This is a genomic window from Fusicatenibacter sp. (assembly GCF_050872605.1).
GTDB lineage: Bacteria > Bacillota > Clostridia > Lachnospirales > Lachnospiraceae > Fusicatenibacter.
In genome coordinates, this window is sequence record NZ_JBNMHD010000027.1 from 1 (window position 1) to 42,663 (window position 42,663).

A 42,663-nucleotide genomic window follows, 5' to 3' on the forward strand; every position below is an offset into this window, starting at 1 on the left:
GAGCAGCTCCTTCAGCCGGACATCCACACCGTTCGTTAATACTTTTCGTCTATACTTTGGGCACCATACTACATGGTACTTACAGGAATAGACGACATTATTGTTTGATTGATATGTTGTGTTCATATTTGTATTATACGATATTTTATCGATTAATACAACTGTTATTTTGTCCATCTTCAATTACTTGCGTAAATTCGATGGACGCGTCTTATATCCCCATAGCTGAAGCAAGGGGTTTTACTGAAGCAAGGGGTTTTTCGACGCATTGGATAACAGTGCCGATTCCGATTCCTACCGGGCGGCCGGCACCGACAAGGCCGATCGCAAGGGAAATGACGATGGCGGAGAAATCAAAAAGATTTTTTCCGAAGCCCATGTTCTTTCCGCAGCGCTCGCCAAGAACTCTTGCCAGGCCGTCGGCCGGGTTTGGGACGATGTTGACATCTACGGTCACAGCGGCACCGATTCCCGTAAGAATGATGGCAAGGACAAGAACGAGAAGCCGCATTCCCATCTGATCAGGTGCCGGGAGAATCCGGTCGAAGATGGTGATAAAGGCGCTCGTCAGATAACTTGCGGCGACCTGTAAGAGCTGGAACGGCGGGAATTTTCCTTTCAGAAGTACGATCTGTAATATGATGAAGATCAAATACGCCACGAAAACCGCTGTTCCTGTTTCATAACCGAAGATCTGTGCCACGGCGTACGGCATGGAGATGATAGGCGATACGCCGAGGTTCGTCTTCGTATTCAGTGTGATGCCGAGTGCCAGCACCATAATTCCAATCAGATAAAGCGCAATGCGCAGAATCCATTTCTTTTGTTTTTCCTGCATAATTTTCCCTCTTTCTTTCTGTACAACATCTTTATCCTAGCACAGATCGGTGAAAATGTACAGGAAACTCCTCGGATATCCGGGCTATTCCTCTTCCAGTACGCATCCCTCCGGCGCATAGGTCTCGAAAAGCCAGTCCTCAAGTGCATTCAGATTATCGTCGGAATGCTCCACCTCGCGCGCATAGCGCCAGGAAAGTTCTTCGATATCGTGCATGGAAAGTGTTTTTCCGTTTTCCAGCCATCTTGCAATCAGGATTTCCTGAATCCACCGGACAGAGAACAGCGCGAGTTCCATTTTGGAACAGACCATATCGTCGTAGACGGCGCCGCAGAAATAGGTGTAGACGAAAAACATCAGAAGCTGCTCACCGATGTTTTCCCACTCTGCACGGCGTTCACCTGCAGCGCCCCAGGTGCGGTGAAATTCTTCACAGATGGCCTGATAAGCGGTTTTTCCGTTCTGATACAGCGCTTTTTCTGTACCGTCAAGCACAGTATCCCATTCCGGACGAAGACGCTCGAGACCGCGGAGAACGGCAAGTTCCTTCACCTGGCGGTCATATGCATGAAAGGATGCAGCATCCACACCTTTTTCCGCAAGGCTCTCCGCCACGCACTCGCTTAAGGTTCCCTCTTCCAGATGCTTTTCATACTTCCGAAGCAGGTCATCGATATCATACTCCCGCTGCTCCTCCATACAGATCTGATACTGTTCTGCGAGCTGCTCTGCCGCCGTCATGCGCTCCTGCAGCGGCAGTTCGCGGTTCTGCAGAATCCGGAACAAAACATCTCTCGTGTCTTCCAGCTGGGAGAACATCATGAAGTCAAACTCTTCAAAATCATCCTCCTCGTCGGTCTCCTCCTCCAGAAAACGCACCGGCTCTTTGCAGGACAGGATAATCCGTGCAGCTTCCGGGCAGGAGAGGGACAGGGATAATTCACGCAGACCCTCGTACTCCTCCGTATGGCGCGGATAAAGGCGGCAGGTGTCACATAAGGAATCCGGCCCCAGTGCCTTGTAAAGATCGCAGAGATTTTCATCATTCAGGAATGCACAGCGGCTATTGTTCTGGTAAAAACACTCTTCCTCCCAGTCGATCGAATTGCGCAGACGTTTTCCAAACTCGCTCTTCTCATTTCCATACCGCTCCAGGGAATCCTCGTCGATCACGATCTGCCAGCCGGCACAGCACGTATCCGGGCAGTCTCCGGCGGTGCATACAAACTGGTCGTAAAAATATGGTTTTAAATATCTCATGCTTTTTTGTTTCCTTCTTTATATTTCTGTACGATCCACGCGCCAGCCTCGCCGACCGGCATGCCGCTTTTTTCTGCAATTGCTGCGGCGCTCTCGTACTCCGGGTAAACTTTTTCAATCTCACCGTGGCGGCAGATCTTGACTGTCGCATCGCCGTACTCAGTTGCGATAGTCGCAAACTCGCGTTTCATCACGGTGCGCTCCATCCGGCAGCGGCGGATGCCGATTGTGGTAGTCTCGGCGAAAATAATATTTTCCAGCGTCTCCCGCGTTGTATCATCACAGATTACATCCAGCTGGTAAGCCGGGCGGTTTTTCTTCATATAGACCGGGATGTAATGGACATCTCTTGCGCCTGATCGCAGCAGTTTTCCCATGCAGTAGCCGAGCGCCTCGCCGGTACAGTCATCAATATTGCACTCCAGCTTCCAGATCGTATCTTTCTCGTCGTTTTCTTCTGTTTCGAGCATCATCGCACGCAGCAGTGACGGGCGCTCATACGTCCGTTTTCCGGCGCCAAGTCCTGTTCTGATACATTTGAAGGATGCCGGCAGTGTCTCTTTGGTACGGATTGCCGCTACAATAGCTGCTCCGGTCGGTGTGACCAGTTCGCCCTGGATTCCGGTCGGAACGAGGGTCAGGCCATGTGCCTGTACGATATTTAAAACGGCCGGTACCGGAACCGGAATCATGCCGTGCTGGCATCTGACAAAGCCGCTTCCCTCGCTGAGGCCCGTCACGATAACTTCATCCGGCGCCAGATTATCAATACAGACAGCAGCAGCGACGATATCCACGATGGAATCGACGGCTCCGACCTCATGGAAATGCACCTGATCGAGCGGCACGCCGTGGGCTTTTGCTTCTGCTTCCGCGAGGATCTGGAAAATGCGCTCCGCCAGCGCTCTTGCTCCCGGTGTCAGATCGCCGCGGCGGATAATCGCAAGAATCTCCGGCAGCCCGCGGTGCTCATGATGGTGATGATGCTCCTCTGTGTGATCGTGGTCATGGCTGTGTGTATGTTCGTGGTCATGCATATGCTCGTGATCATGCGTATGCTCATGGCCGTGCGTATGCTCCTGATCGTGTACATGTTCATGGTCGTGATCATGTGGATGGTCATGCACTTCCGCCCCATCCCCGTGCAGATACGCCATATCGTGATCATGGTTCTCATGCTCTGCATCCAGAATCACATTGAAATCGCAGGCATCCAGCCCCGACTTTTTCACTCTTGTAATTGCAATTTCGTATCCCGGCAGTTTCAAGCTTTCCAGTGATTTCTCCAGCACTTCCCGGTCTGCTCCCAGGTCGAGCAGCGCTGCAACGGTCATATCTCCGCTGATTCCGCTCCCGCACTCCAGATATAAACTTTTACTCATCTTGATGTACTCCCATTCTGTTAATCTGTGTTGCAATATATCCGGCTCCATAGCCATTGTCGATATTCACGACGGCAATTCCGTTCGCGCAGGAATTGATCATTGTGAGCAGCGCCGAAAGACCGTTCATGCTGGCTCCGTAGCCAACGGATGTCGGAACAGCAATCACCGGCTTGTCCACCAAGCCGCCGAGCACGCTCGCCAGCGCCCCCTCCATTCCGGCAACGGCTACGACGCAGTTAGCGCTCTGAATCGTATCGAGACGCGACAGCAGGCGGTGGATACCGCTCACACCGACATCGTAGATACGCTCAACGTTTGCACCGAAGTATTCTGCGGTCTGTGCCGCTTCCTCAGCAACCGAAATATCCGCAGTTCCCGCCGTACAGACAGCGATTTTTCCGATCCTCTTTTTGTCTTTTTTTTCTATTTTCAGAATATGGGACAGCGGATCATACACCACTTCCGGGAACTTCTCCCGGATCAGCTCGTACTGATGCTCACCGGCTCTCGTTCCGAAAACCTCTCCGTCCTGCTCATACAGGCGCGTAAAAATCTTCAGCAGATGCTCATCCGCCTTCCGCGCACAGAAAATGACCTCCGGGAACCCGCTCCGGATTTCCCGGTGCGTATCCAGCTTCGCATATCCCATCTCCTCGAACGGCTCTTTTTTGAAATATTTTTCTGCCTCTTCGATCGAGATTTCGTTGTTTTTTACTTTTTCTAATACCTCTCTTGCCTCCAAAGCATTCACCTCGTTTTCGTTTTTTCCTTTTTTTCACACCCAATTACGATACAACATAAAAAGAAAGCCGAAACCTCTGCTCTGCCAGAACCTTCTTTTTTTCTGACACGGCAAATCTCCAGCTTTCTTTATTTTAAACTATGAAGTGCACTTTAAGTCAAGCAGATTCTATACACAAGTATACCCTGCTTTTTGCGTTCCCGCAATCCCTTCTTTTGGCGGTGTGGGTCATCCCGCGTATGGAATTGACTCAAAATATTCATGTTCATCGACACCGTCAATCGTATGTGGAAAACCTTCCGCAGTTTCTATATGGATTCGGCACATCGTTCCATCGGAAAGTTCTGCATCCACATACGTTGTTCCATCTGTCTTTTTCGGAGTCAGCTCTGTTCCGCTCGTAAGCACGATATTTTCCGGGTTTCCATTGCTGTTAAAAATTTCTGCCGTCAGGGTCGTTCCCTCCTTGACAACCAGCGGTCCTGTCAGCCATTCGATCGTATAAGCATCTTCTTTTGCCTCTGGAAGTCCATCTTCCCCAACACCAACCGTTCGATATCCTGCATATGTCCCAAGCATATAGATCCTGTCAGCCCACTGGAATGCATTCACATCCTGAATTCCTTCGTCTCCGATTCTTCCCTCTGCTTTTCCCGCTTCTGCAATTTCATCGGATGTTACCCGAAAAACCGTCACAGAATGCATGAGATCTTCGCCATAAGATTCCTGATACAGATAATGATCACCATCTGCACTTCGAATCATCCACGTCTCTTCATATCCTCCATACAGTTCTTTCTGATATCCCAGACCGTCACAGTTCATCTGCATCGTATAAGCATAAAGCTCCAGATTATGATTGTCCTTTCCATCCCCCTCAAAGGTAAAGGAAAATTCTTCTTCCTTCCCATCCCCATCGAAATCATCCCGGTAAATTTCTCCTTCTGAGAGCTTCACTGCCGTGGCACCTTTTTCGTTCTCTGCTTCCGCACCCTCCGGCACAGCATCCCCCGATCTTTCTGAACTCGCAGCTGTACTTTCTGATCCATTTCCCGCCTCACCTTTCTGAGCTACTCCGCATCCGCTTACCATCGCTGCCGTCAGGCATGCTGCCATGATCCATGCATATTGTTTCATAAAAATCCTCCTTTCTCTTACACCGATCGTCTCTTGATAACTCCATTATACAGAATCCTTCCCCCCCTGCAAGCGATCTCAGAAATCGTAAGATATTTTAAGCAAAACGTAAGAATCCCCGCCGATGCCGCATCAAATGCCGCACCGCCGGGGATTCTGTAAATTTAACTGTATTCCGCTGCTTTATTTCTCTGCTTCTCTTTTCTTATCCAGTTTTACATTGCGGAAGTACAGCACCATATCTACGGTGATCTCTGCAATGTTCAGGAAATAGAAAGCCCATGCAAGGAAAAAGATCCAGTCTTTGTCCGGGTTGTTCATATAGCTGATAAATTTGTTGGCAATACCGAAAATATATCCGATCCAGATGAACACCTCAAAGTAAAGGCTCTTTCCTTTTGCTGTTCTTGAAGTCCAGGATTTATAAATGGACAGCGGCCAGGACAGGCCAAAGCACAGGATCATCAGTGCTTCCAGTAAGTGGCTTATCATTTCTACAGTCATGTTTTTCTTCCTCTTTCATTTCTTTTTCTGCCGAAAGTCGCTTGCAAGTGTCAATGCCCTGATGTCTTTTCAGCTTGAGACCTGTCTGAAATAATCAGACAGGTCTATGGTCTCTCTTGTATTTCGTCGTTACAAATGTAACCTTTAGTCTTCTTTATGCGCTTCTAAGTACTCTTTTCTTCCCATCTCATACAGATTGTTTCCGTAGCTGTCGATAATAACAAACAGTGGCATATCTTCTACTTCCAGACGGCGAAGTGCCTCTGCACCGAGATCTTCGTATGCGATCAGCTCTGCTTTTTTGATGCATTTTGCAAGCAGTGCACCGGCTCCGCCAATGGCTCCGAAATATACACCATGATATTTCTTCATGGCTTCTACCACTTCCGGAAGACGTGCGCCTTTACCAATCATTCCTCTTGCGCCTACAGACATCATCGTCGGAGCATAAGCATCCATACGACCGCTGGTGGTAGGGCCGGCACTTCCGATAACCTGACCTGGTTTTGCAGGAGTCGGTCCTACGTAATAAATTGTAGCATCGGTAGGATCAAACGGGATTTTTTCTCCTCTTGCGAGCGCTTCACACATTCTCTTATGTCCGGCGTCACGGGAAGTATAGATAGTTCCGGTCAGATATACGGTATCTCCGGCATGCAGTGTTTTTGCCAGTTCCTCTGTTAAAGGCAGCTGAATATGTTTTTCCATGATCAGATCACCTCCGTTTTATGACGGGTAACATGGCAGTTGATGTTGACTGCACACGGCATTCCCGCGATATGAGTCGGCATTGTCTCGATGTTGAGGCCGATAGCTGTGGTCTTTCCGCCAAAGCCCTGCGGTCCGATGCCGAGCTTGTTCACTTTCTCCAGCATTTCTTTCTCCAGATCTGCATAGAACGGATCCGGATTCTCGGAATCGATCGGGCGCATCAGCGCTTTTTTCGCAAGCAGTGCACATTTATCGAAGGTTCCGCCGATACCAACGCCGACTACCATAGGCGGGCATGGGTTCGGGCCTGCTGTCTCAACAACTTCCAGAATGAAATCTTTGATTCCCTGAAGACCTGCAGACGGTTTAAACATGCGGATCATACTCATATTTTCGCTTCCGAAGCCTTTCGGGCCTACGGTTACTTTGATCTGATCGCCAGGAACGATCTCGGTGTAGAGCATAGCCGGGGTATTGTCTCCGGTGTTTCCTCTTCTGACCGGATCTTTGACAACAGATTTTCTTAAATATCCTTTATCGTAGCCTCTTCTGACGCCTTCATTGACTGCCTCTGCAAGATCTCCTCCGGCAATGTGTACATCCTGTCCGATTTCCAGGAAAACACATGCCATTCCGGTATCCTGGCAGATCGGCACGTTCTGTGCATCTGCAATTTCGTAGTTCTCTACGATTTTATCCAGAACGCCTTTTGCAATTTCGCCATCCTCGCAGGCACGGCAGCCTGTAATGGCACATTTTACGTCTTCCGGAAGATGATAGTTTGCTTCGATACAAAGTTTTTCTACCACATCCGTAATGGTACTAGCCTGAATTTCACGCATGGGATTCTCCACCTTTCTTTCCTTCTATTTTATCATACCGATCATCCAATGGATTTTCAGCACGGAAAGCGTGTCCAGGGACAGTACTTCTGCCCCGGGCCACGCTTTTTCGCGGTTACTGCATTTTACAGGTGTCTTTTACCTGCATAATCCGGCAGAAGCTGCGGAGATACCATACCGGTATCAATACCTGCCTCTTTTAAGGTCTCAGCGTATTTCTCAACGTGATCCAGATTCATCTTGCCAAGCGTTACGTCTTTGGCTTTTGCTGCAGCAGCTTTTCCTGCATCGCGGCCAAATACAATAACGTCAAGCAGAGAGTTGCCCATCAGACGGTTTCTTCCGTGGATTCCTCCGACAGCCTCGCCTGCTACAAGCAGGTTGTTTACCGTATTGGTGAAGCCTTCGCCGTTGATTTCCAGACCACCGTTCTGATAATGCAGGGTCGGATAAACCAGAATCGGCTCTTTTCTCATATCGATACCATACTGCATGAACATACGGAACATAGCCGGGATTCTCTTCTCGATGGTTCCTTCTCCGTGAAGCAGCTCGATCATCGGGGTATCCAGCCATACAGCTTTGCCCTGCGGAGTCTCAACGCCCTCGTTGCGGTCGTCGGAGCACTCGCGGATGATGCTTGCTGCGGATACGTCACGGGTTTCCAGCGGATGCATGAATGCTTCGCCGTCTACGTTTACGAGCATTGCGCCAAGAGAACGTACTTTCTCGGTTACCAGAGCACCGAAGATCTGAGCCGGGTAAGCAGCTCCAGTCGGATGGTACTGAATGGTATCCTGATACAGAAGCGGAGCACCTGCACGGTATCCGAGGATCAGACCGTCAGCGGTTGCACCGTAGTGGTTAGAGGTTGGGAAGTTATTGTAGTGAAGGCGTCCTGCACCACCGGTTGCGATGATGACCGTTTTTGCTTTTGCTACCTGGTACTCGCCAGTCTCCATGTTCTGGAGAACAGCACCTGCGACCTGTCCCTTGTCGTCTTTGATCAGCTCTACAGCGGAAGAGAACTCAACAACCGGGATTCCACGGTTGATGACTTCATCACGCAGAGTTCTCATGATCTCTGCTCCGGAGTAGTCACGGCAAGCGTGCATACGTTTTCTGGAGGTTCCGCCGCCGTGTGTTGTTACCATACGGCCGTTCTCATCTTTATCGAACATAACGCCGAGATTCTCCAGCCAGGAGATTGCATCCGGAGCTTCCATTACGAGCTTGCGGAGCAGTTCCGGTCTTGCAGCAAAGTGTCCGCCGCCGAATGCATCGAGATAATGCTGTGCCGGGGAGTCGTTCTCTTTGTCAGCTGCCTGGATACCACCCTCAGCCATCATGGTGTTTGCATCACCGATACGGAGCTTGGTGGTAATCATAACGTTTGCGCCTGCCTCGTGTGCTTCGATCGCTGCAGAAGAACCTGCTCCGCCGGCACCGATCACGAGTACGTCTACGTCGTAATCTACTTTGTCAAGGTCAATATCAACACCTAAAATACGGCTGTTGGACTCCAGCAGGTAGCCGAGCTCTGTCGGAACTTTCTCGCCTTTGTTCGGGCCGACTTTCAGGGTAATGAAGCCTTCCTCTTTATAGTCCGGATGATATGCTGCAAGAAGGGCATCTTTCTCATCCGCTGTCATTCTTCTTGGCTCATTTGCCATTCTCTGGGCTCTGGTAGCTTCCACCTTTTTGATGGATTCCTGCATATTAGCCAGTGTATACATTCGAATTTCCCTCCTTATTTCTCAATCTCACGGTTGTTGTAAAGTTCCTGCATTTCCTCGATCGGTTTGTTCATAACCTTCTCGATCAGATCATCGAATTTTCCTTCGTTGATCTCTGCTACACGGTTCTTTACGTGTTCAGACTTCGGAGCAATATATTTTCCATTCAGACGTCTTGCCAGCTCTCCTACCATCGGATGGGAGATTCCGGCCGGACAGCGGGATGCGCAGATTCCACAGCCGATGCAGTCGAAGGACTCTTCTGCACATTTTTTGAAGTCGCCTCTCTGTGCGTATGCGATATACTGCATAACGTTCAGATCCTGAGGACATCCTTTGGTACATGCATTACATCCAACGCAGCTGTAGATTTCCGGATACAGATCCATCATGACTCTCTGCTCTGCGCTGATCTCTTCGATATCGTAGGTTCTCTTGTCGATCGGATAGAACGGAAGGCTTGCGATATACATACCGTCTTCTACCTGTGTCTGACATGCCAGACAGGTTTTCAGCTCATTCTTTCCTTTGATTCTGTAGATGGTCGCACATGCACCGCAGAATCCGTGACGGCATCCGCATCCGCGTTTTAACTGATATCCGGCATACTCCATAGCGGTCATGATGGTCAGATCGCCAGGTACGGAATACTTCTTGCCGTAAACGTAAATATTTACCATTTCCTGCATTTTCTTCAACCTCCGTTTAATATTCGTTCGGTAATTCGTCAATCTCGTCGCAGCGGAAAACAGGGCCGTCCTTGCAGACGTATTTATCTCCGATGTTGCAGCGGCCGCATTTTCCGATACCGCATTTCATACGAAGCTCCAAAGTGGTGTAAACCTGTGTTTTCTCATAGCCCAGTTCCTGAAGTCCCTGAAGAACAAATTTGATCATGATCGGCGGTCCGCAGATCAGAGCTGTTTTGTCAACGGACATGTTCAGTTCTTTCACATAATTCGGAACGAATCCTACATGGCCGTCCCAGCCTTCCTGCTCACGGTCAATCGTCAGATGCACGTTGACATCTTTTGCTTTCGCCCATACTTCCTGGATCTCTTTTAACTGTACCAGATCATCCTTGGAACGGGAACCGTAAACGATATCTACGGTACCATAATTATCACGATTGTCCAGTACGTAATTGATCACGGAACGCAGCGGAGCAAGTCCGATACCGCCGGCGATGAACAGCAGGTCCTGTCCTTTTAATACAGTTTCTACCGGGAAATGATTTCCGTACGGTCCACGAACCAGGATTTCATCTCCTACGGACATATTATGAAGATAATTTGTCAAAGTACCGCACTCTTTAATTGAGAACTCCTGGTACTCTTTGTTTGTCGGTGAGGATGTAATGGAAAACAGTGCCTCTCCAACGCCCGGCACGCAGAGCATTGCGCACTGGCCAGGCATATGTTCAAACAGCTTGGTGCCGTCCGGACGAACGATACGGAATGTCTTTACGTCCGGTGTTTCGCGGCGGATATCTGTGATGATACCTACCTGCGGCAGCAAAGCGTTTTTCTTTTCTTCGCTTCCACAACTACAATTGCACATTTACTTGGTACCTCCCATGCGTTTGATGACTTTTACGATATTCAGCGACTGCGGGCATTTCTCTACGCAGCGTCCGCATCCGACACAGGAATACATTCCATCGTTGTTGTCCGGGAAGTAAACCAGCTTGTGCATGAAACGCTGACGGAAACGCTGCATCTGTGTGGTACGGTTGTTTCCTGCTGCCATCATCGTGAAGTCAGAGTACATGCAGGAATCCCAGCAGCGATAACGCTGTACGCCGTTTCCGGTATTGAAATCCTTGATATCATAGCACTGGCAGGTCGGACAGGAGAACGTACAGGTTCCGCAGCCTAAGCAGGCGTCGGAAAGCTCTTTCCATTTCGGATCATCGAAACGCTCTTTTGTCTTGCCTACACCCCATCCCTCGAGGGAGAGATTGCTGTTTGGCATCTTGTCGATCAGGGTACGGATCGCTTCTTTTTCAGCCTCAACCTCTTTTGTAAGATCCTGCTCGGTGAGGTACTCTTTTACAAGCTCTGTCAGTTTCTCACCCTTTTCGGTTTTTGCTTCCCATGCATAACCGTCAGCTACCTGCCACATCGCAACATCTGCCTGCGGTTCTGCCGCATCGATGCCGAAGGTCTTACAGAAGCAGCTGTCTTCCGGTTCATGGCATGCAAGAGAAACCACGATGCCATGCTCTCTTCTTGCTGCATAGTAAACGTCAGCCGGCTCGCTTAAGAATACGCGGTCCAGAACATCGAAAGCACGGACATCACATGGACGAACGCCGAAAATAGCGAACGGTGCGTCTTTTAATGCTGCCGGTTCAATGCTTGTCTTATTTGCCTTCTGATAGCAGGAGTAAAGAACTTCACTCTGCGGGAAAAAGGCGTCTTTTGGGGATTTTACGGTTTTTAAGGTATCGAGATCCACCTTCGCGTCCTCAGTCCAAAAACCGAAATTGGTAATTCCATTGTTTTGTACCGGAAGGAAAAGATCCATCTCCTTTGCAACAGCGGCAAGGAGCTCCGGCATTTTTTCTCTGCTAATCTGATACATCCCTTAACCCCTTTCCTTGACGATACTTGGCTCTACATCTTCCTGTGTGAAGTTGGTGAGCGGTGCACGGCTGTCAGTGTCTTCTCCTGCCTGATACTCTCCGTAGAACTCATCGATATCTTTGATGAATTTACGATTCAGAAGGTGCAGCGGAATATGCTGCGGACATACGCGGGAACACTCACCGCAGTCCGTACAGCGTCCGGCAACGTGGAATGCACGGATGATGTGGAACATCTGCTCCTCAAATGTCGTAGTGTTTGCTTTCTGTGCAGTATCGTAACGGTCATTGTCAAATACGCACTTAATACAGCTGCAGGCCGGACATACGTTGCGGCATGCATTACAGCGGATACAGCGGGAAAGCTCATTCTGCCAGAATGCGAACCGTTCTTCCGGAGCCATTGCCTCAAGCTTTTCAACCAGTTCGAAACGGCCTTCTTTTGCCGGTTTTTCCTCGTCACAGCCTTCTGCGAGCTCGTCGTATGCTACATGTTTTCCACCTTTGCAGGCCTTACATCTCTCGAGGATGACATCCTCTCTTTTCAGCTCTTTGTCACCGTAAACCGTTGCAACTTTGATGGTATCGCCGTCCTCTGTTACAGCGGTAATACCCTTGCAGCCTGCTTCACGGATTTTCTCAATATCGAGTTTTCCGTCGCATCCTACACCAACGATGTAGGTTTTCTCACGGTCCACACGATGCTCTTTGATTAACTGATTAAAGCTGTAGGTATCGCACGGTTTTAAGAAAACGAGTGTTTTTCCCTCTTCTTTTGATGCTTTAATCATGTATTTGCTTAAGTTGGCACCACAGAATCCGTCATAGGTAAATTCGTCAAAACTCTCGGCACTTTCAAAAAATGCAGGCTCTGCGCTGAAATCTGTATCGCCTTTTCTCCAGCCAAGAACGCGGACTACGGTACCGTCAGACAGAAGCTCTTTTGCGCGTGATACTAATTTTTCTTGCATCGTAAATCCTCCAATCTGACATTCTTACCAAGACTTCTCACCTGCTCAATGAACTCGTTCATGGTCTGGGAGAATTTCACACCTTCTGCGGCGGATACCCATTCCACACGGGTACGTCCGTTCTCAACACCAATGTAATCGAGCATGGAGAACAGCAGGGTCATACGTCTTCTTGCATAATAGTTTCCTGTACTGTAATGGCAGTCTCCCGGATGACATCCGCAGAGAATAACTCCGTCAGCACCCTTCTGGAATGCTCTTAAGATAAAGAGCGGATTAACACGGCAGGAACATGGAACACGGATGATCTTTACATCTGCCGGATAGGAAAGGCGGCTGGAACCTGCCAGGTCTGCTCCTGCGTAGGAGCACCAGTTGCAGCAGAATGCCACGATGACTGGCTTAAATTCTTTGTTTTCGTTGTTATCTATCGGCATATTGCATCTACCTCCGCGAGAATTTGTCTATTGGAGAATCCTTTCAGGTCCATAGCACCGGACGGACATGCAACGGTACATGCACCACATCCATGGCAAAGTGCGCCGTTAACGACTGCCACATGTCTGGTTTCGCGGATTCCGTGGTCGTTGACCTGACGATCTTCGTAAGAAATCGCGCCGTATGGGCAGACTTTTTCACAGGATGCACATCCGTTACAGAACAGCGGATTGGATTCTGCTGTACACGGGTTGGTGGTCAGTTTGTCTTTTGCAAGCAGTCCGACTACTTTAACAGCAGCTGCTCCGGCCTGTGCAACGGTTTCCGGAATATCTTTTGGTCCCTGGCATACACCGGAGAGGAAAACTCCTGCGGTCGGAGACTCGACCGGACGCAGTTTTGCGTGTGCCTCGGTAAAGAAGTCGTTGGTATCCATACTTGCAGTCAGCATGGTAGCCAGTTTTCTTGCATCTTTACTCGGCTCGATTGCCGTTGCAAGGACAACAAGATCTGCTTCCATCTTAATCTGGCGGTTGTCCAGAAGATCGGATCCCTGTACCAGAAGACGTCCGTTCGGAGCCTCAGATACTTTTCCTACCTGACCTTTAATATAGTCTACACTAAACTCTTCTACTGCACGGCGGTAGAACTCATCGAAGTTCTTACCCGGGGTACGAACATCAATGTAGAAAACATGTACATTGACATCCGGATAGTGGTCACGCACCAGCATAGCCTGTTTTGCGGTGTACATACAGCAGATCTTGGAGCAATAGCTCTTTCCTCTGCAGGTTACGTCACGGGAACCAACGCACTGGATAAATACGATATCCTTCGGATGCTCGCCATTGGAAAGACGTACTACTTTACCGCCTGTCGGGCCGGCAGCGTTCATCAGACGCTCCATCTCAAGAGAGGTAATAACATCCTTGCTCTGGTTGTAATAATATTCATCAAACTTATCCAGATTGATGGTATCAAAACCGGTTGCAACAACGATGGCACCGTACTCTCTGGTAATTACTTCATCTTTCTGATCGTAATTTACTGCACCTGCTGCACAGACTTTGGAACAGATACCGCATTTTCCGGTTTTAAAATGGATACAGTTTGCAGTATCAATGACCGGCACATTCGGAACTGCCTGTGCGAACGGTGTGTAAATTGCAGTACGTGTGGACAGTCCACGGTTGAACTCGCTTAAGTTTTTCTTGGATGGACATTTCTCCTGGCAGAGACCACATCCGGTACATTTGTCCATATCTACGTATCTTGCTTTTTTGCGGATGTCTACTTTGAAATCACCGACAAATCCGCCAACGCTCTCTACTTCACTGTAGGTATAGATGTTGATCTTCTCATGGGCATTTACCTCTCCCATACGAGGAGTCAGGATACAGGAAGAACAGTCGAGGGTTGGGAAGGTTTTATCAAGCTGGGACATTCTTCCGCCGATACTCGGGGTCTTCTCTACGATATCTACTTCATAGCCTGCATCTGCGATATCCAGTGCTGTCTGAATACCTGCGATACCGCCTCCGATCACCAGCGCACGTTTTACAACGCGGCTCTCGCCCGGGGTAAGCGGGGTGTCCAGCATAACTTTTGCAACGGCTGCACGGGCCAGGATCACGGCCTTCTCGGTAGCCTCTTCCATATCTTTATGAATCCAGGAACACTGCTCACGAATGTTTGCAATCTCCAGCTGATACGGGTTCAGACCCGCTTTTTCTGCTGCTTTGCGGAACGTTCCTTCATGCATACGCGGAGAGCAGGAACAGATCACAACGCCGGTCAGATGCTCGTTCTGAATGGCATCGATCACTTTCTGCTGACCTGTTTCGGAACACATATACTGATAATCCTCTGCATGTACAACACCCGGCTCTTTGCTGATGACATCAACAACTTTTTTAACATCAACGGTAGCCGCAATATTTGTACCGCAGTGGCAGACAAATACTCCTATTCTTTGCACTTTTCTCTCACCTTTCTGTGGATGGGTTGTTTTTTACTTTCTATATTTACGGAATGCACTCATCAGCAGCTGCTGCGGAGTCTCATCGTCCAGAAGTGCCGGAATTTCATCCGGGGAGAGATAATTCTCACCTTTCTGGCGGATGACAGAAAGACGGACTGCCTCGATCAGTTTGGCAGGTTTTACGTCTCTTGGACAGCGCTCTACGCATGCGAAGCAGGAGAGGCATTTCCAGATGGACTTGGAGTTCATCAGCGCTTCCACATCGCCATTCTGTACATAGGATACGAACTGATGCGGACGGATGTCCATCTCATTGTAAGCAGGGCAGGATGCAGAGCATTTACCGCATCTCATACATTTTCTGGTATCCACGCCGGCGATGGCACGGATTTCATCGGATGTTACAATTTTCATGCCTGCACCTCCTCTTTGATGCCGAGTGCTTCTGCAAGAAGCTCGGTAAAGTAGGTAACCGGAAGACCTTCTTTTGTTCCGTTATTGCGCAGGTTGTACATGCAAAGCGGACATGCGGTGATCAGTTCTTCTGCTCCTTTGTAGGATGCGGACGCCATGATCTGGTCTACCATGTTGGATGCCATTTTCTTTTCTTTCAGGGATATGTAGCCACCGCAGCACTCATTTCTCATCGGATATACGACCGGTGTTGCGCCAAGGGCCTTGATAAAGTCTTCAATGATAGTCGGATTTTCCGGATCGTCAAACTGCATTGTGGTACTCGGACGAAGCAGCATGCAGCCGTAATATGCGCCGATTTTTCTTCCTTTTAATGGATTTACCACTTTCTCTTTGATCTTGTCAAATCCAACGACGTCACGCAGTACTTCCAGATAATGAAGCACTTTTGTTTCGCCAAGATACGGCTCGGAAAGAGCCATGTAGTTGTTTACTTTGGTCTGAATGTCCTCTACATTCGCCATGTCATCGTTTACGCGTTTGATCACGTGATGACAGGCGGAACAGACTGTGATCAGATCCTGTCCTTTTTCTTTGGCGTCTGCTAAGGCGCGAACCGAAGAAAGTTTTGTGGCGATTTCATCGGATGCCTGTGGATACACGGCTCCGCAGCACTGCCAGTTTTCAATTTCTTCCAGTTCAAATCCCAGAACTTTTGCGCACTCTCTGGCATAGTGATCCAGATCTTTTGCTTTGTTCTTCAGCGTACAGCCCGGAAAATAACTGTAGGTCATGGAATTGCTCCTTTCTTACTTGCTCCTGTTGGTTTCCATTTTTCCCGCGGTATCTTCTGTCCGGCACCGGAAAAGCTTCCGGTACTCTTCTTTTCGTGCACCCTCCGGAAAACCCCTTCAGGCGCACGTTAAGGCAGTGGGAGATACCGCTCTTTCGCACTTTCTGCCACTGCCATAAGGTTTTATGTTTTGAGCTAAAAAACGCTCTTAGTGCTCGATCTGTGCGATAACTGCTTTTAATGCATCGGCACTTGCTTTGAGTTTTTCTACTTCCTCTTTTGTCATGCGCATTGGGATCTTGCCCTGTACGCCTTTCGGTCCAACGAGGGTCAGTGTGCTTAAGCATACATCCTCGATGCCGTACTCACCGTGCATCATGGAAGATACGGTTGCTACAGAATCGGAAGAAGAAAGAATGGTTGCTACCAGCTTACATACTGCAACAGATACTGCATAGAACGTAGCTCCTTTGTTTGCAATAACCTGTCCACCGGAGGTTCTGACATACTCAAGCATAGCATCTTTGTCGATCTTGGTAACGTCTCTGCCCATTTTTTCTACGGTCTCGTAGTACTCGTCCAGGCTGACACCGGAAACGTAAGCGCCGCTCCACGGAATGAAGGAAGTATCGCCGTGCTCACCGAATACGTAAGCGTGGATGTTTTTCTGGGCAATGTTGAGGTGTTCAGACAGTCCGCAGCGAAGTCTTGCGGAATCCAGCATGGTACCGGAACCAAGGATCTGGTTTTCCGGAAGTCCGGAGATCTTTGTAAACACGTAGGTCATGATATCAACCGGGTTGCTTACAATGATGTAGATGGCATTCGGAGCCGCTTTTACGATTTCCGGTGTGATGGATTTTAAGATGTTTACGTTGGTCTGGGTCAGCTCAATACGGGTCTGGCCAGGCTTTCTTGCAATACCGGAAGTAATAATTACGATATCAGAGTCCTTGGCATCCTCATACTCACCGGCAATGATGGAGACCGGATCGCGGAAGCAGGTACCCTGCGCGATATCCATAACCTCTCCCTCTACTTTTTTCTTATTAATATCGATGAGGACGATCTCAGATGCGATATCTTCGTTCGACAGTGTATAGGCGATCGTAGATCCAACGCTTCCAGCTCCAATGATGGTAATCTTGCTGCTCATAAATACTCCTTTCTAAAATACCCCTAGTTGGTTTTTGTGATTGATAAATTTTTCACTTTTCTTATCATAGCACTATGACAAGAATTTAACAAGTGTTTTTTTCGAGCATTTTCGTGAAATCTTTTTTCTCACTGAGCCCGTACGCTTCCAGAAGGGGTGTTCTGGATATATCTCAATACAATTATACCATTTTTTGTTCTTTTTCACAAGAATTCTTTCCAAAAACTTACAGTTTTGTCCTTCATCCCGCAGAATTCGTCTTTTCCCGCATGGTTCCCGGGTTTTTGCTTTCTGTGTTCAGTTTCACATATCTAACTTTCGTTCGTTATATTTTTAACAATTTTCCGTCATATGCGTTAGTTTCTGTCCTTCTTTTCTACATTTTGTAGGATGTATCCATCAAATTTCCTGTCTGATTTTCGTTTCTGCTGCCGCCAGACGCAAAAAAAGACACGGATTTTTCTGTTCCGTGTCTTTTTTGCTCTGTTTTTTCTGTTTTGCTTCTATTCTTCTGTTTCACGGGCCGTTGCCGCTTCGGCAAATGCATTTCCATATTCGGCAAGCGCCTCTTTTGCATAGACGGCATCTGACCGGTACGGCACATTTCCGTTTCCGACGTGTATCGTCACGTCCGCGCCTTTTCCAAGGATCAGAACAACCTCTCCCGGTACGGCGCCAAGAATCGCCTCCCGGATTGCTGCTCCGCGGTCCATGCGAATCTGGAAGGATGCACCTTCCTTTGCTATGTATCCGCCGATCTCCTCACAGATCGCCTGCGGATCTTCGTTTCCCGGATCATCCGGTACGAGGAAAATCCGGTCCGCCCGTTTTCCGGAAATCTCACCCATATCTTTTCTGCGGTTGAATGCTTTTCCGCCCGGGGCTCCAAACACAACGCTTACGCGGCTTCCCGGGTATTCGAGTGCTACGGTATCAAACATTTTTTCAAAACTCAGGCCATTGTGTGCGAAATCCACGATCGCCGTGACCTCGCCCGCGCTGCTCTCATACGTCTCCATCCTTCCCGGAACGGTGACGCCAAGGAGGCTTTCCTTGATCAGCGAAACCGGGATTCCCATCGACCAGGCAGCCGCAATGGCAGCTACGGCATTCTCCACATTGAAGGCTCCGTGCACCGGCAGGGTAAAATCTTCCGAGAAATCCGGTCCTGCCACATGGAAATAAAATTTTCCTCTGCCCGGCTTGATATCACTCACGCGGATTACAGCATTTTCTTTCGATCCAAACGTAACGACGCGCTCACATTTTGCCGCAGCTTTCAGGATTTCCTCGATATGATCGCTGTCCAGGTTCACGCAGGCGCAGGTGCAGCGGTCGAAGATCTTTAATTTCGACTGGAAATAATCATCAAAATCCTTGTGCTCCGTCGGGCTGATGTGGTCCTCGGAGATGTTCAGGAAAATGGCGGTATCAAAATGCGTGTTTCCGACTCTCTCGTATTTGAGCGCCTGGGAGGATGCTTCCATCACCATATGGGAAAGGCCTGCATCTACGGCATTGCGCATATGGCGGCACAGCTCCAGGGATTCCGGCGTGGTGAGCGTTGATGCTTCTCTCGTCTTTCCGTCGTAATATTCAATCGAACTTAACAGCGCACAGCCGTTTCCGCCCTGTTTTTTCAGGCAGGCATCGAGCATCGACTGCAGGTAGTGGGCTGTCGTTGTCTTTCCTTTTGTTCCGGTCAGCGCCGTGACATGCAGCGACTTTGCCGGATAATCGTAAAACGCCTCACCCAGCACAAACTGTGCTTTTCTGGCATCGTTGACGATGAGCGCCGGAATTTCTTTTCCCGCTTCGTATTTTTTTTCACTTACATAGGCAACAGCACCGCGGTTTACGGCGTCTTTTAAGTATGCCTCTTTGAATGCAGCTCCTTTGCAGAGAAACAGCGTTCCCTGATCCGCTCCGCCCGAAAAATACGTTACGAGGGTAACGGGTCTGTCCTCTCCTTCTTTTCCTTCCGGCTCTGCAAATTCCACCAGAAGGCCTTCCTGCTCCAGAAGTTTCTTATATTCTAATATCGACTGTTTCATAGGATATCTTCCTCTCTTCTATGGGATTCTTTTTCAGCTTTCCTAAAATCCAGGCTCCATTATACCAGAATTGAAACAGCTTGTCCATCTTGCGGCACGGCTTACATCATCTGCGCATTTTTCTCAAAAAGAGAACGAAGCGCTTTTGCGCAGTACAGGTACGCCGGAACGAGAAACAGATCGGCGAGAATCCATGCCACCGGGCTTGCGAAGCAGACTGCGGTGTAACCAAAATACGGAACCAGGAAAAAGGCTACCACCGAACGGCCGATCATCTCGCAGACGCCGGCAAGGATTGCAAATTTGCTGAAGCCCATGCCCTGCACGGTAAAGCGTACGACATTGACAAGGGTCAGCGGAATGTAAAATACCATGTTGATCAGCAGCATCTGACGCGCCTGATCGAGGATGACCGTCTCGGATGCATCCACAAAAAGAAGCGAGATCTGGCGGGACCACAGGAACATGACGCCTAAGACGACCACGGAATACACGCTTCCGATAATGGAACTTGTCAAAATACCGGTGTTGACACGATCCATCTTCTTCGCACCGACGTTCTGTCCGGCATACGTCGCCATCGTGGAGCCGAGCGCATCGAACGGGCAGCAGCAGAACATGGAAATTTTGCCGGCTGCCGTGACAGAGGCAACCGCCGTGGAACCAAGGCCGTTGACGGCAGTCTGTAAAATAACGCTTCCGATTGCGGTGATCGAATACTGCAGACCCATCGGGATTCCCATGTTGCACAGATTGATCACATAGTGCTTGTGCAGCTTCCAGTCCTCCCTCGTAAAGGTGAGGATCGTGAATTTTTTCTTCATATAAAAGAGACACAAGAATCCGGAGACTCCCTGCGCGATAATCGTTGCCCACGCAGTTCCCGCTACTCCCATCGGGCGGACCAGCAGAAGGTCAAGCACGATGTTCAATACCGAAGAGATGCCGAGGAAAATCAGCGGGGAACGGCTGTCGCCGAGGCTCCGCATGATCGCCGAAGTCTGGTTATAGAGCACCATCAGCGGAATGCCGAGGAAAATGACGAAAATATAAGCGTATGCGCCGTCCAGAATATCGGACGGGGTTTTCATCAGAATCAGAATATCGCGGCACCAGATGCAGACAAGAACGGTCATCGTCACCGAAAGAAGGCCGGCCAGAACGGCTCCGTTTCCCACATACCGGCACAGTGCTTTCCGATCTCCTGCACCGAACATCTGCGCAACCGGAATCGCAAATCCGTTGCAGACTCCCATACAGAATCCCACGATCATGAAGTTGATCGAACCTGTGCTTCCAACGGCTGCGAGTGCTTTCGCGCCTAAGAATTTTCCTACAATAATCGTATCGACCATGCTGTAAAACTGCTGGAACAGCATACCGAGCAGCAGCGGCAGTGCAAACCCCAGAATCAGTTTTACCGGGCTGCCGTTTGTCAGATCTTTTACTGCACTTTTCTTTGTTGCCATGTGATGTCCTCCCTGTTGTTGTGTGTTTTTGTTTCCCCTTTTTGTCGAATCTCATGCCATTTTATATCTTGTTTTCCCGGAATGCAATCCCGTAATACTGCCGAATTAAGGAACGGTTTTTCGTCACTTTTACGTGTTTTTGACGTGGCGGCCGCCTGTGCAGGAATCCTGTTTTCTCCGCATATCAAAAACGGCTGCGGCAGGTTCCTGTTCCGGAACGCTGTGCCGCAGCCGCTTTGCTGTTCTTTTTTATTTTGCAAATTCTTTCTTTTTCCAGTGAAGCAGAATCACCACCGCCACCAGTGCAGTGAGAAAATCGGAAACCGGCTGGGAGGCAATGATCCCGGAGAAGCCGGCAAGTTTTGAAGCGCAGAAAATTACAATGGCAAAAATCACACCCTGACGTCCTGCTGAGAGAATCAGTGCGCCTGCCCCGTTTCCGATTGCCTGGAAAATACAGGTCGATGCGAGTACGATACCTACAAACGGCATACCGATGAGCTGGACGCGTAGGATCTGCTGGGCGACTGCGATTACACTGGCATCTTTTAAGAACAGTCCCACCAGAAGCGGAGCCGCCGCACCGAGCACAATCGCCATTCCGGCACCGGTCAGTACTTCCAGAAGGAAGGCGAAACGGATTGTCTCGTTGAAACGTTTTTTGTTCTTTGCACCATAGTTGTATCCGACCAGCGGCTGTCCGCCGAAGGCAAAACCAACCATGACAAGAACGGAAATCATAATAATTTTGAGGGCAATTCCCATCGCTGCGACTTTGTCGGTTCCATACGGCTGTAAAAAGCGGTTCGTCAGCGTCACGCCGATGCTCTGCATGAAGTTGGTGACAGAGGCCGGAATGCCGATTGCAAGGACAGCCAGAACTTCCGCGCCGGTCACTTTCAGTTTCCGGAAATCGACGGAGAGATAACGGCATTTCTTCATCATAAAGATCACATAGAAAATATCACCGCAAATATTGCCGATGACTGTTGCAATCGCTGCTCCTGCTGCTCCCAGGCCGAGGGTGTAGATAAAAACCGGGTCGAGAATGATGTTGACCACGGCTCCGATCATCGTTCCGATCATGGATGCTTTGGCAAAACCTTCGGTGCGCACCAGGTTGTTCGGTGTCAGCTGTACGATGATAAACGGTGCGCCGAGCGCAATCCACTGGTAATAGTCCCCCGCATACTGCCACGTCGTCTCATCGCAGCCGAGCAGGCCAAGAATCGGCTGTTTTGCGACAAGCAGAATGATGCTGACCACAATGCCGACAGCAATCGCTGCATAAAAGCAGAATACGCTGATCCGTCTTCCGTCCTCGTACTCTTTTTTGCCGAAGAGGCGCGAAATCACAGAACTTCCGCCGACGCCGAAGATGTCTCCGAGTGCGATCATCAGCGTGAAGATCGGTGTGCCGAGCGATACGCCGGCGATCAGTGCGGTGTTTCCGGTCCGCGCGATGAAGAAGGTATCTACCATATTATAGATCAGCGATACCACCATGCCGAGCACAACTGGAAGCGCGAGGGTCATATATGCTTTTGACACTTTTGTTTTCTCAAATAGTTCGTTTTCCATGTTGAAAACTCCCCTTTCCTCTTTTTCGGTTACAGTTCACCGGTACCCAGCGAACTGTAACATTCGCAGCCCTCATTTAAAGTTTTGCTGTGCAAAAGGAGGGCTGCTCACACCTGAATCACTTTCTTACGCAGCGAAACAGCAAGTGTTTCACTGCTGAGTGAACAGTAACCTTTTTCATTCTGGTTTATCTTAGCAGACTTTCTTGCTTTTTCTTGTGTCATATGTCACAATAAGAAAAAAGTTTTCAAAAAATTTTCTGTGAAAGGATTTTTTCTATGAAACGAATTTTTGATCCTGCGCTGCTGGACTTTTATCTTCAGAAACATGAGATCCCGTCACTTTTCGACACGCCGGATCTCGCATTTTCTCTGTATCAGTTTGAAAAGGGCGAGCGGCTCGACACGCTGAATCCGGAGGAATACCTCTCCTTTCTCGTGGACGGCTCTATCGAAATCAGCGCCAACCGCGCCGACGGCACGAGCTACCCGATCGGTTATCTCGACGGCTTTACCTGCATCGGCGATATGGAATTCTGCGGAAAGCGCGATGATACGCACCAGATTGAGGCACGCACCACCGCGCTTTGTATCGTCCTGCCGCTTGGCGCCGCCAAAGAGCTTCTGCTGAACGACAATCGTTTTTTACGTTATCTTTTAACTTCTGTCACCGAAAAACTGATGCTCTACTCCAGCTCCCAGTCAAATTTTTCCACACTTGAGGAGGCATTCCTCTCCTACCTCTCCGAACGCTGCCCGGACCAGACCTTTTCCGGCGTGGAAAAGATGGCCATGCAGCTCCACTGCAGCCGCCGCCAGCTCCAGAGAGTTTTAAAGAAGCTGCTCGAAGAGGGACGGCTTGTGAAGCTTGCCAAAGGATCTTACCGCCTGACCTGAAAAAGCCGAAGTTTTCTTACTTCCAGGATTCCAGAATCGACGTTCCGATCGTTCCCTCCGGCATTTCCACGCCGAAGTTCTCTGCAACAGATGCGCCGATCACGGCAAAGGTGTCCTTCGTCTCCTGAAGGCCGCTTTCCTTCATGGACGGTGAGTACGCAAGGAGCGGCACCTGTTCTCTGGTGTGGTCCGTTCCGGTATAAGTCGGGTCGTTGCCGTGGTCTGCCGTGATCAGGAGCAGATCGTCGTCTTTTAACTGCTCCAGTAGCTTTCCAAGGTTCACATCGAATTTTTCAATCTCTTTTCCGTAACCTTCCGGGTTTCTTCTGTGGCCCCAGAGTGCATCGAAATCGACGAGGTTGACAAAGCACAGTCCGGTAAAATCTTTTCCTGCCGTCTCAATCGTCTGCTCCATGCCGTGGACGCTGCTCTTGGATTTCAGACTCTCCGTGATGCCCTCGCCGCAGAAAATATCGTTGATTTTTCCGATGCTGATGACATCATATCCTGCCTCCTGCATCGCGTTGAGCACGGTTTTTCCCGTCGGTTTGACAGCGTAGTCGTGACGGTTTGCGGTGCGGACGAACTCTCCTTTTTTCTTTCCGACGTACGGTCTTGCAATGACACGGCCGACTTTCCACTCGTCTTTCATGGTCAGCTCACGGGCAATCTCGCAGTAATGATACAGCGTCTCCAGTCCCATCGTCTCCTCGTTGCCGCAGATCTGCAGTACGGAATCCGCCGAGGTATAGACAATCAGTTCTCCGTTTTCGATCTCGCGCTCTGCCAGCTCATCGAGGATCTCCGTTCCGCTCGCCGCCTTATTGCCGATGATCTTTCTGCCGGTTCGTTTTTCCAGCTCGTCGATCAGTTCTTTCGGAAATCCGTGGTCGGTGAACGTAACGAACGGCTTTGTCGTGTAAATTCCCATCATCTCCCAGTGGCCGGTCATGGTGTCTTTTCCGTTGCTCGCCTCGTTCAGTCTTCTGGCGTAACCCTTTGCCTCATCCTCTGTCACACCGCAGAGATTTCCCATGCCGAGGCGGCGCAGGTTCGGGATTTCAAGGCCTCCCTGACTCTCCCAGATGTGGCCGAAGGTATTGACACCGACATCCCCAAACTTCTCCGAATCCGCCATCGCCCCGATTCCGAGAGAATCCAGGACGATCAGAAAAATACGGTTATATTTTCTCATACTCTTTACTCCTTTCTTTTTAACTCAGCTCAAACATTCCATGATAGAGCTGATAATATTTTCCTTTCTGTGCCAGAAGTGCGTCGTGGTCGCCGCGCTCTACGATATTTCCCTGCTCCAGCACCATGATCGCATTGGCGTTTCGCACGGTGCTTAAGCGGTGGGCGATGACAAATACGGTTCTGCCCTCCATGAGCTGGTCCATTCCTTTTTCGATCAGCGCCTCGGTTCTGGTGTCAACGGAGGATGTTGCCTCGTCAAGAATCAGCACCGGCGGATCGGCAACGGCGGCACGGGCAATCGCGAGAAGCTGGCGCTGGCCCTGGGAGAGGTTGGCTCCGTCGGAGGTCAGCATCGTGTCGTAGCCGTTCGGCAGACGGCGGATGAAGGAATCCGCATTCGCAATTTTGGCCGCACGTTCAATTTCTTCCTGCGTGGCATCGAGTTTTCCAAAACGGATATTTTCTGCTACGGTTCCCGTGAACAGATGGGTATCCTGCAGAACGATACCAAGGGAGTGGCGCAAAGCGTCTTTTTCGATATCTTTTACGTCAATGCCGTCGTAGACAACCGCACCGCCCTGGACGTCGTAGAAACGGTTGATCAGATTCGTGATCGTCGTTTTTCCGGCTCCTGTGGAACCGACAAAAGCAATTTTCTGGCCTGGTTTGGCATACAGGCTGATGTTCTTTAAGATCAGACGGTCTGCCGTGTAGCCGAAATCCACGTTTTCAAAACGCACATCGCCCTTTAATTCCGTCATCGTTCCGTCCGGGCGCTTCCATGCCCAGCGGCCTGTTGTCTCTTCGCAGACGGCAAGTGCGCCGTTCTCTTCTTTTACGTTGACCAGTTCCACTTTTCCCTCATCGATTTCCGGCTCCAGGCTCATCACGTCGAAGACACGCTCCGCACCGGCGAGCGCTGAGAGAAGGAAGTTGCTCTGCTGGGTGAACTGGTTGATCGGAAGCGCCGCCTGGCGGACAAAGACAAGGTAGCTTGCCAGGCTTCCGATATCGGCTTTTCCGTGCAGGGCGAGAAGGCCGCCGAGCACTGCCACAATCGCATAATTGACATACGAAATGCTGACAACGACAGGAACCATCGTCGCCGCATACCCCTGCGCGCCGGTTCCCGCTTTCCGGAGCTCCTCATTCTTTTTGCAGAATTCCGTAAAGCTCTCTTCTTCGTGGTGGAACACCTTGACGACTTTCTGTCCGGTGATCAGCTCCTCAATATAGCCATTCAGTTCTCCGAGGCTGTTCTGCTGCTTCGTATAATAACCCTTGCTGCGCTTTCCGCTGAACTTGATATACCAGAACATGATACCGTAGCACACCGTTACAATCAGCGAGAGCCGCCAGTTCAGGACATACAGCAAGGTCAGTGTTCCCACAATCTGGATGAAGCTCTGGATAACCATCGCAAAACTGTTGTTCAGGGCATCTGCCATCGTGTCGATATCGTTCGTGAAAAGACTCATGATATCGCCGTGGCGTCTGCTGTCGAAAAACTGCAGCGGCAGTGTCTGGACGTGTTCGAACAGATCGCGGCGGATATCAAAGACAACCTGCTGTGCTGCTTTTACCATGGTCTGCGTGTAGCCGTATGCTGCGAGTGCGCCGCACCCGAAAATGAGTGCCGTAATCAGCACGCCGCGCAGCAGTGTATGCACATCTCCGTCTGCCAGTCCGTTGACGACCGGGCGGATCATATACGTTCCCAGGAGATTAGCTCCCGCGCTGATGGTAACGAGTACCGCTACAACCGCCAGCATTTTTTTGTGCCGTCCCAGATAAGACAGAAATACGCGCAACGTATGTTTTAAGTTCTTTGGTTTCTTTCCGCTATAAGCTCTCGCTGCCATTTTCGTCTCCTCCCTTCATCTGCGATGCGTAAATTTCCTGGTAAATCGGATCGTCCGCCAGCAGTTCCGCGTGTGTACCGATCCGGTGAATCTTTCCATCATCGAGAATGATGATCTGATCCGTATTCATAACGGATGTTACTCTCTGTGCGATGATAATCTTTGTAACATCCTTCCGCGCCGCCAGCGCTTCCCGAATCTTTTTCTCCGTCGCTGTATCGACAGCACTCGTGGAATCATCAAAAATCAGAATTTTCGCCTTTCCGATCAGTGCACGTGCGATGCAGAGGCGCTGCTTCTGGCCGCCGGAAAGGTTACTTGCGCCCTGTTCAAGTACGGTATCAAGTCCATCCGGCATGCGGTTTAAGAATTCATCTGCACACGCCGCCTGGCATGCTTCCCAGATCTCCTCATCGGATGCATCCGCATTGCCCCATTTCAGATTGTCACGTACAGTTCCGGAGAACAGCACATTTTTCTGCAGGATAATATTGACCGCATTGCGGAGAGCAGCAAGATCATACTCCCGCACATCCCTTCCGCCGACACGGACGGTGCCGCAACTGGTGTCGTACAGACGCGGAATGAGCTGCACCAGCGTCGTTTTCGAAGAGCCTGTTCCGCCGAGGATTCCAACCGTCTGGCCGGCTTTTATCTTCAGCGTAACATCCAGAAGTGCGTACTCTTTTGCTTCTTCTTTGTACTTAAACGATACGTTGTCAAACTCCACGCTGCCCTCCGGAACTTCTGTTGCACCGTTTTCCGGTGAGGTGAGAACGACCTTTTCATCGAGTACCTCAACAATCCGGTGCGCACTTGCCATGGAGCGTGTCAGAAGCAGAAATACATTCGCGATCATCATCATGGAGTTCATGACCTGCATGACATAGCTCAGGAAACCGGTTAGATTTCCGACGGCAAGCTGTTTTTTCAGGATCATATTTCCACCGAACCACAGGATCAGCACGATTGCCGTATACATAACACTCTGAAAGGCAGGCAGATTCAGCACAGCGTAGTGAAATGTCTGTTCACTTTCCGCAGTCAGATCTGTGTTAACCTCGTTGAATTTATTCTCCTCATACTCATCCCGTACAAACGCTTTCACAGCACGGATCGTAGTCAATCCTTCCTGAATGACATTGTTCAGGCGGTCTACCACCGACTGCAGTCTGGTATACATCGGAGCGACTTTTCGTACGATCAGGGAAAGAATAAAGCCGAGAAGCGGTGTACACACAAGAAAAACGAACGCCAGCCGCGGATTCATATAAAATGAGAGACCGATTCCCATAATCAGAAGAGAAGGTCCCCTGGTGATCGGGCGGAACCCGGCGCTCACCATGTTCTGGATAACTGTGACATCTGTTGTCATGCGGGTGATCAGAGACGACACCGCAAAGTGGTCGAGGTTTGAGAATGCATACCGCTGCATTTTCTCATACTCCGCCTTCCGGATCTCGGCTCCCCAGCCGTACGTTGCGCGCGCCGCAAAGTGCGCGTATAAAATTCCGGTCACAAGCGCAAAAAGCGCACAGATTCCCATCTGAATTCCCTTGCGATAAATATAAGAGAGATCGCCGTTCGCAATACCAATGTCGATCAGATTGGAAATCAGGATCGGAATAAAAAGTTCAAAACACGTTTCTACCAATACCAGCACCGCTCCGAAAATCATGTCCCGTTTGTAAGGGCCTGCATACGAGAGCAGACGCTTCATATCATTCATCTTCTGTCATATCCTCCTTCAGCTGTTTTTCGGAGTTCATTTTACCATACCCCGACGCAGTTTTCAACGCGCCGGGGTATCCTGTTTGCTGTTCTTTTTTTATAATATTACAGTTCACTGGTTCCCAGCGAACTGTAACACTCGCATCCCGCATTTAAAGTTTTGCTTCGCAAAAGGAGGGCTGCTCACGCCTGAATCACTTTCTTACGCAGCGAAACACCAAGTGTTTCACTGCTGTGTGAACAGTAACTTTACAGTTTCACTGTCCGCGTCGCCAATTTTTTCTGAAACCGCACATCGTGGTCAACGACCAGCATCGTCGGGCTGGCGCTCAGGAGAAGCTGTTCAATCTGCATGCGTGAGAACACGTCGATGTAGTTGAGCGGCTCATCCCAGATATAAAGGTGCGCCGGCGTGATAAAACTTGCGGCGATCAGTACCTTCTTTTTCTGCCCCTCAGAAAAGCTTTCCATCGGTTTTTCAAACTGTGTTCTCTCGAAATCAAGCTTTCGAAGCAGTGTCAGAAGGAGGCTGTAGTCCAGCTTTTCCGTTCTGCAGTATTCGGAAAGTGTGCCGGATAAAAATCCGGTGTCCTGGCTGATATACGAAATAGTAAGGCCAGCTCCCACAGTCAAAAGGCCGCTTCGGGTTTCTATTTCCCTGTGATCTTGCATTCTGTTTCCCGTCTCCTCCGCCAGGTTTCGGATCAGATGCAGAAGCGTTGATTTTCCGCATCCATTCTTTCCGTGCAGAAACACGCGCTCGCCGCGGAGCAGTTCAAAGTTCAGATTCCGGATCACATTGCCGCCACCCGGATAACCGGCACACAAATTTCTGGCAAAGATAAGACGTTCTTTCGGATAGATGAGCGGCTGCACATGAAGTTTTTCTGTCTGCTCAATGTCCTGCAGCAAGCCCTCTTTTTCTTCGATCTCCCGTTCCATCCGCTTTTCATACTGTGCGATGCGGCTCTGCATTTTCTTCGTCTTGGCACCGATAAAGGCTCTTGTGCTTATGCAGCGGTCATGTTCTTTGATCGGGTCAAAACCGATTTTCGTGTTTTCATTTTTCTCCGCCCAACGGCTGCTTCGGTCTGCCGCGTGCCGCAGAGATGCGATCTCCTGCAGATGTTTTTCGTTCTCCGCCAGCGCAAACTGATCTTTCCGCCGTTTATTTTCCCACCACGAAGTGAAATTGCCGCTCTGTACTTCGATCGAGCCGCGGTTTAAAACAAGAACATGGTCAATGCACGCGTCCAGAAGATCGCGGTCATGTGAGACCAGAATAAAGCCTTTCTTTTTCTTTAAGTATTCCCGCACACACGCTCTGGCATCCTGGTCGAGGTGGTTCGTCGGCTCATCGATCAGAAGAAAATCATTTTCTCCAGAAAACAGAACAGCGAGCAACACTTTTGTCTGTTCTCCAAAGCTTAAAGTTCCAAACGGGCGGTACAGCAATGCGGCATCTGCCTGCAGATCTTCCATTTCGATCAGCACCCGCCACAGTTCGCACGATGGCTTCAGCTCATCAAAAAATTCTGCCGCTGTCTGCTTCTTCTGTGTTTCCGTCACATGATATGGGAAATAGTCAAACACCGTCGATGTGGAAATCTTTCCTTGATACGGGTATTTTCCCATCAGAAGATTTAAAAATGTCGTCTTTCCCTTTCCATTCCGCCCAATAAAACCGAGTTTCCAGTTGGTATCAACGGAGAAAGATATCTCTTCAAAAACCGGCTCAAAACTGCCCTCATATTCAAATGTAAGATTCGTTACCTGGATTTCTGCCATAAAAAATTCCCCCTTTGCATTGATGTTCCTGTTCTGTCGATGCAAAAAGAGGATGTTCTGTCCGCGCAGCGCGATAAGTAAAAAGACACTGTTCTCTTTTTTTCGCCCAGGCACCCTAAAAAGCCCCCTTTTACCGGGATTCTTTTTGAAATGCAGGCATCAAAAAAGAGAGGGGCCGATGAGAACATAACCCACTTTTGGCGACAGAAAATATAACAGCACAGATCTGCAGACGCAATCTGCTGTTTTCAGAACATCGTTTTTCTTTCAAATGTCTGTTTTCATGTCTTCAAAAGTTAGTTATTTCTCATCCTTTCACCTCTCTCTGTCAATTCTGTTCTTACCCTATCATACTTCTTGTTTTTCCGCAAGCCTTTTTTTACAGATTACGCGCGGATAACTGTCAAAGCGGATATTTGCAATCCACTTCGCTACTTGCCTGATTCGGTTAAACGTTTTCCGCTTGCCCTGTTTGAATTTCATTTTGATAACCAGAAGCACGCCCAGCACAATGCGTTTCCATATACTTTTTTTCTTTTTCATCTTCTCTCTTCTCATGCCATCTCCTTCGTGACTGCAAAAACAAGGCCCCGACGCCCTGTATCACTACAGACCGCCGGGGCCTTGTTACGTTTGAACACAAATCATGCTACTGCATGAATATCCTGATTCGGACAAATTCTGCTTGTCGTGGGACAAACCTCTTCATCCTCAAAAAAGGTAAATCTCACATTCTCCCACTTTTCATATTTGCATCACATTTTCATTTTCATGTTATAGAAAATAAATAAAATTTGTGTTTTATGTAGGCGGTTAAAATCGCATAAAATCAAGGTTTTTGCTCTATTTTTGATAACAAAAAAGACCCTGTGGGTCTGTATTGCTACAGACCTGCAAGGTCAAATTTTATGTTTGGACAATTTTTTCTGTTGGTTGGGAACTTTGCCCCATAAGAGGCTATTTTAGTTTCCCCTTCAACATAGAGATTCTGACCTTGATATCTTTATTATAGTATATTTTTTCCAAAAGGCAATCCTTTTTTATAATTTAAGGACGCACCAATCGGCACGCCCTTCTTCTCTTACATTTTCGCATAATTATTGGTTACTTTTAGGTTGCAGTTGTACTGTAAAAGTTGCTGTTCCTGTATAATGACCTGCGGAAAGACCGTCAAACATTGCATATACCGGGTTTTCTGCTGTCGTTTGATCTCTTAAAAATTTTACATTTTCGCTTGTAAATCTAACTGATCCTGTTGCGCCCCATTCATTAGTCATTGGTACTGCTTCTTCTGGCATTTTTATGCAAACTTCCTCAGAATCCGTAATATTCACATAATCAGCCGTAAACGTATATCCTCCTGCATTATTCAGATTGATACTCTCCGGGATATTTATGCAGAATGTACTTTGATTGTCGTATGACAACTGTACATTTGCTGTCTCTCCGTCCGTGTGTAACTGTGAAGCCGATACCGGCATGACACTACCAACCAATACAGAAAGAGCCATAACTGTTCCTATCAATTTCTTTTTCATTCTTCCACCACTTTCACATTGAATTTTACTTTTGCGCTATTGAGAGCTGTACCATCTTCTTTGAAGCACTCCACTAGTAAAGAACCATCATAATTCCCCGGTTGCAGTACATCATCAAGCTCAATGTCATAGTATCCCTTACCCGGCTCAACGCCTCCGGCAGATTGCCAATATTGTTGATCGTCAATGAATAATGTCATGCGAAATAAGCACGAATTTTCTTCCGGGTTCTTGAAATTCACTTTCTGATTTTTCTGATTTGTTGTGAATGTAAGAGAATCAAATCCAGGAATTTTTATGGTAGCTGTGTCTTGCTTTTCTCCATTGGGTAGACGTTGGTCGCCGTCCCAGTCTTCGGCATTTTCATCAACTGGCAGCAGAATTTTACCATCAGACCGCCCAAACAGAAAAAATATAGTAAAGCCCACAAGCAAAAGTAACAATAGACATATAATAAGGAAAGATTTTTTTCGTTTCATCACGCACCTCCGGCTTTATATCCTATCAGCCGGATATGCCTTTGTCATTGCAAGTCGGGTATGTTTTGCTTCTTCCAGCGAAAAACTGTACTATCTTCCATTATATAATAGTCACATTGCCCTTTTATCGCTGTATTGATTGCATCTTTTGAATATTGTTTATGCGGAATGATACAATCCGGGATCTCTATGTGTATCACATTGCACTTTTCACACTTCATACGGCGCAAACTAAACACATATTGTTCGCCAATTATGTCTTTGACTATACGTTTCCTGCTGCCGATTATCTTCATTGTCTGCATACAATCTGGACATTTGTTTTCATTATCAGTTTTTATCACATAGTAATTTTTTTTAGCATAATTGTATATTTTTTTCTTATTAACATTTTCCCCCTCTAAGCGCAAAAAAACTGGCATCATTCGTGCCAGCTTCATAATTATTCGCTTTTATCATGTTCTATGATATCCTGTACTTCACAGTCCAGGATAAAACACAACGCATCTAATGTTTTTGTAGTAATCGGAAGACCTTTTTTCATGCGATGAATGGTGTTTGCCGATATACCCTCTTTGTAAATCAAATGATATTCTGTAATATTCTTCTTTAAAAGCGTCTGAAAAAACGGATCATATGATATCATGCCATCTACCTCTTTTTAGTAGATTACCATACTTAACACGTTGACTATGCTTAATATATTGAGTATAATTTAGATAAAAACTACGGTCACAGATTTTTATAAAGGAGATTAGGATGGCTTTAATAAAATGCCCGGAATGCGGAAAAGAAATATCTGATAAATCAAAACAGTGTATACATTGCGGTTTTCCATTACCAACAGTTGAAGACGTACCAGACGGATTCTGTCTGATTGACGGTGTACCCCGTGATCTTCGTGAAGCGTTAAATAAGATTGACGATTATCCAACAATGACTCCTGATGAACAGAAGAGATTAAAAGGGTGGATTTTTGGTCAATGCCAAACTATCTCTATTTATGCTGCAGAACAACTTCTAAATATTATATTAAAAACTCATGCAGTGCCAAAAGAATTTGACGGATCATATAAAAGAGTAGGAAATGGGCGTATAAACAATATACAACCAACAAGCAAAAACACATTAAAATGCCCGAAATGTGGCTCAACCTCTGTTACGACTACAACAAGAGGATATTCCCTTATGCTCGGCTTTATTGGCAGCGGTAAAGTCATAAATATATGTGGAAATTGCGGTAATAAATGGAAACCTAACTAAACTCTAAAAACGAAAGGATTAAAAAATGGGAATAACTGATTCAAAAACAGAAACATCAACTAACATTGACTTTTCAAAAGAATTTATAAGTAAAAAAACGAATACAAATATCGGAATGTTATGTATGACTGTAGTATTTACCGTCTTAGGTGCGCTCCTTACTATTGCTGGACTTTTCCCGGCTAATTCCCCTGGTTTAACGATTTTGGGATTTTTAATTTTTATTGTTTTCCTCATATTAGATATAGCCTTCATCCAAGAATTATATAAACTTCATAAGTATAAAAATTCACTTTCCGATAGCAATACTATTCTTGAATTAGATAAAATGATGGAAACTGACAAAAGGGTTCAAGAAGCCATTGCAAAATCAAAAGAAGCACAAGCTGCGCAAAAACAACGGCAATACAAATTAGATCATCCTAAATGTCCGACTTGTGGAGGTACACATACTCGCCGGATTACAACAACAAGCCGTGCTATCTCCGTAACCGCTACAGGATTAGCTTCACGAAAACTGGGGAAATCCTTTGAATGCCTCGATTGTAAATATACCTGGTAATTTAGGTTCGACTTCTCATACCTTAATAGCAGACTGAGATAGACCTCGAAGCGGAATGAACGCCAGCCGGATCGCCGTGAAAATGTAAATATACCCCCTACCATTCTACAAAATAAAATGATTGCTCTTGCAGGGAAGAATAACCAGAATAAAAAGAACCGGGGATTTTCGCCCCCGGTTCAAAACATTTATAACAATTTAACACGACATTTCCGCTTTTATCTCAGCTTTATATTTATAGTAGGAATTCCGGCTAATCTGCAACATTTCAATACATTCAGCATCCGCAAGATTGCCCTCAAAAGTTTTACTTATCTTTATGATCCGTTCTTTCGCTGTCTTTGCCTTTTTAGATTCGTATTTACGACCTTCAACCCGTCCAACCTGTTTTCCGTTTAATTTGGCGGTCAAGAGTCCTTCTGCCGTTCTTTTTCTCAGGTCTGCAACTTCTTTCTCCGATTGCTCAAAAGCTAATTTTATTTGCTTTTCCGCTAAATCCATCATATAAGTATTTAATGCTTCTGCTATGCTGTTCATTAGTTTAGCTTCTGCTTTATCGCTTGTACTTGTATCTAATTTGATTTGCTTATTTAACTGTTCTTTATATGTATCTGTGTTTATATGTGGCTCTTTAATGAATACTAAACGAACTCCGATACTGTACAGTTCTTTGTATAGTTCAAATCCCTCGTCTGCATTTCTGCTCATTCGTGATACCGAATCAAAGACGATTGTTATATCTTGTTTCTCGGCTTCCGACTTCACAAGTTTGTATAGCATATTCCAAGACTTTCGCCCATCAATTTTTGTTCCGGTATAAACTTCTTTGTAGATTTTTGCATCCGGGTAGCGTGCAAGAATATTTCTTTCTTGTCTGTCAATGTTCTGTCGTGCCGTTGAAATTCTGCAATAGCCGATTATCATTTTCTTTTTCATGTCCTTTTTCCTTTCTTTTGGGACGGTGGAATGTACCATATTAAGCGTTCCGTTATCTTGATACATTCCACACCCGATTTTCTTTTTCCTACAACTCTATTTTTGGTACTTTTTGAATGACCGTTATTTTGGTACTTTTTCTTTTATTATCGCATATACGGTTTGTATAATTCAAGTACCGAATCCGTAACGCCGGACTTGTACAGCTTTCGTATGTCTTCAATCTCTTCTTTTCTCAATTGTGATATCTGTTTTAATAATTCTTTTCTTCCGTCAGCTCTGCTAACTTTGTCATTGCTGTGATAAATGATGTACTTCATCTGTTCAACTTCCTTTCCTACTATTTTAGTATTAAAGGGACATTACTCTGTCCCTCTAAGCTCTATGCACTTATACACATCTTTGTTTCTACTTTCTTGATTGTTTCTGATCCGTATTTATTGCGGATATCATCCATTGTGGTTTTTCCGTTACTTCTTGTCTGTTCTTCTGGATCATGCCAGTACCACATTTTTTTCTTGCTTGCCCAATGGAAGCCGTTACTTTTTAAATCATCTTTGCAAGTGTATGTGTTGCCGGACACCCAAATCCAAGATCCACATATTTCAATGTTAATATCAAAATTTATAATTATATTGATAATATCCCGAATCTGTTCATCTGCTGCCATATCATATTTTCTGGCGTTGGTTGTATCTGCTTTTGCTAACACTTTAAAGGTTATTTCGTATTCAACATTGATAACTTTTATAGCATCCTCAGAACCGCCGTTATCTGGATGATTTTCTTTTACCAGTCTTTTATATTCTTTTCTCAGTTCTTCTAATGAATGAATATCCGTGAAGTACATCATACGTTTTTCCTCCTTCGTTTTATTTATCTTGATTACATCTTACACTAATACTTGTGTCTGAGTCAATTGTGTTTTTGCACAAATATTAGTGTTTTATTCTCTATATTTTCTGGTTGATCTGCCAATTGTAATTACACTAATACTTGTGTATAATTATCTCAACAAAGCAAATCACAGACAAAAACATACAGGAGGCTACCAATGAAAGAAGCGGAAAGAAAGTTATATGAAAAAGGTTATTACTTATCAAATCAGTTTGACGGATTCTTTGGAACTATTCCAAATGAATACGAACTGGCAGACAGAAACGGGAATACAGTGATTGACCACTTGTCAGAAGCTCAGGTAATCGCATTATCAACAATCTTATAAAGAAAGAAGGGAAAAGCAATGACAAAAGTTGAAATGATGGCAAAATTAAAAAGACATAAAGGCGTTGGTGTTGAGATTACAACCGCAACAGGAAGCATGATCTACTATTTTTATGAAGATTTTGAAGAATCAACCGGTATCGACCGGGCAATGAAACAAATTTACCCTAAAATGAATAACGGCAAATTTGCCAAAGTTACATTTATTGCTTAAATATTCGGCTCTGCTGCCGGACAAAATAATATCATTGCTGACCTAACGGCACACGGGGAGAAGGAGAACCATATGCAATTTTTATTTTATAGAAAAAATGGAACATACAGCACTACAACCACTAACATTCGGGACATTCTGGCAGAAGTGCAGCCGGATGATATCATTGACGCTTTAGATTCTATTGGAATTAGAATAAATCGGTATTTTGAAACGATGCCCGAAAATACAGACTATATTCTGTGGGTGTCTGATCCGCTTGCAGAAGTTAAAAAAATATTTATGAAAATGTATAAAAACGGCGAAGAAGATACCGTTGAAGAGTTTAAAATTTATCCCGATGAAGTCCGGGCAATCGTTGATTATTTTTCATAACATTTATTTTATAGCTCATACCGGGGTGGCGTAACTGCTGCCCCTTTTTTGCTAATACTTAAATACACAATAATAAATGGACTTGCTAATAATCCCCCTAAAATGCTATAATATTAGTGTAAGAAGGAGATTCTACTATGATTAGTTACCAAAAATTGTTTGAATTGATGAAAGCAAAAGGAAAAAATACATCCAATATCAGAAATGATAATATTATAGGGCAGGAAACCTTGCGTAAATTAAAACTGGGCACTGGTATTCTTGAGGAATATAATTATAAAATTCCGGGCACAAAACCAGCCAAATACGAAAAAAGAACCCGTGAAACATCCGTTGACAGCAAATCTATTGAAGCTCTCTGTATCTGGTTAGACTGCCAGCCGAACGATATCATGGAAGTTATCCCAAACACCTGGGCAAACGCTGATCGTCTTTGTGAAGCACTTTCAGACAAAAATCATCAAGTTACACCCGATGAGCTTCCGGCAAAATTAAACATGCAATAATAATGTAATGATTACTTTTAGACAGTGGCGCAAAATCCGCTGTCTTTTTTTGCCAAAAACTGAAATCATACATCAAACCCCAATTATTCGGCTTTGAACGCTGCTTATTTTGGCAAGTCCGAATTATTCGGCTTTGGCTATTGAGCATGTCCATAATCAGCATAATAGGACTTCAAATAATTTTAAGTCCTCCAAACTGCAATTTGATTTAACTGGCAATGGATGCGAAAAAAATTCATGTCCTAGACTGTGTTCGACACGCTGCCCATTTTATGACCGTTTTCCGTAAAAAGGTGCGTTTTTACGCTTGTTCGGTGCGGAAAAGTTCGACTAAAAAACACGTACACGAAAGAGAGAAATTTGTGGATTTCTGCCCTATTTTCAGAGAGTCCATTATGGACTTTCTGCTCTTTTCTTAAACCGTGGGCGAAAAAATTTCGTTCACACAAGAAGCTCTTGCACAGAAATAAAAGTAAAAAAACAGAATGCCATGTTGGCACTGTGCTTGCCTATGGCGATTTTAGGTGTGCCACATTGGCATTCCTATTTTGCGTAAAAAAATGGAGTAGCAACACACACGGTCACTACTCCAAACGGTTATTGAATGAATTTTTATAATTTTGGAACGTCATGTTATCCCCGGAATTGATACAGGGAAAACAATGATTAAATATCTTTAGTGCGGATAAGACGAAAATCTATATCTACCGCCACACCATCGGCATTAACAGCACACTGATAGTATGCCCAGTTTTCTTCTTTGCTGGTTGGCTCTTGTCGTACAACATCAGCAAGGGTATACGGGGAAATTCCCATATTTTCTGCAGCCTTTACAAAATCATATTGCCGATATGATCCACCTTCATTTACTGCGATATCCGCTATTACATCCACTGTCCTGTGTATGGATTTCGGCAAGTATGTTAAATTCCTAGCTGCATGTATTCCGGCAATGCGCTCTTTACGATTCACACGGATTATGTGATGAACTTCAATGATGTCATTCGCCTTAATCCATGCCGGAACTTTTACAAAGGCTTGTGCCACCAATTGATGAACGGCAAATTTCTTGCCAACTCTATCATTTATTCTGGTTGTAACATGTTCATAACCAGTTGTAAAGTAAGTCTTTACAATCTTTACATTACCGCCTTTACGTTTGCTAATTAAACGTCCCTCAGAAGATATAAACCACCCCTTTACTTCCGGCACTGCCTTAAACTCTTCATCAGCAGATATACGACCGCCGATAGCTCTAATGTCCTTTTCGGACAGAAATTCATAATATTTTTCGTTGTTCATGTGCTATATATGCACTAGAACTTTTTGAACTTTTTTGCACTTGCTGAACTTTTTGAGTGCTTTTTTCTCCTTCTCATTTTTTGCTTTCGGGCAGAATCCGGCGATTCCACCCGTATATAAAAAAGTAATTTTATTGAAATTTTCTTTCGGTTTTTGCTTCGATCAGTTTTGTGATCTTAAACGACAGATCATCAAATTTGGGATAATTTGCAACAGCGATAGCCAGTTGAAACTTTTCACTTTCTGTCACAACCAGTTCATCCAATCTTGCTTTGAATTTTTTCACATCTGTAATTTTCAGCAATTTTTCGATTTCTTCATTTGTGAGCTGAACAGGGTATTCAGTAGCATCCGGCAAGTCAAACGCTGCTTTGTACAATTCAAAATCACAAATTCGGAAACAAGCGTGTGATCCTTTCCCGTCAATTCCGCAAAACGCTGGATTTTCAAGGGAAATTTGTGTAATAACCTCTTCCAGTGTCAATTGTCTATAAATTGATTTATGAAATGTTCCATCAAAGTGATATCGACTTCCCGGAACATTTGCACCATTAAATCTTTCTCCTGGAATTGTACGGATCTGAATACCGACATCCCACGGCACTAAATTTTCAATTTCAACTCTTGTTCTATCTCTGAATTCAGTTGTTGTACTAATCACATTATTCATCTTTCATTCTCCTTCGTTATTCAAAAATATCAATCATATCTGTAATATCTTCAACAGATTTCCCGTGAAATCCGTTCTCGAAAACATCATCAAAATTATCATTTTCTTCCGGCTCTTCATCGCCGTACATTGTGCCGATTGTTGCAAGAAAAACATTGTCAAATTCCTTATCTTGTGCTGTATTTCTTTCGACACCGCCAAATATAGAATCAAATTCATTTTCCGGCATTTCATTTCTTTCTTGCTTCGCTTTATCAAATTCTAAAAGCATAGCCGTATCGTCTGCCGGTTTAATCGTTATAATGCAAAATCCGCTGTAATCATAAACTTTAGGAATACGTCCTGTTTGCTTCCAGCCGTCACGGTATATAATTTCTCCGTCATTCTCCGGCGTTCCGACAAATTCAACGCTGCCAAACACTTTGTTTCCTTCTGCTATCTGTCGATCAATCCATTCGCAAAATTTAGGATATCGGCTTTCATTGATATAGCCGATTCCACACAGACATCTATGTACTGTTCCGTCAATCTCAATATCTTCAATCGACCAATCATCAAATGATCCAACCTGTACGGAATCCTCAAATACAGGCAAATTGTTCAATGTTCCCGTAACACCATGTCCGTAAGGAATTTCTTTGCTTGCATCCAAAAACTCAGCACATAACGGCATTCCTTTTACGGTATCTGCATTATCTCTTGTATATTGTTCAAGGTAAGTAATTCCGTTAATATTCCAATGATTTTCGTCTGGGTAAATCTCATGAAGGACAATCTTCAGTTTACGTCTACCAGTGATATCCTGGCAAATCTCTAATATTTTATTTTCCATTTAATATAAATCCTTTCGCAATGCTTCACACGGAGTAAACTTTATACCGCCGTGTGCCGGGCATTCTTCTAACTCTTTTGTATGGAAGTTATACAGCTTTTTTGCCGGAACTTCCTTTCGTTCAAATGTTCCAAGGTACGCAAGATGTACCTTTCCACGCTCCTGTAATCCCTCAGTAATGAGCGTAACAAATGTATCTAAATACATTTTTGCTGTCTCTTGATTTAATCCATGCATAGCAGCAAAATCTTGCACTATATTATATTTTGTAACACTTTTAGCCATATTCTTTCCTTCCCCAACCAGAAGAAAAAGAGTGCAAAAATCACTCAATTACTTCCGCTTTCCGTATTCGTTTCTGTCTTTTTCAGCAAAAAATCTCAGACTTTCAGAGTCCCTTTTCAGTCGGTGGTATTCTCCGATCACAGCAAGCATTTTCTGCATTTCTGCAACAAATCCAACATCTTCCCATGCTGCTGCAATTTTTCCAACAGTCTTGTAATAATCAAGATCACTGCTGCCATCGTTGATAAGGTGGCACACATCCGCTATATCAATATCTGCTCCCGTTGCAATTTTGGTTTTGACCGCTACATTCTCTGCAATCAATTCCCGTTCCTCTGAATTAAAATCGTATGATACGGGATGTGTAAGTTTAAACAAAAATCCTTCAAACGCTTTATTTTTCATCTTCGTTTTTCTCCTTCTTCGGTATAAATCCTAGCTCTTCCTGTAGCTCAACAACTTCTGTAAGCGAATCTCCATATTTTTCATGAATCACATTCAAGCACTCATCCACACGCTTTGTGATATGTTTCGTTGATTCACTAACGCCCAGTAGATAAATAAATCTGCTTAGCTGCTTAATCTTCCTTTCGTCCCCATCTGTAATAGCCTGCACAAGCATTTCGCTTGCTTTTCCATATATATCGGGATCATCATATTCAATTTGCGATTCAGTTAAAATTTTGAGAAATTCGGCATTTTCTACGTGAATATCACGATACGGCATTTCCCGGAGTAAGTGAATCTCCGTGTATGTATCGTTATAGGCGTATTCCTCGCCAATCCTGCGCCAGTACCGCATTAAATTATAAAATTTTTCCGTATCTTGTTCATTTACTGCCTTTTCAAAGGCTTTCCAATCTTTACTCTCCATCTTCTCCATTCTCTCTTTCGTATAAATTTGTAAGCATTTTTGCAATATATTTTCCTTTTGACATTCCGTATGCTGCTGCACAATCACTCAGCCAATCATTAACTGATGCTGGAATTTCAATTGTTGTTCTTACGTTCGTATCAAGCCGATTATTAACTATCCTTTTTGCATTATGTGGGAATCGTATAATCCTTTCACATATAGATATCTGTAGTTCTGCTGGTAATTTTGCAAGTGCATCTATTTGACTATTGCTTAATCTTTCTTTTTTATTACGGCTTATTTTATCTATGGTTTCCTCAAATTTTTCCGCATTATCTCCCAGATTTTCAGCAATGATTCTTAAATTTTCTGCATAATTTACATATGATCGTAGAGTCTTTACATTTACATTAAATTCTTCCGCAATCTGTTTTCTCGTTTTCTTCTCCATCTTTTTCCCTTTCAAAAGTGGTAATGTTACCTATAGTTTTTCCAGAAATAATTGTGGTAATGTTACCTATTTATTTTCCCCCCAACCAAAAAGAAAAGAGTAAATGTATTGTGGGGTATCTGTATATTGTAGATACTTTGAATTTTGCAACTACATGTGGTTAATTATCCTTTTTTCCTTTGGTCGGTATTATGTATGAGTGCAACAGCACTCATACATAAACACGCCAGTGTTTTCATATATTCTTGACACTATCGTGTCGCTATGCATCGCACTTATCCGTGCTTGCATAAAATATTTAACACTTTTCAAAACTTGTCCATTTAAAACGTATATAGAGAAGTGTTTATGTTATATGTTTTAATTGGACAACTTTTTTATTGAGCAAATAATTTATCCAATTCTTCATCAACATAGGCTTCATAGCTATCAATTACATTTACATTATTTTTCAACTTTACAAGTTTATCAGTCAGTATTTCTTGTGCCTGAATATAAGTATCTGGCAATCTGAATTCAGCATCTTTTGCATTGACTGAATCATAATGTTTTTTTGCACTTCTGTTCAGTGATCCGATGATATTATCATTTAATAATGCTTTCTGAAATTCTTGCTCAATTTTTGGTATTTCTTCCATAACAATATTCTGATTAAATATAATCTTGTATTGTTTAAAGGTGTACTTATATCCATACAGCTTATTTAAGTAGTAATTCACAGCTTTGTAAAATTCAGCAGCTTTCATTTTTAAATAAATCTGCTGTTCACTTTCAAATCCCATCTCTTTACGCACTTGATATTTAAGTGAAAGAATATTTTTTTTCATTCTATCATCGGCTAAAATATAATGATTATTTGTGTCAACACACACAACCTGCTCTTCAAATTCAATTACAAATCTGTGTTTTAGATTATTCATTGCAGAAAATAAAATATTCGTCAGCTTATTATCACAACGCTGATAAAAGTGGTTGATCTCATAATCTGTAATCACATAATCAATTTTTTTCAATTCTGAATTTGGCAGTGTCTTGTAATGTTGATTTACCATACCTAACATTTTCCACATCTTTGCTTTTGTGAAAGTGGCTGTATA

General features: G+C 45.7%; 49 protein-coding genes. 7 read left to right on the forward strand and 42 right to left on the reverse strand.

Features of this window, described 5'->3' with window-relative positions; genetic code table 11:
- The 23 genes from ACY2VT_RS09155 to ACY2VT_RS09265 form a co-directional block, all read right to left on the reverse strand.
- A partial coding sequence (locus ACY2VT_RS09155) for a transposase (RefSeq protein ID WP_461879694.1) occupies positions 1-126 on the reverse strand: 126 nt, incomplete at its 3' end.
- Between the two features lie 85 nt (positions 127-211).
- A complete protein-coding gene (locus tag ACY2VT_RS09160; RefSeq protein ID WP_461879661.1) occupies positions 212-838 on the reverse strand; it encodes a YczE/YyaS/YitT family protein in 627 nt (208 codons plus the stop codon).
- 84 nt (positions 839-922) lie between these two features.
- Entirely contained in the window at positions 923-2,098 is a 1,176-nt protein-coding gene (gene fliB / locus ACY2VT_RS09165) for a flagellin lysine-N-methylase (RefSeq protein WP_461879662.1), read from the reverse strand.
- Positions 2,095-3,480, reverse strand: coding sequence for a nickel pincer cofactor biosynthesis protein LarC (larC, locus tag ACY2VT_RS09170; protein ID WP_461879663.1), 1,386 nt, complete (start codon positions 3,478-3,480; stop codon positions 2,095-2,097). The genes fliB and larC overlap by 4 nt, the downstream gene beginning before the upstream one ends.
- Complete coding sequence (gene larB / locus ACY2VT_RS09175) at positions 3,473-4,225, reverse strand: nickel pincer cofactor biosynthesis protein LarB (protein ID WP_461879664.1); 753 nt, start codon at positions 4,223-4,225, stop codon at positions 3,473-3,475. Before larB ends, larC begins: the two co-directional genes overlap by 8 nt.
- Before the next feature lie 228 nt (positions 4,226-4,453).
- Positions 4,454-5,362 carry a hypothetical protein gene (locus ACY2VT_RS09180; protein WP_461879665.1) on the reverse strand — a complete coding sequence of 303 codons (909 nt, stop codon included), beginning with the start codon at positions 5,360-5,362 and terminating at the stop codon, positions 4,454-4,456.
- Between the two features lie 183 nt (positions 5,363-5,545).
- Complete coding sequence (locus ACY2VT_RS09185) at positions 5,546-5,866, reverse strand: hypothetical protein (protein WP_022461179.1); 321 nt, start codon at positions 5,864-5,866, stop codon at positions 5,546-5,548.
- Positions 5,867-6,010: 144 nt separating this feature from the next.
- Positions 6,011-6,574, reverse strand: a complete 564-nt coding sequence (locus tag ACY2VT_RS09190; RefSeq protein ID WP_461873287.1) for a Fe-S-containing hydro-lyase — start codon at positions 6,572-6,574, stop codon at positions 6,011-6,013.
- A gap of 2 nt (positions 6,575-6,576) precedes the next feature.
- Positions 6,577-7,419 carry a fumarate hydratase gene (locus ACY2VT_RS09195; RefSeq protein ID WP_055265393.1) on the reverse strand — a complete coding sequence of 281 codons (843 nt, stop codon included), beginning with the start codon at positions 7,417-7,419 and terminating at the stop codon, positions 6,577-6,579.
- A 125-nt stretch (positions 7,420-7,544) separates the two neighbouring features.
- Entirely contained in the window at positions 7,545-9,155 is a 1,611-nt protein-coding gene (locus tag ACY2VT_RS09200) for an FAD-binding protein (protein ID WP_461873286.1), read from the reverse strand.
- Between the two features lie 14 nt (positions 9,156-9,169).
- The gene (locus ACY2VT_RS09205; protein WP_461876833.1) at positions 9,170-9,844 is read right to left on the reverse strand and encodes a 4Fe-4S dicluster domain-containing protein; all 675 of its coding nucleotides are present in this window, start codon (positions 9,842-9,844) and stop codon (positions 9,170-9,172) included.
- 16 nt (positions 9,845-9,860) lie between these two features.
- Entirely contained in the window at positions 9,861-10,715 is an 855-nt protein-coding gene (locus tag ACY2VT_RS09210) for an FAD/NAD(P)-binding protein (RefSeq protein WP_022461174.1), read from the reverse strand.
- On the reverse strand, positions 10,716-11,741 hold the full coding sequence (locus ACY2VT_RS09215) for a 4Fe-4S dicluster domain-containing protein (protein ID WP_461873284.1): 1,026 nt from the start codon (positions 11,739-11,741) through the stop codon (positions 10,716-10,718).
- Positions 11,742-11,744: 3 nt separating this feature from the next.
- Positions 11,745-12,713, reverse strand: coding sequence for a 4Fe-4S dicluster domain-containing protein (locus ACY2VT_RS09220; protein ID WP_461879666.1), 969 nt, complete (start codon positions 12,711-12,713; stop codon positions 11,745-11,747).
- A complete protein-coding gene (locus tag ACY2VT_RS09225; protein WP_118741715.1) occupies positions 12,698-13,150 on the reverse strand; it encodes a hydrogenase iron-sulfur subunit in 453 nt (150 codons plus the stop codon). The genes ACY2VT_RS09220 and ACY2VT_RS09225 overlap by 16 nt, the downstream gene beginning before the upstream one ends.
- Entirely contained in the window at positions 13,141-15,129 is a 1,989-nt protein-coding gene (locus ACY2VT_RS09230) for a CoB--CoM heterodisulfide reductase iron-sulfur subunit A family protein (RefSeq protein WP_022461170.1), read from the reverse strand. The genes ACY2VT_RS09225 and ACY2VT_RS09230 overlap by 10 nt, the downstream gene beginning before the upstream one ends.
- Before the next feature lie 33 nt (positions 15,130-15,162).
- Complete coding sequence (locus tag ACY2VT_RS09235; RefSeq protein WP_022461169.1) at positions 15,163-15,546, reverse strand: 4Fe-4S dicluster domain-containing protein; 384 nt, start codon at positions 15,544-15,546, stop codon at positions 15,163-15,165.
- The gene (locus ACY2VT_RS09240; RefSeq protein WP_022461168.1) at positions 15,543-16,340 is read right to left on the reverse strand and encodes a CoB--CoM heterodisulfide reductase iron-sulfur subunit B family protein; all 798 of its coding nucleotides are present in this window, start codon (positions 16,338-16,340) and stop codon (positions 15,543-15,545) included. The genes ACY2VT_RS09235 and ACY2VT_RS09240 overlap by 4 nt, the downstream gene beginning before the upstream one ends.
- Before the next feature lie 207 nt (positions 16,341-16,547).
- Positions 16,548-17,495 carry an L-lactate dehydrogenase gene (locus tag ACY2VT_RS09245; RefSeq protein ID WP_461879667.1) on the reverse strand — a complete coding sequence of 316 codons (948 nt, stop codon included), beginning with the start codon at positions 17,493-17,495 and terminating at the stop codon, positions 16,548-16,550.
- A 503-nt stretch (positions 17,496-17,998) separates the two neighbouring features.
- Positions 17,999-19,549, reverse strand: a complete 1,551-nt coding sequence (locus ACY2VT_RS09250) for a Mur ligase family protein (protein WP_461879668.1) — start codon at positions 19,547-19,549, stop codon at positions 17,999-18,001.
- Between the two features lie 101 nt (positions 19,550-19,650).
- Complete coding sequence (locus tag ACY2VT_RS09255; RefSeq protein WP_461879669.1) at positions 19,651-21,018, reverse strand: MATE family efflux transporter; 1,368 nt, start codon at positions 21,016-21,018, stop codon at positions 19,651-19,653.
- Positions 20,994-21,278 (reverse strand): hypothetical protein, encoded by a 285-nt coding sequence (locus tag ACY2VT_RS09260; protein WP_461879670.1) that lies wholly within the window; start codon positions 21,276-21,278, stop codon positions 20,994-20,996. Before ACY2VT_RS09260 ends, ACY2VT_RS09255 begins: the two co-directional genes overlap by 25 nt.
- A complete protein-coding gene (locus tag ACY2VT_RS09265) occupies positions 21,268-22,599 on the reverse strand; it encodes an MATE family efflux transporter (protein ID WP_461879671.1) in 1,332 nt (443 codons plus the stop codon). The genes ACY2VT_RS09260 and ACY2VT_RS09265 overlap by 11 nt, the downstream gene beginning before the upstream one ends.
- Before the next feature lie 278 nt (positions 22,600-22,877).
- On the opposite strand from ACY2VT_RS09265, the gene ACY2VT_RS09270 reads away from it, so the two are divergent.
- Positions 22,878-23,495 carry a hypothetical protein gene (locus ACY2VT_RS09270; RefSeq protein WP_461879672.1) on the forward strand — a complete coding sequence of 206 codons (618 nt, stop codon included), beginning with the start codon at positions 22,878-22,880 and terminating at the stop codon, positions 23,493-23,495.
- A 16-nt stretch (positions 23,496-23,511) separates the two neighbouring features.
- On the opposite strand, the gene ACY2VT_RS09275 is transcribed toward ACY2VT_RS09270, so the two are convergent.
- From ACY2VT_RS09275 to ACY2VT_RS09315, 9 genes are all read right to left on the reverse strand, one after another.
- Positions 23,512-24,690, reverse strand: a complete 1,179-nt coding sequence (locus ACY2VT_RS09275) for a phosphopentomutase (protein ID WP_461879673.1) — start codon at positions 24,688-24,690, stop codon at positions 23,512-23,514.
- 19 nt (positions 24,691-24,709) lie between these two features.
- Entirely contained in the window at positions 24,710-26,554 is a 1,845-nt protein-coding gene (locus ACY2VT_RS09280) for an ABC transporter ATP-binding protein (RefSeq protein ID WP_118741710.1), read from the reverse strand.
- The gene (locus ACY2VT_RS09285) at positions 26,535-28,283 is read right to left on the reverse strand and encodes an ABC transporter ATP-binding protein (RefSeq protein ID WP_461876840.1); all 1,749 of its coding nucleotides are present in this window, start codon (positions 28,281-28,283) and stop codon (positions 26,535-26,537) included. The genes ACY2VT_RS09280 and ACY2VT_RS09285 overlap by 20 nt, the downstream gene beginning before the upstream one ends.
- Positions 28,284-28,534: 251 nt before the next feature.
- On the reverse strand, positions 28,535-30,073 hold the full coding sequence (gene abc-f, locus ACY2VT_RS09290) for a ribosomal protection-like ABC-F family protein (protein WP_055265474.1): 1,539 nt from the start codon (positions 30,071-30,073) through the stop codon (positions 28,535-28,537).
- Positions 30,074-30,421: 348 nt separating this feature from the next.
- On the reverse strand, positions 30,422-30,631 hold the full coding sequence (locus ACY2VT_RS09295; RefSeq protein ID WP_055265367.1) for a hypothetical protein: 210 nt from the start codon (positions 30,629-30,631) through the stop codon (positions 30,422-30,424).
- Between the two features lie 539 nt (positions 30,632-31,170).
- A complete protein-coding gene (locus tag ACY2VT_RS09300) occupies positions 31,171-31,611 on the reverse strand; it encodes a hypothetical protein (RefSeq protein ID WP_461879674.1) in 441 nt (146 codons plus the stop codon).
- The gene (locus tag ACY2VT_RS09305; RefSeq protein WP_461879675.1) at positions 31,608-32,090 is read right to left on the reverse strand and encodes a tRNA (uracil-5-)-methyltransferase; all 483 of its coding nucleotides are present in this window, start codon (positions 32,088-32,090) and stop codon (positions 31,608-31,610) included. The genes ACY2VT_RS09300 and ACY2VT_RS09305 overlap by 4 nt, the downstream gene beginning before the upstream one ends.
- 44 nt (positions 32,091-32,134) lie before the next feature.
- A complete protein-coding gene (locus ACY2VT_RS09310) occupies positions 32,135-32,530 on the reverse strand; it encodes a DUF6431 domain-containing protein (protein ID WP_461879676.1) in 396 nt (131 codons plus the stop codon).
- Between the two features lie 2 nt (positions 32,531-32,532).
- Positions 32,533-32,736 carry a helix-turn-helix domain-containing protein gene (locus ACY2VT_RS09315; protein WP_461879677.1) on the reverse strand — a complete coding sequence of 68 codons (204 nt, stop codon included), beginning with the start codon at positions 32,734-32,736 and terminating at the stop codon, positions 32,533-32,535.
- A 113-nt stretch (positions 32,737-32,849) separates the two neighbouring features.
- On the opposite strand from ACY2VT_RS09315, the gene ACY2VT_RS09320 reads away from it, so the two are divergent.
- Positions 32,850-33,353, forward strand: coding sequence for a zinc ribbon domain-containing protein (locus ACY2VT_RS09320; protein WP_461879678.1), 504 nt, complete (start codon positions 32,850-32,852; stop codon positions 33,351-33,353).
- Positions 33,354-33,378: 25 nt separating this feature from the next.
- On the forward strand, positions 33,379-33,915 hold the full coding sequence (locus ACY2VT_RS09325; RefSeq protein WP_461879679.1) for a hypothetical protein: 537 nt from the start codon (positions 33,379-33,381) through the stop codon (positions 33,913-33,915).
- A gap of 198 nt (positions 33,916-34,113) precedes the next feature.
- Here ACY2VT_RS09325 and ACY2VT_RS09330 read toward each other — a convergent pair whose 3' ends face one another.
- Together ACY2VT_RS09330 and ACY2VT_RS09335 are read right to left on the reverse strand one after the other, a co-directional pair.
- Positions 34,114-34,917 carry a recombinase family protein gene (locus ACY2VT_RS09330; protein ID WP_461879680.1) on the reverse strand — a complete coding sequence of 268 codons (804 nt, stop codon included), beginning with the start codon at positions 34,915-34,917 and terminating at the stop codon, positions 34,114-34,116.
- A gap of 316 nt (positions 34,918-35,233) precedes the next feature.
- The gene (locus tag ACY2VT_RS09335) at positions 35,234-35,704 is read right to left on the reverse strand and encodes a J domain-containing protein (RefSeq protein ID WP_461879681.1); all 471 of its coding nucleotides are present in this window, start codon (positions 35,702-35,704) and stop codon (positions 35,234-35,236) included.
- A gap of 201 nt (positions 35,705-35,905) precedes the next feature.
- Here ACY2VT_RS09335 and ACY2VT_RS09340 point away from each other — a divergent pair, with 201 nt between their 5' ends.
- The 4 genes from ACY2VT_RS09340 (at position 35,906) to ACY2VT_RS09355 (ending at position 37,170) form a co-directional block, all read left to right on the forward strand.
- Complete coding sequence (locus tag ACY2VT_RS09340) at positions 35,906-36,076, forward strand: hypothetical protein (protein WP_461879682.1); 171 nt, start codon at positions 35,906-35,908, stop codon at positions 36,074-36,076.
- 18 nt (positions 36,077-36,094) lie between these two features.
- On the forward strand, positions 36,095-36,289 hold the full coding sequence (locus ACY2VT_RS09345) for a hypothetical protein (RefSeq protein ID WP_461879683.1): 195 nt from the start codon (positions 36,095-36,097) through the stop codon (positions 36,287-36,289).
- Between the two features lie 72 nt (positions 36,290-36,361).
- Positions 36,362-36,664: a hypothetical protein gene (locus ACY2VT_RS09350; protein ID WP_461879684.1), complete on the forward strand. Its 303-nt coding sequence runs from the start codon at positions 36,362-36,364 to the stop codon at positions 36,662-36,664.
- Positions 36,665-36,801: 137 nt separating this feature from the next.
- Entirely contained in the window at positions 36,802-37,170 is a 369-nt protein-coding gene (locus ACY2VT_RS09355) for a helix-turn-helix domain-containing protein (RefSeq protein WP_461879685.1), read from the forward strand.
- A gap of 666 nt (positions 37,171-37,836) precedes the next feature.
- Here the strand turns inward: ACY2VT_RS09355 and ACY2VT_RS09360 are convergent.
- The 8 genes from ACY2VT_RS09360 to ACY2VT_RS09395 form a co-directional block, all read right to left on the reverse strand.
- Positions 37,837-38,472 (reverse strand): hypothetical protein, encoded by a 636-nt coding sequence (locus tag ACY2VT_RS09360; RefSeq protein WP_461879686.1) that lies wholly within the window; start codon positions 38,470-38,472, stop codon positions 37,837-37,839.
- 130 nt (positions 38,473-38,602) lie between these two features.
- Positions 38,603-39,142, reverse strand: a complete 540-nt coding sequence (locus ACY2VT_RS09365) for a hypothetical protein (protein ID WP_461879687.1) — start codon at positions 39,140-39,142, stop codon at positions 38,603-38,605.
- A gap of 16 nt (positions 39,143-39,158) precedes the next feature.
- Positions 39,159-39,974 (reverse strand): hypothetical protein, encoded by an 816-nt coding sequence (locus ACY2VT_RS09370; RefSeq protein ID WP_461879688.1) that lies wholly within the window; start codon positions 39,972-39,974, stop codon positions 39,159-39,161.
- Complete coding sequence (locus tag ACY2VT_RS09375; protein WP_461879689.1) at positions 39,975-40,259, reverse strand: HU family DNA-binding protein; 285 nt, start codon at positions 40,257-40,259, stop codon at positions 39,975-39,977. It abuts the gene before it with no gap.
- A gap of 48 nt (positions 40,260-40,307) precedes the next feature.
- Positions 40,308-40,664 (reverse strand): hypothetical protein, encoded by a 357-nt coding sequence (locus ACY2VT_RS09380; RefSeq protein WP_461879690.1) that lies wholly within the window; start codon positions 40,662-40,664, stop codon positions 40,308-40,310.
- Positions 40,654-41,142 carry a hypothetical protein gene (locus ACY2VT_RS09385; RefSeq protein WP_461879691.1) on the reverse strand — a complete coding sequence of 163 codons (489 nt, stop codon included), beginning with the start codon at positions 41,140-41,142 and terminating at the stop codon, positions 40,654-40,656. The genes ACY2VT_RS09380 and ACY2VT_RS09385 overlap by 11 nt, the downstream gene beginning before the upstream one ends.
- Positions 41,123-41,581 carry a hypothetical protein gene (locus ACY2VT_RS09390; RefSeq protein WP_461879692.1) on the reverse strand — a complete coding sequence of 153 codons (459 nt, stop codon included), beginning with the start codon at positions 41,579-41,581 and terminating at the stop codon, positions 41,123-41,125. Before ACY2VT_RS09390 ends, ACY2VT_RS09385 begins: the two co-directional genes overlap by 20 nt.
- A 362-nt stretch (positions 41,582-41,943) precedes the next feature.
- On the reverse strand, positions 41,944-42,663 hold a 720-nt coding region (locus tag ACY2VT_RS09395; RefSeq protein WP_461879693.1), incomplete at its 5' end, for a hypothetical protein.

Coding starts and splice junctions, on each gene's coding strand:
- ACY2VT_RS09205 (WP_461876833.1), bottom strand. CDS start 9,844: ATGCAGGAAATGGTAAATATTTACGTTTACGGCAAGAAGTATTCCGTA.
- fliB (WP_461879662.1), bottom strand. CDS start 2,098: ATGAGATATTTAAAACCATATTTTTACGACCAGTTTGTATGCACCGCC.
- ACY2VT_RS09180 (WP_461879665.1), bottom strand. CDS start 5,362: ATGAAACAATATGCATGGATCATGGCAGCATGCCTGACGGCAGCGATG.
- ACY2VT_RS09185 (WP_022461179.1), bottom strand. CDS start 5,866: ATGACTGTAGAAATGATAAGCCACTTACTGGAAGCACTGATGATCCTG.
- ACY2VT_RS09255 (WP_461879669.1), bottom strand. CDS start 21,018: ATGGCAACAAAGAAAAGTGCAGTAAAAGATCTGACAAACGGCAGCCCG.
- ACY2VT_RS09340 (WP_461879682.1), top strand. CDS start 35,906: ATGAAAGAAGCGGAAAGAAAGTTATATGAAAAAGGTTATTACTTATCA.
- ACY2VT_RS09330 (WP_461879680.1), bottom strand. CDS start 34,917: ATGTATCAAGATAACGGAACGCTTAATATGGTACATTCCACCGTCCCA.
- ACY2VT_RS09295 (WP_055265367.1), bottom strand. CDS start 30,631: ATGAGAAGAGAGAAGATGAAAAAGAAAAAAAGTATATGGAAACGCATT.
- ACY2VT_RS09240 (WP_022461168.1), bottom strand. CDS start 16,340: ATGACCTACAGTTATTTTCCGGGCTGTACGCTGAAGAACAAAGCAAAA.
- ACY2VT_RS09220 (WP_461879666.1), bottom strand. CDS start 12,713: ATGCAAGAAAAATTAGTATCACGCGCAAAAGAGCTTCTGTCTGACGGT.
- ACY2VT_RS09275 (WP_461879673.1), bottom strand. CDS start 24,690: ATGAGAAAATATAACCGTATTTTTCTGATCGTCCTGGATTCTCTCGGA.
- ACY2VT_RS09335 (WP_461879681.1), bottom strand. CDS start 35,704: ATGATGTACTTCACGGATATTCATTCATTAGAAGAACTGAGAAAAGAA.
- ACY2VT_RS09225 (WP_118741715.1), bottom strand. CDS start 13,150: ATGCCGATAGATAACAACGAAAACAAAGAATTTAAGCCAGTCATCGTG.
- ACY2VT_RS09160 (WP_461879661.1), bottom strand. CDS start 838: ATGCAGGAAAAACAAAAGAAATGGATTCTGCGCATTGCGCTTTATCTG.
- ACY2VT_RS09375 (WP_461879689.1), bottom strand. CDS start 40,259: ATGGCTAAAAGTGTTACAAAATATAATATAGTGCAAGATTTTGCTGCT.
- ACY2VT_RS09305 (WP_461879675.1), bottom strand. CDS start 32,090: ATGAAACGAAAAAAATCTTTCCTTATTATATGTCTATTGTTACTTTTG.
- ACY2VT_RS09210 (WP_022461174.1), bottom strand. CDS start 10,715: ATGTGCAATTGTAGTTGTGGAAGCGAAGAAAAGAAAAACGCTTTGCTG.
- ACY2VT_RS09380 (WP_461879690.1), bottom strand. CDS start 40,664: ATGAAAAATAAAGCGTTTGAAGGATTTTTGTTTAAACTTACACATCCC.
- ACY2VT_RS09345 (WP_461879683.1), top strand. CDS start 36,095: ATGACAAAAGTTGAAATGATGGCAAAATTAAAAAGACATAAAGGCGTT.
- ACY2VT_RS09320 (WP_461879678.1), top strand. CDS start 32,850: ATGGCTTTAATAAAATGCCCGGAATGCGGAAAAGAAATATCTGATAAA.
- ACY2VT_RS09385 (WP_461879691.1), bottom strand. CDS start 41,142: ATGGAGAAGATGGAGAGTAAAGATTGGAAAGCCTTTGAAAAGGCAGTA.
- ACY2VT_RS09310 (WP_461879676.1), bottom strand. CDS start 32,530: ATGAAGCTGGCACGAATGATGCCAGTTTTTTTGCGCTTAGAGGGGGAA.
- abc-f (WP_055265474.1), bottom strand. CDS start 30,073: ATGGCAGAAATCCAGGTAACGAATCTTACATTTGAATATGAGGGCAGT.
- ACY2VT_RS09200 (WP_461873286.1), bottom strand. CDS start 9,155: ATGTATACACTGGCTAATATGCAGGAATCCATCAAAAAGGTGGAAGCT.
- ACY2VT_RS09350 (WP_461879684.1), top strand. CDS start 36,362: ATGCAATTTTTATTTTATAGAAAAAATGGAACATACAGCACTACAACC.
- ACY2VT_RS09190 (WP_461873287.1), bottom strand. CDS start 6,574: ATGGAAAAACATATTCAGCTGCCTTTAACAGAGGAACTGGCAAAAACA.
- ACY2VT_RS09250 (WP_461879668.1), bottom strand. CDS start 19,549: ATGAAACAGTCGATATTAGAATATAAGAAACTTCTGGAGCAGGAAGGC.
- ACY2VT_RS09355 (WP_461879685.1), top strand. CDS start 36,802: ATGATTAGTTACCAAAAATTGTTTGAATTGATGAAAGCAAAAGGAAAA.
- ACY2VT_RS09365 (WP_461879687.1), bottom strand. CDS start 39,142: ATGAATAATGTGATTAGTACAACAACTGAATTCAGAGATAGAACAAGA.
- ACY2VT_RS09315 (WP_461879677.1), bottom strand. CDS start 32,736: ATGATATCATATGATCCGTTTTTTCAGACGCTTTTAAAGAAGAATATT.
- ACY2VT_RS09280 (WP_118741710.1), bottom strand. CDS start 26,554: ATGGCAGCGAGAGCTTATAGCGGAAAGAAACCAAAGAACTTAAAACAT.
- larC (WP_461879663.1), bottom strand. CDS start 3,480: ATGAGTAAAAGTTTATATCTGGAGTGCGGGAGCGGAATCAGCGGAGAT.
- ACY2VT_RS09360 (WP_461879686.1), bottom strand. CDS start 38,472: ATGAACAACGAAAAATATTATGAATTTCTGTCCGAAAAGGACATTAGA.
- ACY2VT_RS09235 (WP_022461169.1), bottom strand. CDS start 15,546: ATGAAAATTGTAACATCCGATGAAATCCGTGCCATCGCCGGCGTGGAT.
- ACY2VT_RS09325 (WP_461879679.1), top strand. CDS start 33,379: ATGGGAATAACTGATTCAAAAACAGAAACATCAACTAACATTGACTTT.
- ACY2VT_RS09270 (WP_461879672.1), top strand. CDS start 22,878: ATGAAACGAATTTTTGATCCTGCGCTGCTGGACTTTTATCTTCAGAAA.
- ACY2VT_RS09195 (WP_055265393.1), bottom strand. CDS start 7,419: ATGCGTGAAATTCAGGCTAGTACCATTACGGATGTGGTAGAAAAACTT.
- ACY2VT_RS09245 (WP_461879667.1), bottom strand. CDS start 17,495: ATGAGCAGCAAGATTACCATCATTGGAGCTGGAAGCGTTGGATCTACG.
- ACY2VT_RS09265 (WP_461879671.1), bottom strand. CDS start 22,599: ATGGAAAACGAACTATTTGAGAAAACAAAAGTGTCAAAAGCATATATG.
- ACY2VT_RS09285 (WP_461876840.1), bottom strand. CDS start 28,283: ATGAATGATATGAAGCGTCTGCTCTCGTATGCAGGCCCTTACAAACGG.
- ACY2VT_RS09215 (WP_461873284.1), bottom strand. CDS start 11,741: ATGTATCAGATTAGCAGAGAAAAAATGCCGGAGCTCCTTGCCGCTGTT.
- ACY2VT_RS09370 (WP_461879688.1), bottom strand. CDS start 39,974: ATGGAAAATAAAATATTAGAGATTTGCCAGGATATCACTGGTAGACGT.
- ACY2VT_RS09300 (WP_461879674.1), bottom strand. CDS start 31,611: ATGAAAAAGAAATTGATAGGAACAGTTATGGCTCTTTCTGTATTGGTT.